We start from the raw sequence: 57671 nt of genomic DNA, 5'->3' as shown, positions 1-57671 counted from the left end.
ACCGGCGGTGCTCGACGCGGTGTCGCTGCCGGTGGACTTCTCCTCCGACGCCACCATCGCCGTCCTCCACGAGCACGGGATCGGTGTCCCCGAATTCGCCGAATACGCACCCCGCCTGTGGCAGTACTGGTCTGCGCACCTCGACCGTTCCCGCAACCGGCGTCGCGACCCCCGCGGCCCTCTCGTGGGCAAGAACATTCTCATCACCGGCGGGTCGAGCGGCATCGGGAAGGCCACCGCCCGGATGTGCGTCGCACGTGGCGCCAACGTGATCATCGTGGCCCGATCTGCCGACGAACTCGATTCCGCCGCCGCCGAATTGAATTCGACGACCAGCAAGAAGGGCATCCCGCCCGGCCGTGCGGTGGCGTATCAGTGCGACATCACCGACGAGGAATCGGTCAACGCGCTGGTCAAATCGGTACTGGCGGAGCACGGTCACGTCGACGTGCTGGTCAACAACGCCGGCCGGTCCATCCGGCGCGCCACCGTGAACTCGGTGCAACGCTCCCACGACTATCACCGGGTCATGGCGGTCAACTACTTCGGCGCGGTCAACCTCATCCTCGGACTCCTGCCGCACATGGTTGCCCGGCGGTCGGGACATGTGGTCAACGTGACGTCGATCGCGGTGCAGTCCCGCGGTCCGCGCTTCGGCGCCTATGCGGCGTCGAAGGCGGCGCTGGAGGCGTTCAGCGATGTGACCGGCACCGAAACCGTCTCCGATCATGTGACATTCTCCAATGTGCGTCTGCCGCTGGTGAAGACGCGGATGATCTCCCCCACCGAGGCGTACGACAACCAGCCCGGCACCTGGGATGTCGACAAGGCCGCGTCCCGGGTGTTGCACGCCATCATCGATCGGCCCAAACGGGTCAGTTCGGTCGTCGGGACGATCGCCGAACTCGGGCATCGCTACACCCCTGATTTGACCACCCGCATCCTGCACCAGGAGTACCTGCTGTTCGGCGAGTCGGCGGCCGCCATGGGGCGTCCCCGCAGTTCCGGTGGTCGCGACGCGTGATCGACACCCCGTACCTGGAGGTCGACGTCGACCGACTGGACCGCAACCTCGCCACACTCGCCGGAGCAGCCCGGAACGTCGGCGTCGACGTCCGGCCGCACGCCAAGACCCACAAGTGCGCCGAGATCGCCCGCCTTCAGATCGATCACGGCGCGGTGGGGCTGACCGTGGCGACCATCGGCGAGGCCGAAGCCTTCGCCGACGCCTCCGATGCCACCGGGTGCACCGACATCTTCATCGCATACCCGTTGTGGCCGAACGCCGTCCAGGCGTCTCGACTGCGCGCGCTCGCCGAGCGGGTCAGTCTGCGAGTGGGGGTCGATTCGCTCGCCGGCGCCCGGCATCTCGCCAGGTCGCTCGGCACGGCCGGCCTGCAGGTGCTCGTCGAGGTCGACTCCGGTCAGCACCGCACCGGCGTCGCCCCGGAACTGGCCGGTTCCGTCGCCGAGGCGGGTGTCGCGGCGGGACTCGACGTCATCGGCGTGTTCACCTTCCCCGGCCATTCCTACGGTCTCGGTGACACCCGACGTGCCGCGGCCGAGCAGGAGGTGGCCGCGCTGGCGACGGCGGCCGCCGGGTTGCGCGCGAACGGCGTCGACCCCCGCGTCCGGAGCGGCGGTTCGACCCCGACGGTCGGCTTCCTCGACGCGGGACATGCGGATGTCCTCACCGAGATCCGCCCCGGCGTGTATCCGTTCAACGACGCGCAGCAGGTGGAGATCGGCTCGTGCGGCTTCGACGAGGTCGCGTTGACCGCGGTCGCGACGGTGGTGCGCCGGGACGCCCACCGGATCGTCCTCGACGCGGGCAGCAAGATCCTCGGCGCCGACCGCGCACCCTGGGCCACCGGGTACGGCCGGCTCCTCGACCATCACGATGCCCGCATCGTGCTGCTGTCGGAACATCATGCGGTGGTGGAGTTCCCGGCGGAGTCTCCCGACGAGGACATCCCGGGTATCGGGAGCTTCGTTCGCGTGGTGCCGAACCACGTGTGCAACGCGGTCAACCTGGTCGACGAGCTGGTGGCGATCGACGGCTCGGACACCAGGTGGCCGGTGATCGCGCGGGGTCGTAACAGCTGAAGACCTCATTCGTAGACCCCTTCGACGATCCACTCCCCACCGCGGTAACACAGCAGCAGAGCGCGTGAGTCGTCGAGCAGCACCTGTGCCCGTGCGATCAGTTCGGTGGTCCCTGCCGCGGATGCACGGTCCATGCCGACCGGCCACGGGCCGGCCCACCAGCACAACCCCCAGCTCGTCTTCCGGCTCTTCCCCCCACCCGGCGACTCCGACAGCCGGACGGTCACCGGCTCGGCGGTGAACGCTCCCCGGTCGGTCACCCGCACCGGTTGGCCGAGGGCGTCGAGCACACTGACAGCCGTCTCCACCAGCACTGTCGGGGTGGGTTGCGGCAGGTGGCCGGGCCACGGTGCGGACGGGTCGCGGCGCGGTGTCCGTTCGTCGCCGAGGGACACCATCGTGATCTGCTCGGCAGGTCCGCGCCCACCGCTGAGCACCGGGATACGGACCGCATCGCCACCCAGCAGTCCCTGGATACGGACGAGTGAGCGACGGGCGCGTTCTTCGACGTCGGGGTCGACCGCTGTGCCGCCGGAGAGTGCGTCGGAGAGCTGATAGTGCAGGGCACCGGCCTCGACGACCTCCACCGGTATCAACCGCAGCCGCACGATCGGCGAGTCGGGACGGGTGTCCTTGCCCGGTCCACTCGTTCCCCCGCCATTCGTTCCCCGGCCGCCGTTCCCCCGCCGCCCACCGGTCAGCCACCCCTCCAACTGCCAGCGGATGCGGTCCGCGGTCGTCTCCGGAGTCAGTGGCTGTGCACAATGCCACGTCCGCGAATGCTGTTGGCCGCGTTCGGTGATCGCTTCGATGGTGAGTCGGGTGCAGGCGACCGCGGCGTCCCGCAGACGACGATGCAGTTTCTCGGCGAGGGTACGTCCGATGAACGCCGCGACGTCGATGCGGTCGACGGGCGGATCGCAGGTGTGGTCGACGTCCAGTTCCGTCGGCAGATGCCGGCCTGAGGGCACGCGCCCCGGCAATGCATTGGCCAGACGGTGCGCGAGCACCGCATCGCGGGCGAATCGGGTGGCCACGTCGGCGATGTCCATCTCGGCGAAAGCGCCGATGGTGCCGATCCCCAAGCGCCGCAACAGATCCACCAGCTCGACACGTGACGGGTCGCTCATGCTGGGTTCGAGGGCGAGATCGGCGACGGGACGCCCGGCGAGATAAGCCCGGTCACCACCCGGTTCCACCTGATGGCCGTGCCGCGCGGCGAGGACCGCGGTGAAGATCTCGTCGGCGATGCCGACCTGCGATTCGATACCGCAGGCAGACACCACGTCGACGAGTTCCTCGGCGAGCGCCTCCATGCCGCCGAAGTAGCGCGCCGCCCGATCACCGGGGATCACCAGAAGACCCGGCCGGAGCACCTCGAGGGTCGGGATCACCTCGGCCACCGCGGCCACCACCGGATCGAACAGCCGGCCGTCGCGACCCTCGTCGGCCGCGACCACGGTCATCTCCGGGCACACCGCCTGTGCCTGGCGTTTGCGCATGCCGCGTCGGACGCCGACGGCCCGGGCGGTCGCCGAACAGGCGACCACCCGGTTCGCCGACAGCACCGCCACCGGATGCAACGGCGGCAGATCGGCCTCGGCGGCCGCCGCCATCGCCGGCCAGTCCGGGCACCAGAGTGCGAGAGTCCGCCTGGCGAGCTCCTGCTGTGTCATCGGTTCACCCCTGCCATCAGTTCGCGACCGCGAGGACCGGACGAGCACTCGTCGTCGAGACCATCTCCACCGTCCGGCCGGCACCCTGGCCTCGTGCCAGGAGATCGACCTCGGTGCTCTGCGACTGCCTGCCGCGTCCTGAGGCCGTGACCTGCAGCCTCATCCCGCCGATGCGGCCGTAACCGCTGCGTGCGGAGTCCAGGTCGGTGGCGCCGGGCACCAACGGGCTGTGGCGGTAGGTGAGCACCCGCGCCTCGATGGTCAGCTGCGCACCCGGCCATGTGCCACCGGCGACCAGCAGGACCGACGACTGTTTGCGTACGCGTCCCATCACCACGCGCGCCCGTGACGGGGCGACCGCATCCGCCGCGCCCACCCCCGGTCCGACCTTGCCGAGCACCACCAGGTCCATGCCGTCGAGCAGCACCGCGGCGACCTCCACCGGATCGATGCCGGGATCGGGGATGGTGGCGATGCGCGAGAGGTCCGCACCCATCTCCACCGCCGACAACAGGCTCAGCCGGGGCATCCCGACGATCCCGACCTGACCGCCCGCGCGGGCGACCGATGCGATCATCGCGACCAGCAACGAGTTGGCACCGTCGAATCGGGCGACCGTTCCACGCGGAATCCCGTTGTGCGGCAGTATTTCCGACAGCGGTTCGGGGATCGGCAGCACGCCTGCGGCCGGATCACGCGTCTCCACCGCGTGCCGGTCGGGACGCCCCGACATCGCCGCCATGCGTCGGCGGAGTCCGGCCAATTCATCCGTACGGGACGACACATCCATGACACTCTCCAGTCGCGTGGTGGTACTCGAGCGAGCCGGGAAGGTGCTGCGCCATCTGATTATCGAACCGCCGCAAGGAATGATCCGAGAGTGATCTCGTCCGCCGATCATTCGAACATTGTTTCGATACCCAGAGGGTAGAACCACCCACCGACAAGCGTCAACCGACAGCCATCAGCACCCGATCGACGGACGTAACACGTTGCACTGGCGCATCTTTCGTCACAGAAAGCAAACCTGTGGCGCGACCGGGACTCAGAACAGGGTGAGCGCGTGCTGCAGTTCGGGCGCGGCGACCGACCCCGCCGGCTCCGCATCCGCGCCGGACTGCCGTAGGCCGCCCGAGCCCGCCAGCCCGTGGCGCTGCACCATGGGTTGCATCCGCTCCCGCAGCCACGACGAGTACTCGGGTGTCACGTAGGCACCGCGTCCATAGAGGCCGCGGTAACGGCGGATCAGCGCCGGGTGCTCCTCGGCCAGCCACTCCAGGAACCAGGGTTTGGTCGAGGACCGCAGATGCATCGGGAACGCCGTCACGCCCGACGCGCCGGCCGCGGCCAACGCCTCCAGCAGCGCATCGAGGTGCGACGTCGAGTCGGTCAGGTAGGGAATGACCGGTGCGACCATCACATGAGGCGCGAGGCCTGCGTCGGCGAGGTCGCGGATCAGCGACAGCCTGGCCTGCGGCGACGGTGTGCCCGGTTCGATCTTCTTCTGCAGATCCGGGTCGATGATGGCCAGCGAGATCCCGATGCTCACTGGGATCTGGGCCGCCGCCTGCCGCAACAGGGGCAGGTCACGCCGGATCAGCGTGCCCTTGGTGAGGATGGAGAACGGCGTCCGGGACTCCGCCAGCGCCGAGATCACCCCCGGCATGAGCTTGTACCGGCCCTCGGCCCGCTGATAGGGGTCCGTGTTGGTTCCCAGCGCGACGGTCTCCCGCGTCCAGGAGCGTCGTTTCAGCTCCTTGCGCAGCACGGCGGCCACATTGAGCTTCACGACCACCTGGGAATCGAAGTCCTTGCCCGCGTCGAGGTCGAGGTATTCATGCGTCGGCCGGGCGAAACAGTACCGGCACGCGTGGGTGCATCCGCGAAAAGTGTTGACGGTGAACTGAAACGGGAGATACGAGGCCTCCGGGACACGGTTGAGAGCACTCTTCGCCAGCACCTCGTGGAAGGTGACACCTTCGAAGTCGGGCGTCCGCACCGACCGCACCAGGCCGGAGCGGCTCAGCCCGGGGAGTGCCCCGTCGTCGACCTCGACCGCCTGCTCGGACCATCGCATACCAGCGAGTCGAACACATGTGCGATCGGACTGTCAAGTGCGATGCCCGCCGGCGATCCCTCGCCGCTATCATCGCCGTATGCCACCGTCCGTCGGAACCCATCATGCCCCAGGTCCCCAGTACCTGGTGGCCGGCCGATACCGCCTGAAGTCGCGGATCGGCGGCGGCGGCATGGGCACGGTGTGGCTCGCTCGCGACCAGCTCCTCGATCGCGACGTGGCCGTCAAACAGGTCGTCTCCACCGAGGGCCTCACCGAGGATTCCGCGGACAACGTCCGTAAGCGGGCGATGCGCGAGGGTCGCATCGCCGCGAAGCTCTCGCACCGCAACGCCATCGCGATGCACGACGTCGCCCTCGACCGCGGTGAGCCATGGCTGGTGATGGAGTACCTGCCGTCACGCAGCGTCGCCCAGATCCTGCACGCCACAACGACGCTCGAGCCGATGGAGGCCGCCCAGATCGGTGCGCAGGTGGCCGACGCGATGGTCGAGGCCCACGCGGCCGGCATCGTGCACCGCGACATCAAGCCGGGCAACATCCTGATCGCCGAGGGCGGCCGCAACGCCGGCCTCGTCAAGATCACCGACTTCGGCATCTCGCGGGCCAAGGACGATGTGACACTCACCCAGACCGGCATGATCACCGGCACCCCAGCCTATTTCGCTCCCGAGGTGGCCCGCGGCGCGGAGCCGATGGAGGCCTCCGACGTCTATTCGCTGGGTGCCACGATCTACACGATGGTCGAGGGCCAGCCACCGTTCGGCGTCGACGACAACTCGATCGCGTTGCTGCACAAGGTCGCCCGGGCGCGGATCAATCCGATGACAAAGGCCGGTGATCTCGAACCGGTGCTGCTCCGTCTGTTGGAGCCGAGTCCGACGAAACGACCGTCGATGGCAGAGGCACGCGACGCCCTCACCGCTTTCGCCGCCGGCTCCCGCGGCACCAGGGACCAGGTGCTCACCGGCCTCATCACCCGCCCCGGGGCAGGTACGCCGGTGTGGGCGCAGCGCGCCAACCGCTCGTCGACAACGGGACCCCATCGCCCGGTGGCCGGCGCGACCCTGCCGCCGTACGCCCCGACCGCGGCCGGCGATCGCGGCTCACGCGACATCCCCCATACGCGGCAGGAGCACCACTCCCCGACGCTGATGTCGACGCCGCAGCCGTATTCGGCTGCCTCCCAGTCGTCGTCACCCCATCGTCAGCCGATGAACCCCGGCTATGGGGAACCGTCCCGGAACTCGGCCACCTCGAGCACGGCCCTCGCGGTGTCGGTCTTCGTGTTCTTCGCCGTGCTGGCGGTGCTCGTGGTCCTCGCGATCGCGCTGTTGCGCTAGGGTTTCGACAAGCTCAACCAGCGAAGACGAGCTCAACCAGCGGAGGCGGCTCAACCAGCGGAGACGGCTCGACCAGCGGATCAGCCGATGTGGCGTGTCGCCGCCCAGCGGGTAAGGGCGTTGCGGTTGGACTGCTGGGTCTTGCGCAGCACGTTGGAGGCGTGTGTCTCCACGGTCTTGATCGAGATGAAGAGCTCCTCGGCGATCTCCCGATAGGTGTACCCGCGGGCGAGCAGTCGCAACACCTCGAGTTCACGGCGGGTGAGGGAGTCGAGTTCCGGATCCAGCGGCGGTTCGGGCGCCGACGACTTACCGGTGAACGAATCGAGCACGAACCCGGCCAGCCGGGGGCTGAACACCGCATCGCCCTCCGCGACCCGACGCACCGCATCGGCGAGTTCGGCGCCGTCGATCGTCTTGGTCACGTACCCGCGGGCACCGGCCCGGATCGTCGCGATCACGTCTTCGGCGGCGTCGGAGACGCTCAGGGCGAGGAAGACCGGCATCGACGCCGCATCGGTACCGAGCCGGTCGAGTACGCCACGCAGCACCGCGACCCCGCCACCGGCCGGCATGTGGACGTCGAGGAGCACCACATCCGGTGCGGTGGAGACGATTCCGGCGATCGCCTCCGGCACCGTACCGGCCTCCCCGACCATCCGCAGTCCCGGTTCGTCGGCCAGTTCCGCGCGCACCCCGGAACGGAACACGGCGTGGTCGTCGACGAGGTACACGGTGTAGCCCGACGCCGGTGCGCCGGTGGTCGTGTCCATCGAGTTCGAGGCCTGCTGGGGGGTCATCGCACCTTCCGGTCGTCCGTTGTTTCCTTCTCTGCCTGCTCCGTCTGGGCCTGCTGCACCGGCGGTGCGCCGGTCTCCGCGCCCACCTCGTCGACCACCGGTACACGGTCGACGCGCGGCATCGTCAGGGCGACATTCGTCCCGCGCCCCGGTGTCGAGGTGATCGCCACCCGACCGCCCATCCGTTCCATCCGCGCCCGGATCGACCGGCTGATCCCCTGGCGGTCGTCGTCGACGACCATCGGGTCGAAGCCCACGCCACGGTCGCGGACGAACACCTCGACCTGGTCCTCGGTCACCTCGCTGTACACGTCGACCGTGCGCTCACCGGAATGCTTGGCCGCGTTGACCAGCGCCTCCCTGGTCGCCCCGGCCAGCGCCGACCATCGTTTCGCATCCCGCGCGTCGTTGGGCCGCAGATCACCGACGGTGATGATCTCCACGTCGACGCCATAGGCGTCCTCGACCTCCGCGCCGACGCTGCGCAGCGCCGCCGAGAGCGAACCGCGTTCCTGCGCGGGGTCGCTGAACAGCCAGGCACGCAACTCCCGTTCCTGGCTGCGGGCGAGCCGCGCGACCTCCTCGGGACGGTGGGCCTTCTTCTGGATCAGCGCAAGGGTCTGCAGCACCGAGTCGTGCAGGTGCGAGGCGATCTCCTCGCGTTCGGCATTGCGGATGCGTGCGGCGCGCTCCTCGTTGAGGGCACGCCACATCCGCATCCACAGCGGCACGGTGAGGAGCACGACGCCGATGAGCGTCGCCACCACCGCGAGGATCGTCGAGTTGAGGCCGCCGAAGCTGCGATCGCCGGCGACGACGATCACCACGAGTCCGCCGACGACGAGCAGCACGCCGCCGATCAGTCGTGTCCAGGTCAGCAGTGGGGCGCGGGGCGCGCGGTGGGAGGTGTCGAACTCCCGCCACACGAGGCTCGCGCCGATGGCGATGAACACGAAGGGAACGAGATACTCCGCAGGTGTGCCCGAGGCGGCGAAGCCGACGACCGACATCGCGACGAGCCCGATCACCGCGAGCCCCAGGGACTGCCGGCGCTCGCCCGGTGCGGGCGGGGCGGTGTCCTTCCCGGGCGGGCAGAAGAACCAGAGCAGACCGTAGGCCGCGACCCCGGCTCCGGCCAGCGCGGCGAGCACCACGAACACGATCCGGACGCGGAAGACGTCGACCCCCAGATGGTCGGCTATCCCGCCGGCGACCCCGGCGACCACCCGGCCACCGTCCCGGCGTACCAGCCGCGGCGCAGGCTCCACCTCCGTTCCACTCACCCCTCGATGGTCCCATGGCAGGCCAATCCGGACATCGGGGTTCACCCCCGTTTCTCCACCCGCGACTCGGGGTGCCCGACCCGCACCCCCGATCGGCCGGGGGGAAATCAGGGGATCACCCGATGTGCTGCGGGCACTCGAGGGAGCACGATGATCCCCATGGACACCAAGGAGTTCCAGAGTCAGCTCAGGGAGCTGTGGTCGACGCGCCCCTATCGTCCGGAGAACCGGACCATCGCCGGCGTGTGCAGTGGCATCGCGGCCCGCTACCGCGTCGACCCCACGCTCGTGAAGGTCGCCTTCGTGGTCTCCGCCTTCTTCGGCGGCAGCGGGTTGATCCTCTACCTGGCGGCCTGGATCGCGTTCCCGGGGTCCCAGCGCGCCCATGCCGAAGCACTGCGCGCCGCGTACTCCGGCGGACACGGCGGGCACCGGCGCCACGGTCACGGCCACGGCTGGGGCAACCCACAGGTCATCGTGCTGGTCGTCCTCGCGATCGTGATCGTCACCTCGATCGGCCCCAACCGCACCTGGGGTTCGGGTGGCCTGGTCGGCGCGATCCTGATGCTCGGCGGGTGGTACCTGCTCTATCTGCGCACGCCCACGCCCCCACCCGGCACCAGCATCGACACCGTGGCCGTCACCGACGTCGTGGTCCCACCGCCATCGGCGGGGCAATTCGAACGATGGGTCCCACGCACCATGAGCGATACCGGGACGACCGGTTCCGGGACGACCGGTTCTGGGACGACCGCCGCGAGCTCGGCGAGCACACCCACCGTCGACCTGCAGAAGTCTACGACCGACACCGGCCCGAACGCGGCGGCAACGAAGGAGACGGGCATGATCCAGGGCGACGTCGACACCGGATCGGCCGGGCAACGCTGGTCTCCCCTGCCGACTCCGGTGCCGGCATCCGACGACCTCGACCCGGCCCCGCCGGCCTGGGATCCGTTGGGAGCGGCCCCGTTCGCCTGGGATCTGCCCGAACCCGCCGCCCCGGTGAGGTCCATCGAGCCTCGGCGCCGTCGGTCACCGCTGACCATGGTCGTCCTCGGACTCGCGATCATCGTCGGCGCGGTCGGGGCCGCCCTGAATCAGGCAGGGGTGGACTGGTTCACCACGCCCCGAGTCCTCTCGTTGTGCCTCGCAGTCGTCGGCGCGGGCCTGTTGCTGGCCGCAACCCTCCGACGACGCACCGGCGAGCACAGCACCGGTCTCCTGCCCGTGGCCATTCTGCTGGGCGTCGCGACGATCGTCACCACGACGGTCTCGGGGATCACGATCCCGAACGGAGGGGCCGGCGATCGGGTATGGAAGCCGTTGACGGAGAACGACATCCAACCCGAGTACTCCCTCGGCGTCGGCGAGATGACCCTCGACCTGCGCGAGGTCGACCTCACCGCGGACCGGCGGGTGGAGCTCCAGAACGGGATGGGCGTCATCAAGGTCGCGTTGCCCGAGAACATGAACGTCCGTGTCACCTGTGACACCGGGATCGGCGACATCGACTGCCCCACCGGACTCGACGGTGGGCGCGACGGCACCGACGGACCCGTTCTCGAGATCGACGCACACACCGGCATGGGAGAGGTTCAGGTCACACGATGAGCGAGCAGATGAACGGCGATCCCGCCGCTACCGAGGACTACGCCGAATCAACCCACCGCGCACCGGGATTGGGGATCGTGGGGATCGCGGCACTGGCCGTCGCCGGGTGGGGTCTGGCCGGCGGGCCGGCACTTCCCGAAGCAGCCGACCTCGGCTGGGCCGCCGTCGGCATCGGGCTGCTGATCGGACTGATCCTGATCATCTCCGGGACTCGCACCCGGAGGTGAAAGGCGAGGGGTGAACACATCAGGCCGGCGTCGTGATCACGATGCCGGCCTGATGTGGGGTGTCACTCCCACTCGATGGTGCCCGGCGGCTTGCTCGTCACGTCGAGGACGACGCGGTTGACGTCGGGGACCTCGTTGGTGATCCGGGTCGAGATGATCTCGAGGACCTCGTAGGGCACGCGCGTCCAGTCGGCGGTCATCGCGTCCTCGCTCGAGACCGGGCGCAGCACGATCGGATGACCGTAGGTACGGCCGTCACCCTGGACGCCGACGCTGCGGACGTCGGCCAGCAGCACCACCGGGCACTGCCAGATCTGGGCGTCGAGACCGGCGGCGGTCAACTCCTCGCGGGCGATGAGGTCGGCCTTGCGCAGCATCTCGAGCCGATCGGCGGTCACCTCGCCGACGATGCGGATCGCCAGACCCGGACCCGGGAACGGCTGGCGCGCCACGATCTCCTCCGGCAGGCCGAGTTCGCGGCCGACGGCACGGACCTCGTCCTTGAACAGCAGGCGCAGCGGCTCGACGAGGCTGAACTCGAGATCCTCGGGCAGGCCGCCGACGTTGTGGTGGCTCTTGATGTTCGCGGTGCCGCTGCCGCCACCGGACTCGACCACGTCGGGGTAGAGCGTGCCCTGGACCAGGAAGTCGACCTTCTCGCCCGTCTCGGCCTCCTCGCCGAGGACCTCGCTCACCGCGCCCTCGAAGGAGCGGATGAACTCGCGGCCGATGATCTTGCGCTTGGTCTCCGGGTCGCTGACACCGGACAGTTCCTCGAGGAACTTGTCGGCGGCGTCGATGGTGACGAGCTTGGCACCGGTCGCGCCGACGAAGTCGTGCTGGACCTGCTCGCGCTCACCGGCTCGTAGCAGTCCGTGGTCGACGAAGACGCAGGTGAGACGGTCGCCGATGGCGCGCTGGACCAGCGCGGCGGCCACCGCGGAATCGACTCCGCCCGACAGACCGCAGATCGCCCGGCCGTCGCCGATCTGGTCGGCGACCGCGTCGATGAGGGCGTCGGCGATGTTCGCGGCGGTCCAGGTGGCCTCGAGACCGGCGATCTCGTAGAGGAAGCGGGTGAGGACCTGCTGGCCGTGCGGGGTGTGCAGCACCTCGGGGTGGTACTGGACGCCTGCCATGCGGCGCTCGAGATTCTCAAACGACGCGACCGGAGCGCCGGGCGTCGAACCGGTGACGGTGAAGCCCTCCGGCGCCTGCTGCACCGCATCGTTGTGACTCATCCACACCGGCTGGGTCTCGGAGAGGCCCTGGTGCAGGACACCGCCACTGTTCACCGTGAACGTGGTGCGGCCGAACTCGCGGCCGCCGGTGTTGGCTACCTCGCCACCCAGCTTTGCCGCCATCGCCTGGAAGCCGTAGCAGATGCCGAAGACCGGGATGTCCAGGTCGAAGACGGCGGGGTCGAGTTCCGGGGCGTCCTCGGCGTACACCGACGCCGGTCCGCCCGAGAGGATGATCGCGACCGGGTTCTTCTCCTGGATCTTCGCCAGCGGGACGTCGTGGGAGATCACCTCGGAGTAGATCCGCGCCTCGCGCACCCTTCGTGCGATCAGCTGCGCGTACTGCGCTCCGAAATCGACGACGAGTACGGGCCGCGGGCCCTCGAGGAAATCCTCGGCAGAAGAGTCTGTCACCCGGCCGAGTCTAGTGGTCGACCTCGACGTGAAATACTTCGACACCGACATGACTGCATCTACCCGTACCTCCGCTTGGTCGCTGAGCATCGGCGACCTCACCCAGGCCGCCGTCTTCGCCGCGTTGATCGCCGCGCTCGGCCTGCCCGGGACCATCAACATCGGCTCCAGTGGCGTGCCGATCACATTCCAGACGCTGGGTGTGATCCTCGCGGGCGCCGTCCTGGGCCCGAAGAAGGGAACTCTCGCCGTCGTCATCTTCATGGTGCTGGCCATCGCGGGACTCCCCATCCTGTCCGGCGGACGCAGCGGCCTCACCGCCCTGGCCTCCCCGACCGCCGGCTACTTCGTCGGCTGGCTGCCGGCGGTCATCGTCATCGGTGTGCTGACTGCGGCGATGCTCGCGGTCGGCGACCGGCCGCGGTACCGCGTGCTCTGGGGCATCGGGATCAACGCACTGGGCGGGATGTTCGTCATCTACCTGTTCGGCATTCTCGGGTTGATCCTGCGCACCGATCTGACGGTGTGGGCGGCGATCACGTCGAACGGCCCGTTCCTCATCGGCGACGTGATCAAAGTCGTCGTCGCCGCACTGGTGGCCGCGCAGATCCACCGCGGCCGCCCCGGCCTCATCGAGCCGCTCCGACTGTTGCGGCGCTCCGGCGCCGACAGCTGAGCCGACCCGGCCGGCGCCACACCTCGATGATCGAGTTCACGAACGTCTCGCACTCCTACGACGATCGGGTCGTGCTGCGTGACGTCTCGTTGAATCTCACCGAGAACCGGATCGGGATCGTCGGGGCCAACGGCAGCGGGAAGTCGACGCTGGCGCGGATGATCAACGCGCTCGTCGTGCCGGTCTCGGGCACCGTGACCGTCGACGGTCTTCTCGTCGCCCGGCACAAACGTGAGGTCCGACGCCGTGTCGGGTTCATCTTCTCCGACCCCGACCGGCAGATCATCATGCCGACGGTCATCGAGGACATCGAACTGTCGCTGCGCCGTACCGACCTCGACAAGAAGCAGCGCGCCGTCCGGGCCCTCGAGGTACTCGAGCGTTTCGGTCTGGCCCAGCACGCCGACCATCCCGCTCAACGACTGTCCGGCGGACAGAAACAACTTCTCGCGCTCGCGTCGATCTTCGTGACCGACCCGGCGATCATCGTCGCCGACGAGCCGACGACCTTGCTCGATCTGCGCAACACCCGCATGCTCACCGACGTCTTCGCGTCACTCGACGAACAGCTGATCGTCGTCAGTCACGACCTCGACATCCTCGATGGCTTCGACCGGGTCATCGTGATCGACGAAGGCCGGGTGGTCGCCGACGACGAGCCGGCTCCCGCCATCGCGTTCTACCGGACCCTGATGTCGTGAACGTCCTCGGCGTCTACCGTCCCGGGAACACCCTGCTGCACCGGCTTCCACCGGGCGTCAAATTCGTCGCCATGGCGGTGGCGATCCTCGTGATGTCGCTGACCGTGGGGACACTGCTCACGCTGGGGGTCGCGACCCTCGGTGTCGCGGCGACCTTCGCGCTCGCCGGCATCGGCCCGCTCGAGGCCTGGCGTCAGCTCCGCCCGCTGACCTGGATGTTGTTGTCCATCTTCGCTTTTCAGGTCATCTTCACCGACTGGCAGCGCGCGGTGGTGATCTGTGGCGTCCTGGCGCTGTCGGTCGCCCTGGCGACGGTCGTGACGCTGACGACCCGCACCACCGACATGCTCGATGCGATCGTGCGCGCCCTGGGTCCGCTTCGACGGATCGGGGTGCGCACCGACCTCATCGCCATCGCGCTCGCACTGACGATCCGCGCCATCCCGCTGATGGTCGAGGTGGTGCGCGAGGTCGACGAGGCACGCCAGGCCCGCGGGCTCCGGCCGGGTCCGCGGATCCTGGTCGCGCCGGTCGTGCTCGCCGCCCTCCGCACCGCGGACGGCTTCGCCGACACACTCACCGCGCGCGGGCTCGACTAGCGCGGGAGGTGGGGATCAGGTCGCGTTTTGTCCCGGTCTCCGGGACAAAACGCAATCTGATGAGTTTCGGAATCTACGCGGTGACGCCCGGGCCCGTGACCGGTGTGATCGGCAGCCGCAGCGCGCCGGGAGCGTCCGCCGGGACGACGGGCGCCGCCGGGACCGTGGGGTCGATCCGCTGGTAGCTCTCCCCCTGCGCGGGCCGACGGTCTTCCTCACCCTTGTTGGGCCACAACGCGACCGCCCGTTCGGCCTGCGCACAGATCGTCAGCGAGGGGTTCACACCGAGGTTCGCCGAGACCGACGCGCCGTCGGTGACGTGCAGCGTCGGGTAGTTCCACACGCGCTGATACGGATCGATGACACCGCTGTCCGGATCGTCGGAGATCGCACACCCGCCGAGATAGTGGGCGGTCAGCGGCATGTTGAGGATGTCGCCCCAGGTGCCGCCGGCGACGCCGCCGTTCAGCTTGGTCGCCATCCGGCGAGTTGCCTCGTTGCCCTTGGGAATCCATGTCGGGTTCGGTTCGCCGTGACCCTGTTTGCTCGTGATGTAACGCAGCGGTCCGCGCTTGCGCACGAAGGTCGTCAGCGAGTTGTTGTTGTTCTGCATGACCAGCGCGATCACCGTCCGCTCACTCCACTGGCGCACGACGAGCAGCCGCACCAGCAGGAACGGGTTCTTCGCGACCTGCTTGAGGATCTGCCCGAACCGGTTGCGGCGCGTGCCGCCGTCGGTGAGCAGCGTCTGCAAGTAGGCAATTGCATTGGAGCCCTTGCCATATCGCACCGGCTCGATGTGGGTGTTCGGTTCCGGATAGAACGACGACGTGATCGCGACGCCGCGTGAGTAGTCGTGCTCGGGGTCGACCCGCGAACCCATCGCGCCCAGGATCGACTCCGAGTTGGTCCGGGTCAGCCGGCCCATCGCATCCGAGATCTGCGGCAGCGTGGTGACTTTCGCGTGATGCATCAGTCGCTGGGTGTTGAACGTCCCCGCGGCGAGGATCACCTGGCCGGCGGTCAACGTGCGCCGACGACGTCCCAACGGTCCCCACGACGACGAGTGGTGTGTCCCGACCTCCCACGAGCCGTCTGCCCGCTGGACGAGGGAGTCGACCGTCGTCCGGTCGATGATGGTGGCGCCGTTGCGTTCGGCGAGTCCGAGGTAGTTCTTCAGCAGGGTGTTCTTCGCACCGACGCGGCAGCCGGTCATGCAGGCACCGCATTCGGTGCACGCGGTGCGGTCGGGTCCGGCGCCGCCGAAGTACGGGTCGGGCACCGTCTCGCCGGGTGCACCCTCGAGTCCGGTCTTGGCACCGAAGAACACGCCGACGGGCGTGGGCGTCACGGTATGGCCGACGCCCATCTCCTCCGCCACCTCCGCGACGATCCGGTCGGAGTCGGTGATGGTCGGGTTGGTGACCACGCCGAGCATCCGCCGGGCCTGGTCGTAGTACGGGGTGAGTTCGTCCTCCCAGTCGGTGATGTGGTTCCACTGCGGGTCGGTGAAGAACGGTGTCGGAGGCTTGTACAGGGTGTTCGCGTAGTTCAGCGAACCGCCGCCCACACCCGCGCCGGCCAGGATCATCACGTCTTTGAGCGCATGGATGCGCTGGATGCCGTAGAGACCGAGCTTCGGGGCCCACAGCCAACGGTTCAGCCGCCAGCTGGTCTTGGCGAACTCCTCGTCCTCGAAGCGGCGTCCCGCCTCGACGACACCGACGCGGTAACCCTTCTCCACCAGTCGGAGCGCGCTCACGCTGCCACCGAATCCGGAGCCGACGACGAGGACGTCGAAGTCGGTGGAGCTGTCGGATCGCTTTGTCACACCCATGGAAACCATACTAATAGCTGTTGTCACATGGGATAAGCCAGGTCACCCTAACCCTTCGATACGCGTCCTCCGCAAGCTCCGGACGCTACTCAGGGAGCGAGCGACGGGTCTCCGCAAGCTCCGGACGCTACTCAGGGAGCGAGCGACGGGTCTCCGCAAGCTCCGGACGGTACTCAGGGAGCGAGCGACGGGTCTCCGCAAGCTCCGGACGGTACTCAGGGAGCGGTCAAGCGTGGACGGACAACCCCACCCGCTGGAACTCCTTGAGGTCGCAGTACCCGGCCTTGGCCATCGCGCGCCGCAGCGCACCGACGAGGTTGAGCTCGCCGAACGGATCGTCGGACGGGCCGTTGAGGACTCGATCGAGGCTCGGGCGGTCGGCGTTGCCGGCCACCTGGAGCAGCGCCCCGCGCGGGGTGTCGGGGTGAGCGGCGGCCGACGGCCAGTACCACCCACCACCGGGAGCCGACGCCGAGGCGGCGAGCGGCGTACCGAGCACCGCGGCATCGGCACCGCAGGCGATGGCCTTGACCAGGTCACCCGAGGTGTGGATGTCGCCGTCGGCGATGACGTGGACGTAGCGTCCACCGGTCTCGTCGAGGTAGTCGCGACGGGCGGCGGCCGCATCGGCGATGGCGGTCGCCATCGGCACGCCGATGCCCAGCACCTCACCGGTGGTCGTCGCTCCGGCTGCCGAGCCGTAGCCGACGATGACGCCCGCCGCACCGGTGCGCATCAGGTGCAGCGCGGTGCTGTGATCGAGGACGCCGCCGGCGATGACCGGGATGTCGAGGTCGGCGATGAACGTCTTCAGGTTCAGCGGTTCGCGCTGGGCCCCGTCGGCGTCGACCTGCGCGACGTGCTCGGCGGAGATGATCGTGCCGTGCACCACGAGGAGTTCGACACCCGCCTTGAGGAGGGCGGGGGTCAGTTCCGGTGCGTGCTGCGGGCTGACGCGCACCGCGGTGGTGACACCGGCGTCGCGAACCTGCGCAACCGCTTCGGCGAGAAGACCGCTGTCGAGGGGTGCGGCGTGCAGCTTCTGCAGATGACGCACCGCCGCATACGGATCGGGATCGCCCGCGGCGATGGCGGCCAGCTCCTCGAGCTTGGCCTCGACGTCGCGATGCCGCGCCCACAGTCCCTCGCCGTTGATGACGCCGAGCGCGCCGAGCTTGCCGAGCTCGATGGCCACCGACGGCGACACCAGGGCATCGGTCGGGTGGCTCAGGATCGGGGACTCGAATCGATAGGCATCAATCTGCCACGCGGTGGAGACATCCTTGGACGAACGGGTCCGACGGGACGGGACGATGCTGATGTCGTCCAGTTCGTAGGTCCGTCGGGCCGTCCGGCCCATGCCGATTTCGACGAGGTCACGCACCAGTGCGCCTTTCTGCGGAGTTCAACTGCACGACGACCCTACGGCGTCCCCGGTCCGGAGGGACCGGCGGGAACGGCCGCGGGGATGTCAGCGGGAATAGTAGTTGGGCGCTTCGGAGGTGAGGGTGATGTCGTGGGGATGCGACTCCTTGAGCCCGGCCGCGGTGATCTGGACGAAACGTGCGGTCTGGAGATCGGTGATCGACGACGAACCGGTGTAGCCCATCGCGGCACGCAGGCCACCGACGAGCTGGTGGATCACCTGCGCCAGCGGACCGCGGAACGGCACGCGACCCTCGATGCCCTCGGGGACGAGCTTCTCCTCCTTGAGGACGTCGTCCTGGAAGTAGCGGTCCTTCGAGTACGACTTGGCCTGGCCGCGGCCCTGCATCGCGCCGAGTGAACCCATGCCGCGGTAACTCTTGAACTGCTTGCCGTTGACCAGGACGAGTTCGCCCGGCGCCTCGGCGGTGCCGGCGAGCAGCGAGCCGAGCATCGCGGTCGACGCACCGGCGGCGAGCGCCTTCGCAATGTCGCCCGAATACTGCAGACCGCCGTCGGCGATGACCGGCACACCGGCCTTCTGGCACACGGCGACCGCCTCGAGGATCGCGGTGATCTGCGGGGCACCCACGCCCGCCACCACGCGGGTGGTGCAGATCGAGCCCGGTCCGACGCCGACCTTGACCGCATCCGCACCGGCGTCGATGAGCGCTTGGGCGGCCTCGCGGGTCGCGACGTTTCCGCCGACGACGTCGACACGATCGCCGACCTCCGCCTTCAGCTTGGCGACCATGTCGAGCACGAGGCGATTGTGCGCATGGGCGGTGTCGACGACGATCACGTCGACGCCCGCGTCGGCCAGGGCCATCGCGCGGTCCCACTGCGGCCCACCGGTACCCACCGCGGCGCCGACGAGGAGACGACCGTCGGAGTCCCTGGTGGCATTCGGATGCTGTTCGGTCTTGACGAAGTCCTTGACGGTGATGAGACCGGTGAGTCGACCGTTGCCGTCCACGATCGGCAGCTTCTCGATCTTGTTGCGACGCAACAGCCCGAGCGCGGCCTCGGCGGACACGCCCTCCTGCGCCGTGATGAGCGGCGCCTTGGTCATGACCTCGGCGACCGGACGGTTCTGGTCGACCTCGAAGCGCATGTCGCGGTTGGTGATGATGCCGACGAGCTCACCCTTGTCGTCGACGACGGGCAGCCCGGAGATCCGGTACCGCGCACACATCGCGTCGACCTCGGCGAGGGTGTGCGACGGCGTGCAGGTGACCGGATCGGTGACCATGCCGGCCTCGGACCGCTTGACGGTCTCCACCTGGGCGGCCTGCGCTTCGATGGACAGGTTGCGGTGGAGCACGCCCATGCCGCCGGCGCGCGCCATCGCGATGGCCATGCGAGACTCGGTGACGGTGTCCATCGCCGAGCTCACCAGCGGCACCCGCAGCGTCACGTTCTTGGTCACTCGCGAGGAGGTGTCGACCTCACTGGGGATCACGTCCGAGGCCGAGGGCAGCAACAGGACGTCGTCGAAGGTCAGGCCGAGCATTGCGACCTTGCCGGGATCGTCTCCACCGGTGCGAACATGCGTCATCGGTCCATCGTATCGAGTCGACCGATGCGGCGATCGTCACACGTGTACTCCGGCGCCGGTGAGGCGTCCGGGACCCCGCGTTCCCACGTTCGGGAACCTCCTCCGGCACCGGCTCGGATACCTTCGGAATACCTTTGGAGGGCTACGGCGGAACAGCGCCCGGATCGGCTACGGTGGTGGTGTGCGTGACCACCTGCCACCCGGCCTCCCGCCGGATCCGTTCGCCGACGACCCGAGCGATCCCGCTTCCGCACTGGACAGTGTGGAACCGGGCATCCCTCTGGACGAGAACGAGCGGCTGGCGGTCGAGGAGGACCTGGCCGATCTCGCGGTCTACGAGGCGCTGCTCGCCCACCGCGGCGTCCGCGGTCTCGTCGTCGTCTGCGACGACTGCCACGAGGACCATTACCACGACTGGGACATGCTCCGGGCCAACCTGATCCAGCTGCTCATCGACGGGACCGTCCGGCCGCACGAGCCGGCCGTCGACCCGCGACCCGACGCCTACGTCACCTGGGACTACTGCCGCGGCTACGCCGACGCCCGCAACCATTTCGACGAAGGCCGCTGACACCAGCGGGCCACCGCCCACCAGACCGACATCTCCCCGTCAGACGACTACGCCCGTACCGATCTCGGTACGGGCGTAGTCGTCTGCGGTTGTTCCTGCGGATCTAGCGGGGCCGTCCGTCCGACGCGTCGACACCGGGCGGCGGTGTCCACGGGAAGGCCGGGAAGTCGGCGGGTGTACGCGACACCGAGGAACTCGTCGTGGGTTCGGTGGGCCCGGTGGTCGGCTCGCTCGGCGGGGCCGACTGTGACGGCTCCTCGGTCTGACCGGGCTCCTCCGCGGGAGGCGGCACCTCGGTCGTCGGCGTCGTGGTCACCGAACTGTCGGAGGGCGACCTCTGGTCGGTCCGGTTGCGCACGTCCGGATCGGTGGTCGTTGCGCCGGATTCGGTCGCCGCGGATTCCGACTGACCGGCCGACGACGTCGCATCCCGGGTCGGCGGCAGGCCGACCCCGGCGCGGAGCCGGTTCATCCAGTCCGACATCTCCTCCCGGCTGTCCTTGTCGCGCATCGGCCCCATGCTGCTCTGGGCCTTCGCGATGAAGCTCGCGGCCGCCTGCGTGTCGCCTGCGGCGATCGCCGCCTCGGCACGTTCGAGGTCCGCGCGCACATCGTGGGCGGCCTGGGTCTCCGACGCCGCCTCGGCGAACACGACCTGCTTGACGCCCCACAGCGGGTCGCCCGGTTGCGAGCCCTCGGACAGGACGGTCAGGCCGGCCGCTGCCACGATGACGATCGCGGCCGCGCCGGACACCACGCGCAGGTGGCGCACCATACGGCGGCCACGACTCGCGCGTTCGGTGCTCGCGATCGCGCGCTCGACGTCGTCGACGGACACCAGCTGCGACACCGGGGTCGACACGACGTCGTTGCGCCACCCCGAGAGAAGTTCTGCGAGTTGGTACTCGGTGCTGTCACGCGTGGGGACGGGCACATCGTGGGAAAGCGCGTCGAGGAAGTTCTCGTCGAAACCGACCTCGGCGAAGTCCAGTGATTCCGCACCGATTGCACCCGCTTCGTGCTCGAGAGCGTCACCGCCGGTTGCGGGTCCTCCGGTGGCGGGACCTCCGGTGGACGGGCCGCTCGGTCCCGGTCCTCGACCTCGGCTCGACGGCTGACCCGGACGGCCGAGATGTTCGCGTCCGTGGACAAAGCGACGATCGCGCCAGTCAGACTCCCCGCTCATCGTGACCTCCTGTCCGTTTCAACTCGTCTTTCAGCTTCGCCAGCGCCCGGTGTTGGGCCACTCGAACCGCACCCGCGGTGCTCCCGATCATCTGGGCCGTCTCCTCGGCCGACATGCCGACGACCAGCCGCAGTACCAGCACCTCACGCTGCTTGTCCGGAAGTATGTCCAGTAACGCGCGCATCTGCCTACTGCCGTCGGCGTCGAGAGCGGACTGCTCCGGTCCGCCGGTCACATGACCCACCTCGGGCACATCCTCCACCGGATCGGACTTGACCCGGGCGGCCACCCGCATGGCGTCGGCGACCTTGTGTGACGTGATGCCGTAGACGAAGGCCATGAACGGCTTGCCCTGGTCCCGATAACGGGGCAGCGCGGTCATCACCGCCATCAAAGCCTCCTGCGCGATGTCGTCTGCGGAGAACAGATGACGTTCTCCTACTCCGATTCGCCCTCGGCAATAGCGCAGGATCGGTTCCTGCACGCTTTCGAGGACAGAGGTGAGAGCTGCACGATCGCCATGGCCCGCGGCCCGGACAGCGTCGTCCAACTCACCACCTGACAGCTTCATCGCGCGTAGGAATCCCCGTGTTACAGATCGGTTGACCGTCGTGAGGCGGTCCTGTTACGGGCCGCGACACCCCTGAACGTCACCGCAACGCACGAGGCAGACCCTCAAACACCTTAGCCATCACTCCGCGGGCGTCAGTGCCATGCCCTTGCCGCTCAGCGTGGCGCGCAGTTCTCGACATCTCTCCTCTTCCGACGCCGACGCCACGCCCGTGCCGACGAGCAGGCTCGTCGCCGCCCATTCCAGGGGCATCAAACCGTGTTCACCTGCATCGACGACGACGCGACGGGCCCGCGCGGCCGATGCCTCGGAATTCCCCGCCCCGGCGAGGGCCGCCGCGTGGATGAGAGAGGTCTTCACGCGATGCCGGACCGGCACGTCCGAGGTGCCGGCCAGATGACGGACGAGCCGGTCGGCGGCCTCTGCATGAGCCAACCCCGCGGCGACGTCTCCGGAGTACAGCCCGAGTTCGGCACTGACCCATTCCCAGCGCAGCCGGCACCGGCCGTGGGTGAGCCAGTCCACGGCTTCCGATGAGGCCCACCCCTCCGGGCCGGACCCGCCCGGCCCGGACAGCTGCTCCCGAGCACGACCGAGCAGTCGCGCCGACGCCCGGAAACGAAGGAGACCGAGATTGTCGGCAGCCAGTCCGATGAGAGCATCGGACTGTGCGGCCCGTACCGGGTCGATCCGAGCCGAGTCATCCCGTCCCAGATCGTCCGCGACCGGATGGACACCCGCGACCGTTGCGAAGGCGACCCCGTCGAGTCCCAGCGCGAGATCGTGGCGTCCGCCCTGCCGCAGCAGCGAGGCCGTCGTGCTCCGGCACAGCGACAGCAACGCGGCGGCGGGTCCGCGGGGCGTCGACCCCTGTGTGGACCTCACGTCCTCGTCCAACCGCGCCAGCATGGTGAGCGCCGCGGCGTATTCACCGCGGCCTCCCGCCTCCACCGCGGCCTCCCAACGCAGTTCAAGAGCCTTGTCGAGGCCCCGTGAAGTGGTCTTGATCACTACTTCTCTTTTGGTTTGCATGAATTTAACGAACGATTCCCAACGTTAATCCTGCGACCAGATCACCGGCGGATAATAACCAGATTTCCTCGGTGTTAACCGTTGACACGGCCGTCGTTCGATGATCAGGTCGTGTTCACTCGTCGAGGAAAGCATTGGTCTTTCCATCTACGCAGGTCGCGGCCCATTACCTTCGTCCGATCAGAGGGCGTGACAACCCCTCGACCCCGCTGTGCTAGCACCATCCGTTCATCTAACCCGCCGTTAACATTTAGGAGACTTTCACTGCCCCGATGTCTGATTTCGACGGTATTGACGCCATTTCTCAGGGCCGCTTAATGTGAGCCCAAGCGTTGCAGGAAATCGACGTTTCTCGACCGAGCACCTCGGTGCGGCCTTAGACAAGGAGTAGCTGCCATGCCTCAGCCCAATCATCTCCCCGGCCCCAACGCAGACATCTGGGACTGGCAGATGTCCGGCCTCTGCCGCGGCGTCGACTCGTCGATGTTCTTCCATCCTGACGGTGAACGTGGCCGTGCGCGCGCCCAGCGTGAACGTCGGGCGAAGGAGCTGTGCCACCAGTGCCCCGTCATCGCCCAGTGCCGCGAGCACGCGCTGGCAGTGGCCGAGCCCTACGGGATCTGGGGCGGACTCTCGGAGTCCGAACGCAGCATGCTGATGAAGCGCGGCGTCGGTCGCCGCATGGCGAGCTGAGCAGTCCGTAGCCGCCGGCGGACGGCGAGCAGGGCCCTGCGGACACCACCGCGAACGACACAGGAGCCGGACATCCTCGGAGGATGCCCGGCTCCTGTGTGTGTATCACCGCTCGATCGGTGAACTACCGCTCGATCAGTGCGAGTGACCGTGTCCGGCGTGGCCGGCGGGCTCCTCGGCGGGTCGATCGGTGACCGCGGTCTCCGTGGTGAGCACCATGCGGGCGACCGACGCGGCGTTGACGACCGCGGAACGGGTCACCTTCACCGGATCGATGATGCCCTCGCCGACGAGGTCCCCGTAGGTGAGGCTCGCGGCGTTGAAGCCCTCGTTCTTGCCGAGGTTGGACACCTTGTCGACCACCACGGCGCCGTCGAGACCGGCATTGGAGGCGATCCAGTACAGCGGCGCCTTGGCAGCATCCCGCACCACGCGGACGCCCAGCGCCTCGTCGTCGGTCAGCGAGGCGGCGAGCTCGTCGAGCACCTTCGACGCCTGCACGATCGCCGAACCACCGCCGGGGATGATGCCCTCCTCGACCGCGGCCTTGGCTGCGGCGACGGCATCCTCGACGCGGTGCTTGCGTTCCTTGAGCGAGGTCTCGGTGGCCGCACCGACACGGATGACGGCGACCCCGCCGGCCAGCTTGGCCAGACGCTCGGAGAGCTTCTCCTTGTCCCAGTCGGAGTCCGACTCCTCGATCTCACGACGCAGCTGCGCGGCGCGGCCGGCGATCGCCTCCTTGGTACCCGCACCCTCGACGATGGTGGTGGCGTCCTTGGTGACGACGACACGACGTGCCGAGCCGAGGACCTCGAGGCCCACGGTCGACAGGCTCAGGCCCACGTCCGAGGTGACCACGGTGCCGCCGGTGACGACCGCCAGGTCCTCCATGAACGCCTTGCGGCGGTCACCGAAGAACGGCGACTTCACCGCGACGGCTCGGATGGTCTTGCGGATCGAGTTCACGACCAGGGTCGACAACGGCTCGCCCTCGACGTCCTCGGCGACGATCAGCAGCGACTTGCCCGCCTCGACGACCTTCTCCAGCAGCGGCAGGAACTCCGGCAGCGAGCTGATCTTGTCGCGGTACAGCAGCACGAGCGCATCCTCGAGGACCGCTTCCTGGCTGTCGACGTCGGTGACGAAGTACGGCGAGAGGAAGCCCTTGTCGAACTGCACGCCCTCGGTGATCTCGAGTTCGGTCTGCAGCCCCGAGCCCTCTTCGACGGTGACGACGCCATCGGCGCCGACCACGGACATCGCCTTGCCGACCATCTCGCCGATCTCCTCGTCGCGAGAGGAGACGGTGGCGACCTGGGCGATGGACTGCTCGCCGGCGACCGGGGTCGCGGCGGCCAGCAGGGCTTCGCTCAGTGCGTCGGCGGCCTTGCTGATGCCCTGTCCGAGCGCGATCGGGTTGGCACCGGCGGCGACGTTGCGCAGACCGGCCTTGACCATCGCCTGCGCGAGAACCGTTGCGGTGGTGGTGCCGTCACCTGCGACGTCGTTGGTCTTGGTCGCAACCGACTTGACCAGCTGGGCACCGAGGTTCTCGAAGGGGTCCTCGAGGTCGATGTCGCGGGCGATGGTGACACCGTCGTTGGTGACACTCGGTCCACCGAATGCCTTGGCGAGGACCACGTGCCGGCCGCGCGGGCCGAGGGTGACCTTCACGGTGTCGGCGAGCTGGTCGATGCCTCGCTCGAGCGCCCGCCGCGCGGTTTCGTTGAATTCAATCTGCTTGGCCATGAATCTCTTTCTTCACGGGAGTCGGTCGAGACAACGCACACCGCCCCGGTACCCCTGCACGGGGAGCCGGGGCGGTGCGTCGAATCGCGAACGACTCGCGGGGTCTGTGTGGCCCGAGTCCTACTTGCCGATGACGGCGAGGACGTCGCGCGCCGACAGGATCAGGTACTCCTCGCCGGCGTACTTGATCTCGGTGCCGCCGTACTTGCTGTAGATGACGGTGTCACCTTCCTTGACGTCCACGGGGACGCGGTTGCCCTGCTCGGTGACCCGGCCCTCGCCGACGGCGATGACGGTGCCTTCCTGCGGCTTCTCCTTGGCGGAGTCCGGGATGACCAGGCCCGAGGCGGTGGTCGTCTCGGCCTCGACGGCCTGCACCAGGATCTTGTCCTCAAGCGGCTTGATGTTCACGCTCGCCACGATGTGAGTCCTCAACTTTCGTACTGAGAAAGAATCTGCACGTTCATGGCCCTGGGACAAAACCTCGTCGTCGCGGGTGTCCGAGGCTTCGTTCAGCGCCAGCTAGCACTCTATACGTGCGAGTGCCAGCACTCAAGGGTGGTGGGTGCAAAATGCCGGAGTTTCGCTCCCCGCGATCGCAGCTCAGGAAGCGCCAGAGCCGCGATGCGGATTTCAGAGCTGACTGACCCGTACCGACATCGCCGGATCGGAAGCCACCGTGAGCGGCGACGGCGCCGCGCCCCCGGCGATCACATGTGCGCCCAGGGTCGCGATCATCACGCCGTTGTCGGTGCACAGTCTCGGCTTCGGCACGCGCAGCGTGATGCCGGCGGCCGCACAGCGCTCCTCGGCGAGCGACCGGATCCGCGAGTTCGCGGTGGCACCGCCACCGAGGACGAGCGTGTCGACACCCAGATCACCGCACGCGCGGACGGCCTTCATGGTGAGGACGTCGGCGACGGCCTCCTGGAACGACGCCGCGACGTCGGCCACCGGAACCACCACCCCGTCGCGCTCACATTTCTCCACGTAACGCGCGACCGCGGTCTTGAGACCGCTGAAGGAGAAATCATGGCGGGCATCGCGCGGCCCGGTCATCCCGCGAGGGAACGCGATGGCCTTCGGATCGCCGTCGCGCGCAGCGTGGTCGAGGGCCGGGCCGCCGGGGAACCCGAGGTCCAGCAGTCGGGCGATCTTGTCGAAGGCCTCCCCCGCCGCGTCGTCGACGGTGGTGCCGAGTTCGACGATGGGCTCCGCGAGATCGGTGACGTGCAGCAGGTGTGTGTGTCCACCCGACACGAGGAGGGCGACGCACTCGGGCATCGGTCCGTGCTCCAGCGTGTCCACCGCGACATGTCCGCCGAGGTGATTCATCGCGTACAGCGGTACGTCCCAGGCCAGCGCATACGCCTTGGCGGCCGCGACGCCGACGAGCAGCGCACCGGCCAGTCCGGGTCCGATGGTGACCGCGATGGCGTCGGGCCTGTCGATGCCGGCGGCCTCGCGGGCGCGGCGCATCGTCGGCACGATGGCCTCGAGGTGCGCGCGTGAGGCGATCTCGGGGACGACGCCGCCGAACCGGGCGTGTTCGTCGACGCTCGAGGCGACCTCGTCCGCGAGCAGCGTCGCATGGCCGGGTGTGTCACCGTCGGCCGGCGTCCAGCGCACGATGCCGACCCCGGTCTCGTCGCAGGAACTCTCGATGCCCATGACGATCACGCCGGGCCCTCCTCGGGATCGAGCGGCCGTCCCGAACTCGGGGCCCGCAACATCGTGTACGCATCCGCGCCGGACGGCTGGTAGTAATTACGGCGGAACCCGGCGGTGCTGAAGCCGTGCCGGGAGTACAGGGTGATCGCGACGTCGTTGTCGGTGCGCACCTCGAGGAAGACCGGCGCGTCGACGGCGTCGGCCACCGTCAGCATCGCCTCCAGCAACGCCTTGCCGATCCCCCGCCCCCGGTGGGCGGGATCGACTGCGATCGTGTGGATCTCGCATTCGTAGGCATCCGGCTGACCGAGCGTGGAGATCCCGGCGTAGCCGATGACCTCACCGCCCGCACGTTCCCGCGCCGCGAAGTAGGTGTTGTACGGCGCGTTCAGTTCGCCCCGGAACGCCGAGGCCGGCCAGGGCGAGTCCTCGGCGAACATCTGCTTCTCCAGCGCCGCGCAGTGCGGGATGTCGCCATAGGTCAGCGCGTCGATGATCAGTTCGGGGGCGGTCACCGCGCGGCTCCCAGCTTCCTGGCCTTCTGCTCGACCGCGTCGGGGCGTCGGAGATACAGCGGCACAAGTGGTTCCGGCACCACGCCGGCCTCGATTGCCGACGCGGCGGCCGCGACGAGCCCCCGGGCCGACGGCACGGTCACCTGCGGGGGCACACCGGTCCAGCCGACCAGCTCCAGATGCGACGTCGACCCGGACACCGCACCGACCTCGCCGGTGGTGAACACCGGGGCCAGCTCTTCGGCGACCGTCGCCGGCGCAGACACCTCAGGCCCGCGGACCCGCGCCCCGTCGCGGTACAGCGCCCAGTACACCTCGCGGCGCCGGGCGTCGGTGACGACGAGGACGTCCGGACGCCCGGCCGGCGGAGTCGTCTCGAGTGCGAGCGCGTCCAGCGAACACACGCCGTGTGCGGGAATGCCGAGTGCATCGGCGAACGCCGCGCCGGTGGCCATACCCACACGCAGGCCGGTGAACGGTCCGGGACCACATCCGACGACCACCGCGGAGAGGGCGTCGCGCGAGATCCCGGATTCGCCAAGGCATTCCGCGATGAGAGTGGTCAGCAGCTCCGCGTGCCGGCGGTGGTCGGTGACCACGCGTTCGGCGAGCACGCGCACGCTCCCGATCGTCTCGCCGGTCAGTTCGACGACGCCGGTGACCACCGAGTCGGTCGCGGTGTCGATCGCGAGCACCGTCCGCGCCGCGTCGACACCCCGTTCAGCCGAACTCATTTATCGGTCACCCACTCCCATTCCACGTGTCGCACATCGGTGTCCACGTCGCGGCGCAACCGCACCACCAGGTATCGCTGTGCCAGCCGCTCGGCCACACCCTCACCCCATTCGACCACGACGACCGCATCGGTCAGTTCGGTGTCCAGGTCCAGGGCGTCGAGTTCGTCCAGGCCGCCTCGTGCCGGTCCACCGGCCTCGTCGCTGCCGGCCAGGCCGAGCCGGTACGCGTCGACATGGACCATCGCCGGGCCACCGGGTCGGCCCGGCCGGTGCTCGCGCGCGATGATGAAGGTCGGCGAGGTGACCCGGCCCTCGACCCCCAGACCTGCGCCGATTCCGCGGGCCAGGGCCGTCTTGCCCGCACCGAGCGGGCCGTCGAGGATCACCAGGTCACCGGCGGACAACACGGTGGCGAGTTCGGCGCCGAACGCCTCGGTGTCGGCGACCTCGGGCAGCTCACGGGTTCCGGTGCGGTCGGTGACCGGTGTCGGGTGGATTCCGTCGGTGTGCGATCTCTCTGGGCTCATGCCTTCCCCAGCTTCTTCCACCAGCGCCGACGGGGCGCCGGCCGGGCGATCCGGGCGCGGTCCACGAGATCGACGATCGCGTCGCTGACCATCCGGGGTTCCTCCATCTGGACCATGTGGCCGGCCCCCTTGACCACCACGAGGCGGGAATCCGGACCGAGCTGGGAGTACATGCGCACCGAGTTCGGCAGCGTTGTCAGCCGGTCCTTGTCGCCGCACACGACGGTCGTGGGCACCTGCGCCAGCACCGGCAGTGCCGTCGATTCGTCGTGGATCTCCAAGGCGTGCAGGAAGTTCACGATGGTCTCGATCGGCGTGTTCTGGATCATCTTCTCCACGGCACTACCGAGTGCCGGGCTGAAGAACGCCGGCCCGAAGCTGGCCGCGACGAGCACGGGTTCGAGGGCTTGGCGGGTCAGGCCACGACCTGCCTGGACCAGGCGCGGCGCGCGTCGGACGCTCAGGCGGAAAGCGTCGACCACCGGATTACCCAGTCCCTCACCGAGTCCCGCCTCGGTGAGGCCACGCGACGCGGTCGCGACCAGACCCACGCCGGCAACCGGGCCCGTCGACGAGAACAGGGCCGGATGACGACGGGCCAGCCCCATCACCGTCATGCCGCCCATCGAATGGCCCACCACGACAACGGGTCCGGCGGTCACCGTGGAACGGATCACGGCCGCGGCGTCGTCGGCGAGCTGGGCGATCGTGCAGGTCTCCACCGGCGCGGGATCGCTCTCGCCGTGTCCGCGGTGGTCGTAGAAGACGAAACGGTAGTTGCGGTCGGCCCACTCCGCCGCGAGTTGGTCGCGCTGGAAGTGCCAGCTCGCCAGCCGCAGGCTGAATCCGTGTACGAAGACGATGGTGAGCTCGGGAGGTGTGCCGTCGGGAACGTCACCGAGGTCGACGGTCCGGACCGCGAGGTCGAGTCCGTCGTCGGTGGTCACCGTCCGCGCCTGCTCGTCGTACAACCTGGTGAGGTCGATGTCGGCGTGGGGATCGGACTTGCCGACGACGCTCTTGCGCGCGATGTTGCGCGCGGCGCCGACCGCCGCCATACCGCCCAGTGCCGCGACACCGGCCAGCCCGGCCAGCAGTCCGACGCGTCCGGAATCGTCCACCACACTCACCCCGCTCACTCGTCGGCCACCGCGTCACCGCGAGCCGGGCTCGCGTTCACGTAGCGCCGGACCACGCGGCTGCCGATCTGGGAGACGATCTCGTAGTCGATGGTGCCGATGGCGTCGGCCCAGTCCTTGGCGGTTAGGCCCCCGCGGGCCCCGGTGCCGAAGAGTTCGACCTCGTCGCCCTCCCGCACCCCGGCCGCGTCGGGTCCGAGGTCGACGACCAGCTGATCCATGCAGATCCGGCCGACCCCGCCGAAGAGCCGGTCACCGATCCGTACGCGAAGTCGTCCCGACAGCAGGCGCGGGACCCCGTCGGCGTAACCCGCGGGGATCACCGCGACGACGGTGTCGTGCGGTGCGATCCAGGTCTGGCTGTAGGAGACACCCTCCCCGGCGGCGACGCGCTTGACCAGGGCGATCTGCGCCGACAGCGTCATCGCCGGGATGAGCCCGAAGTCGCCGCGCTCGGGGACCGGGGTACGACCGTAGAGCGCGATCCCGGGCCGGACCATGTCACGCGCCAGGTCCGGACGAGTCAGTGCCGCAGGTGAATTCGCCATGTGGATGATCTCGGGCGCCGCGCCGAGGCGAGCGAGGTCGGCGGCTGCGGCGTCGAGCCGGGCGGCCTGTTCGCTGTTGAGTGGATGGTCGGGTTCGTCACCGCGGGCGAGGTGACACATCACCGCGCGGACGGTGACGGCTCCCTCAGCGTGCACCTTCGCGATCTTCACGGCGAAGTCGTCCCACTCGTCGGCCGCGACGCCGCTCCGGTTGAGTCCGGTGTCGACCTTGACCGTGACACTCGCCGCGACTCCGGTGGCACGGGCGGCCGCGACCACCGCGTCGAGCTGGGTGGACGAGGACAGGGCGATCTCGATGTGGTCGGTGACCGCGCCCTCGAAGTCCGCGGCCGGGGTGTGCAACCAGGCGGTGATCGGGGCGTCGATCCCGGCGGCACGCAGGGCGCGGGCCTCGGTGATGTGCGCGACGCCCAGCTCGGCGGCGCCCGCGGCCAGTGCGGTCCGCGCGACCGGCACGGCGCCGTGACCGTAGGCGTCGGCCTTCACGACGGCCATCACGGCAGCATTCGAGGTCGTCCGCAACACGTCGAGGTTGTGCGCGATGGCGCCGAGGTCGACGGTCGCGGTCAGAGCAGGGGAAGTCATCGCCGACCATTCTCCCAGATCGTCGCGAACGATTTGTGCGCGGAGACCTGCCCAGCGCCGTGACCAGCCGTTTCACCCGGCCGCCTATGAGGAATCACACCGATGCGGGCGCACCGGGGACACGGTTGGGCGGACGTCACGATGATGCGCGTGACGGCGTCGGCGGCTCCGCTCCTGCTCGTCGTGTGGCGAACTCGCGGATCGCCGGTCGCAGGGCCGCGAGCAGCGCGGAGGCGCCGATCGGGGCTCCCCGACTCGCCAGCAGGGCGGCGTGGGCGTGGACGCGGGCCGCCGCGGCACCCGCCTCCTGTGGTGACCGACCCGCCGCGAGCAGTGAGCCGGCGATCCCGGCCAGCACGTCGCCCGCGCCGGCGGTCGCGGCCCACGACGCCCCGGCGTCGTTTCCGACGACCCTTCCCGACGGGTCGGCGATCAGCGTGATCCGGCCCTTCAGCAGCACCGTGACACCCCACCGGGCGGCGAGGTCGGCGACCGCGGACACCCGATCGGCGCCCACCTCGGTCCCGGTCAGCCTCGCGAACTCCCCGGCATGGGGAGTCAGGAGCGTGGGCGCCCGACGGCCGTCGACGAGTGCGGGATCGGTCGAGACGATGGTGAGCGCATCGGCGTCGACGAGAACCGGCAGATCGGAGTCGAGGACGGTACGCAGCGTCGCCGTCGCGGCGGCGTCGGTGCCCATTCCCGGACCGGCCACCCATGCCTGGACGCGGCCGGCGTCGGCGAGGTCCGGAGCGGCGATCACCTCGGGGAAGTGCGAAACGACTTCGGCGTGAGCCGATCCGACATACCGCGTCATGCCCGAGGTCGCGGCCACCGCGGCCCCGGAGGCCAGGATCGCCGCGCCCGGATAGCGGTGCGAGCCGGCGACGACCCCGACCACGCCCTGGGTGTACTTGTCGTCGGCAGGTCCCGGCACCGGCCAGTCGATCTCCTCGTCGGAGTACGAGATGAGTTGCTGCGCAGCCGGTTCCGTAGGGCCACCGATGCCGATGTCGACGACGATCACGCGACCACACCGGGGCGCGGCGAGAAGGTGTGCGCGCCGGGGGAAGCCGAAGGTGACGGTGAGATCGGCGCGGACCGACGGGTCGTGGACCTCGCCGGAGTCGGCGTCGACACCGGACGGCAGATCGACTGCCACGACCGTGGTCTCGGCACCGAGACCGGCGAAGACCGCCGCCGCGGCGGGTCGCAGCGGTCCGCGGCCGCCGATGCCCACGACACCGTCGATGACGACGTCGGGATGCCCCGGCAATGAGTCGACGACACGCCCGCCGGCCGACCGGAACGCCCGTAGCCCGGCCGGGTGCGCCTTGTCGGGTGCCAGCAGCACCGCATGGGCGGCTGCTCCGCGGCGGGCGAGTTCGGCGGCGGCGAAGAGGGCGTCGCCGCCGTTGTCACCCGCCCCGACGACCACTCCTACCGTCCGCCCGTAGCATCCGCCCGTCCGGTTCAACTCCCCCACGACGGCCTGCGCGACGCCGTGCGCGGCGCGGCGCATCAGCGTTCCGTTGGCGAGGAGGTCCCCCGACGCCCGCTCGGCGTCGCAGACCTCGTCGGCGGTCAGGTACCGGGTCGACATCGGGACCGGTCTACTCGACGGTCACCGACTTGGCCAGGTTGCGCGGTTTGTCGACGTCGTAACCGCGCGCCTGGGCGACGCTGGCGGCGAACACCTGCAGCGGCACCGTGGAGACCAGCGGCTGCAGGAGCGTCGGCGTCTTCGGGATCGGGATGAACTCGTCGGCGACCGCGCGGGCGGCGGCGTCGTCGGATTCGGCGATGACGATCGTGCGCGCACCGCGGGCCTGGATCTCGCGGATGTTGCTGACCATCTTCGAGTGCAGCACCGCGCGACCGTCCGCGGACGGCATGACGGTGATGACGGGCAGACCGTCCTCGATCAGCGCGATGGGCCCGTGCTTGAGTTCACCGGCGGCGAAGCCCTCGGCGTGCATGTACGCGAGCTCCTTGAGCTTGAGCGCACCTTCGAGGGCCACCGGATAGCCGACGTGACGGCCGATGAACAGCACCGTATTGTGGTGGGCCAGCGACTGCGCGAGCTCGCGCACCGGCTCCATGGTCTCGAGGACCTCGGCGACCGAGTCGGCCATCGCCTCGATGGCCGCGAACTCGCGGGCCACCTCGTCGGCATACTTGGTGCCGCGGGCCTGCGCCAGGGCCAGACCCACCAGATAGGCCGCGACGATCTGCGCGAGGAAGCACTTGGTGGACGCGACACCGATCTCCGGACCGGCGTGGGTGTACAGCACCGCGTCGGATTCGCGCGGGATCTGCGCACCGTTGGTGTTGCAGATGGCGAGGACTCGTGCCTTCTGATCCTTTGCGTGCCGGACGGCCTCGAGCGTGTCGGCGGTTTCGCCCGACTGGGAGATCGCCACGACCAGCGTCGACCGGTCGAGGACCGGGTCGCGGTAGCGGAACTCGCTCGCCAGCTCGATTTCGACAGGCAGACGCGTCCAGTGCTCGATCGCGTACTTGGCCAGCAGTCCGGCGTGGTAGGCCGTACCGCAGGCGACGACGAAGACCTTGTCCACATCGCGCAGGTCGTCGTCGGTCAGTCGCTGCTCGTCGAGCACGATGCGCCCGTTCTGCAGGTGTCCGAGCAGGGTGTCGGCGATCGCGCGCGGCTGCTCGGCGATCTCCTTCAGCATGAAGAAGTCGTAGCCGCCCTTCTCGGCCGCCGCGAGATCCCAGTCGATGTGGAACGGCTTGCCCGCGCGCTCATTCCGGTCGAAGTCGGTGATCGTGTAGGTGTCGGCGGTGATCACGACGACCTCGTCCTGGCCGAGCTCCACGGCCTCGCGGGTGTGCTCGATGAACGCGGTCACGTCGGATCCGACGAACATCTCGCCCTGCCCGACACCCACCACGAGCGGGGTCGACCGGCGTGCCGCCACGATGGTGTCGGGATGGTCGGCGTGGGTGAACACGAGGGTGAACGCACCTTCGAGCCGGCGCAGCGCGGCATAGGCGCTGGCCACGAAGTCGCCGGCGGTCGGGCCGAGGGCGTAGTACTTGGAGACCAGGTGGACGGCGGTCTCGGTGTCGGTTTCCGAGCCGAACTCGACGCCGTCTTCTTCCAGCTCGGCCCGCAGCTCGGCGTAGTTCTCGATGATGCCGTTGTGGACGACCGCGATCTTGCCGTCGTCACTCGCGTGCGGATGCGCATTGCGGTCGGTCGGCTTGCCGTGCGTGGCCCACCGGGTGTGCCCCATGCCCGTGGTCCCCGACAGCGACTCCCGGCCGACGGTCGCGATCTGCTTCTCCAGGTTCTCCATGCGGAGCGCCTTCTTCTGGATCGCGGTGTTACCGGTGCCGTCGAGAATGGCGACACCCGCCGAGTCGTACCCGCGGTACTCCATCCGTCGCAATGCCTCGACGACGATGTCCAGGGCATCGCGGCGCCCCACGTATCCGACGATTCCACACATAGCTAGTCAGCGTACCTGCGCGCGGTGCGGACGATGCGCTCGCGCGCGGGGGCGTCACTCCAGGGTCTTGGGGACCACGACGTTCGGGGCCGCGGCGGGCACCGGAGACGCTGCGCGACGACGCCTGCGTTCCTTGGCGCCGAGCAGTTTGGCGATTCGGTCCTGTGCCTCCGGCGGATCGTCGAGGTCAACGGCCGGGACTTTGCCGAGGACGGTGTCGGGATCGGAAAACGCCTGGTACTCGGGGTCCTGGGTAAGCGTGTGGAGCAGAAATCCGGTGGTCAGCGCACGCGCGGCGCCGTGCGTCTTCTTGTCGGCCCCGTTGCTCCCCCACAGCGCGCCGATCGTGCGATGTTCGACGAGGCCCCGCGACGTCGCTCCGGGCGGCGTGCGCAGCACCACGCGGCGCTCGTCGTCTGATGTGTGGTCGGCGCCATACGCCTGCGCGAGCGGTAGCGCGTTGCCGTCGATGGTGTCGAGTTCGCCGATCGAGGAGACGATGAGCCCCGGCGCGGTCACTCGACGTGCCGCGGGCAGGAGCCCGGCGGTGGTCGGCGCCGGGAAGAGCGCGACCACACCCCGGACGTCGGGCTGCCGCTGGCCGTGCAGGATGCCCTCCGACGCAGCGATGACGGCGGCGGACGCCCCGAAACCGTGACCGGCGAAGCCCACCTTCGCGGGGTCGACGGTGATCTCGCCGAAGCCCAGCCGGACCCGGGTCACGATCGACAACGCCGAACGCAGCTCCGCGGCCATCGCGTCGTCGGACACCAGTACCCCCCGCTGACCGGCCGGGACCGCCACCACGATGCCCCACGACGCCAAGTGCTGGCACAGGTCGCGGTAGCGGCTCGGCGAGGACAGCCAGCCGTGCCCGAAGGCGATGGCGGGCAGTCGTTCCCCGCTCGCAGGGGTGAACACCTCGCCGCGGGTACCGACGATCCCGAGATCGCCGTGGAGAACGCGATTTGGGCCCCGACGGCCGAGCGCGGTCATCAGCTTCGCGGGCGACTGCGATGGTTTCGGACGCTTCTTGCCTGGCACAGCTGACAGCCTATGCGTTCGGCGGCGGCAGATGCGGACTGGCGTCGGCCATGTCGGCGGGCAGCATGATGCCGGGCAATGCGTCGGCGGCGTCGGCCTCGTGCTCCAGTTCGGCACGAAGCCGTTGCGCCGCCGACTGCTCGGCGGTGCGCCGGTGGTCGGTCATCGCGATCTCGAGATCGCGCTGTGCCGCGGAGAAACGGTGTGAGGCATCGGCGACCTCGGCGGTGGCAGAGCGCGCCAGCGCTTCGATCTGATCGGCGAGACTCACTGGTCACCCGCCAGGGCCAGATCTCCGGTCGATCGCTCGGGTGAGCTCGACGCCCCGCCGGCGGCCGGAGATGTGCGGCCGCTGCGGGTGTCGGCGACGATGTGGGTCGGTGTCGGCGTCTGCGGTCCGGGACCGGCCGCCGGCCTGCTCTCGAAAGCAGCCGGTTCGGCCCCACGAACCTTCTGCGCGACTTCGGGTTCCGCGGCCGACGAGCCGCTCAACCGGAACGGGATGTCCCCTTCGTCGGACTCGCGCACAGGTAGCACCGTCTCGGTCGGCGGGAGGGGCGGCTCGGTCGGAGCGGGTTGGGGCCGGACCGGCTCGGCAGCACGCGCGACGGGCCGGGTCTCGGGTTCGACGGGCTCGGGTTCGACGGGATAGGGATCGTCGTCGATCCCGTCGAGGGACCGGTTCAGGATGTCGAGGATTCCGGTGATCCCGCGCAATGTCGCGTCGAGGGAGGTGGTGAACAGTGCCACGCGCGACCGGATGTCCTCGACCGCGACATTGAGCGGGACACGTCCGGAGAGCACGGCCTGTGGGAGCTCGGCCGGTGGGGTTCCCGCGGCATTCGGTGCCGACAGACGCGCGAGGGCCAGATAGAAGGAGCGCAACAGACGGTCGATCCCCGATGCGGCCGCGGAGGTGGCGTCGGTGATCGTGTGCAGCAGATAGAGGTCGGATTCCGCGCGCCGCTGATGGTCGACGACGGTCTCGATCACGAACGACGCGGTCTCCCCGTGCCAGCCGTCGTCGAGCCGGACCCGCTGCTCGGGCAGGTGATGCAGCTGATCGGACACGGCTCGATGAGCGGAGACCAGCACCCGGCTGTCCGCCGCGAGCGCCGCGATGTCGAAGTCGTCCACCGCACGGAGCCCCGCACGGATCGTCACGTCGTCGGGAACCGGTACACCCATCAGCCGTCCGACCGCCAGCAACTCGGTCAGCGCCCCGGTACCGTCCTGCGCGTCCTTCCGCAGCGTGGCCAGCGAATCCGCACCCCGCCTCATCCCGTCGTCGCCCCCGATCCCGGTGCCGCACGGGTGATCTCGTCCGCGGCGTGCGCGTCGCCCGCGGCCATGATGATCGCGGAGTTCCGCAGGGTGTCGGCGAGAACGGCCGCCGCGCGTGATTGCGTTCGGAGTCGGACAGAGAGCGTGGCACTCATCTCGGCGTAGGCCGCGGCGGACGGACCCAGCGACGACACCGGGCCGCGGTCCGCATCGGTGCGCGCCCACCGGCCGAAGTCGTGCGCGGCCAGGTCGTCGGCGACCGCGTTCAGAACAAGGGACGAACGCCGGTAATAGCCCGCGACCGCGGACACCTGCTCGACGTCCATCGCGATCCGGTTCGACCCCGCGCTGTCCATGCCCACCCCCATGACGATGCCTGATGGTACCCATCCCGCGCGCTCGCCGTCTCCGCCCGGAACACGCCATCTGTTGGACGCTCACGGGACGCTGCCGGTTCCATCTCCCGGGTCGGCATCCGCGGACCTTGGGATTTCCGACAATGACCCCGCCGATGGGCCCTTCCCGTCGTCACATCCATCGCCCAGAGTGACACCGACCACACCGTCGGCGAAAGGACCATGCACGTCGTCGGCGCCAAACGCACGCTGATGCATCGGGGTCGCGATCCGCTGTCCCTCGACTTCCCGATGAACTGGCAGATCCATCTGGCCGAGAACGACGCCCTGGCCGTCCGACGGGCACGACCGAGCCTCGAGTGGTACTTCGACAACGTCATGTCCGCCGTTCCTCAGGGCGCCGCTACACCCGCGGGCTACGAGCGATACGCCGCGCTGGCAGAGGCCGCCGCGGAGGGTGCGATGTCACTGACCGGCCTGCGTGAGGGCGGGATCTGCTACGTCGGCGACCCCGAGGGGCTCATCCGCGACATCGAGATCCTCCGCGAGGAAACGGGTCTCGACCATCTCATCTGCTGGATGCGGTTCGGCGGCATGGCACACGAGGACGTCGTGCGGTCGATGGAACTGCTCGCCGACCATGTCATGCCGCATTTCGCCGACGCCCCGCCGCTGGTCCCCCGCGCCCTGCGGCACGAGGAACCCACCACCCAGACCGACAAGTTTTTCGAAATCGAGTTCGACGAAGAAGGAGAAGTCCATGAGCCATCTCGCGGTTGAGAACGATCGCCGGATCTACTTCGAGCACCACCGCGGGGACGAGCGTCCCATCGTGCTGATCCACGGGTGGGGCGCCAACACCCGCTGCTGGGACACGACCGCTCCCGCGCTCAAGGCCGCGGGCCACGAGGTCGTTCTCGTCGATCTGCGCGCCTGTGGCCGCTCCGACAAGGACTTCGAAGATGTGACGATCGCGGCGCTCGCCGCCGACGTGGTCAAGGTGGTCGAACACCTCGGCCTGTCGTCCCCGGTCATCAACGGCTGGTCCCTGGGCGGAGCGGTCGCCACCGCTGCCGCCGCCGCACTCGGCTCGCGTGCCGGCGGCCTGGTCCTGACCGGTGGTGCGTCGCCGCGCTACACCGCGACCGACGACTGGCCCTACGGCGGCTCCACCGACGACGTCGAGGGTGTGCTCGCCGGCGCCGCCGCCAACCGCGCCGACACCTTCCGCGGGGTGGCCGCGGCGGTGTGCGCAACTCCCCCGAGTTCCGATGTCCTGGACTGGATCTGGGGGATGTTCATGGAGATGGGACCCGTCGGCGACGACTCACTGCGCGACCTCGCCCGGACCGACCTGCGCAAGGAACTCGGCGGGCTCGACATCCCGATCCTGCTCCTGCACGGCCGCGACGACGCCTTCGTCCCCTTCGCCGGGGCCGAGGCCGTCCTCGAACTCAACTCGCGCGCTCGTCTCGTCCCGTTCGACGCCTGCGGTCACGCCCCGTTCCTCGAGGACCGGGACCGCTACCTCGCCGAACTGACCGGCTTCCTGAAGTCATGAGCACCCGACCCCGGGTCTGGATCGTCACCGGCGGATCGCGCGGCATCGGCCGGGCGGTCGTCGAGAACCTCACAGCCCGAGGCGATTCGGTCGTGTCCCTGGCCCGTGGCGTGTCCACCACGCCGTTCACCAGACCGGCTCAGGTCCTGGAACTGAAGACCGACATCACCGATTCCTCTTCGGTGGCCGGCGCACTGGCCACGGTCAAGGAGGAGTACGGCAGTGCCCACGGCCTGATCAACGTCGCCGGCGTGCACCGCGGTGGACGCGTCGACGATCTGAGTCGCGAGGACTGGGACCTTGTGCTGACCACCAACCTCACCGGCGCCTTCGAGATGTGCAAGGCCACGGTCCCGATCCTCGAACCGGGCTCGTCGATCGTGAATGTCGGTGCGGTGGTCGGTTTCCGGGGATTCCCGGGCGACGTCGCGTATGGCTCGGCCAAGGCCGGTCTCAGCGGTCTGACCCAGGTCCTGGCCGCGGAACTCGCCCCACGCGACATCCGGGTGAACCTGGTCATCCCCGGTTTTGTGGATACCGACATGACCTCGGGACTCAGCGACCGGGCGCGGGCGCGTGTCGTCTCGTCCATCCCGGCCGGACGTACCGGCCGGCCGGAGGAGATCGCGCAGGTCATCGTCGATGTCGCGTTGTCCACCTACATGTACGGCGCCATCGTGCCCGTCGACGGCGGACTGATGAACACCTTCAGCGGCGGTGGCCGGTGACGTGGGCTCGCGACACCCCGCACCGGTTGTGACAACCCACAAGAGACGCGAAACGCAAGGGTGACTCACGCCATATCGACCCATAACGTCGTTGTTGCACACAGTTTCTCGCCTTCCCCCGGGGGGCGGTCAGAAGGAGGCCAATCGGTGTCAACCAGTACGGCAAGCGTCAGCACGGAGCAGCAGAACAAGGCTCTGGTCGCGGAATTCATGGAGGTGTTCTCCCGCGACGACGTGGACGCCATCCTGTCCTACCTGGCGCCGACGGCCACCTGGTGGGTGGGCGGAGAGATCGAAGGCATCTCCGGGACCAAGGACAAAGAGGCATTCGGCGAAATGCTGGCCGGCCTCTCCTCCACCACCAAGACCGGTGCCATCGCCCTCACCCCGCTCGCCTTCACCGCCGAGGGAGAACGCGTCGCGGTCGAGACCGAGTCGTACTCGGAGATGAACAACGGCAAGGTCTACAACAACCTCTACCACTTCGTCTTCGTGGTCCGCGACGGAAAGATCCACGAGGTCAAGGAATTCCTCGACACCGAGCACACCCGCGCGGTCTTCCTCGGCTGAGCCCCCGGTCGCCGGCGGTCCCCGACCCTAATCCCGCCGCCGGCGGCCATTCCCCTCGAAAGACCCGATCTTTCGAGATACCCAGTACCCCAACCCCTGTGATCAAGGAGTCAATGCAATGGATGTCGGCGTACTTCTCGTCTTCCAGAACTACCACGAGAACGTGAGCGACGAAGAGGTCTTCCTGCGCGACCTCGAGCTCGGCGTACTGGCCGAGAAGGCCGGTTTCGACTCGGTCTGGTCGGCGGAGCACCACTTCGACGACTACTCGATGTGCCCGGACAACTTCGCGATCCTGTCCTACCTCGCCGGCCGGACCTCGAAGGTGAAGCTCGGCATCGGTGCCACGATCCTGCCGTGGAACGATCCGCTGCGTGTCGTCGAGAAGGCCATCATGCTGGACCAGATGTCCGGCGGTCGTGTGCTTCTCGGCATGGGACGCGGTCTGGCGAAGATGGAGTACGAGGCTTTCGGAATCCCGATGGACGAGGCGCGCCCCCGCTTCAACGAGGCCGCCGAGATGGTGCTGCGCGGACTGCGCACCGGCGTCGTCTCCGGCGACGGCCCGATGTATCCGCAGAAGGAGATCGCGCTGCGTCCCGCCCCCAATCCGAACACCTCTTGGGACGGAAGGCTTTTCGCCGCCGCGATGTCACCCGACTCGGTGCCGGTGGTCGCCGACCTCGGTGTCCAGATGATGACCTTCATGCAGTTCCCGTTCGAGCAGCATGCCGAGGCCATCAACGGCTGGAAGCAGATGTTCCGCGATGCCCAGGGCACCGAGCCCGGCCCGCCGGTCATCCAGGACTTCGTCATCTGTCACGAGGACGAGGAGGAGGCCCGTCGCCTGGCCTACGAGCACATCAACCGGTCTTCCTGTCGGTCATCAAGCACTACGACTTCGCCGGCAAGCACTGGCGTGAGACCAAGGGCTACGAGACCTACCAGGCGGGCGCGGACATGATCCGTGAGGCCGGCATGGAGGCCGCCGCCGACGCCTACGTCGAGGCGAACATCTACGGCACACCTGAGCAGTGCATCGAGAAGTACGCCTACCGCCACGAACTCATCGGCGACTTCCTGCCCAACGCGGCCTTCGCCTTCGGCGGTCTCCCCTTCGACGCCGCCGAGCAGAGCCTGAAGCTCTTCGGCGAGAAGGTCGTACCCGCGGTCCACAAGATGAAGGCCAAGACGCCCGCCGGGGTCTGACGCCATCCGAACGTCGCTGCGGCGCCGGTACTCTCCGGCGTCGCAGCGACCCCAACCCTCTCACGCATCTCCAGGAGGATCGATGAGCGAAACCGTCATCGACCAGGTGGCCCTCGAGTTCCGCGAGGTGATGGCCCGGGTCTGCACGCCCGTAGCGGTCATCACCGCGTTCGACGACCAGCGACCGCACGGCACCACGGTCAGCGCATTCACGTCGCTGTCGATGGGACCGCCGATGGTCCTGGTGTCCCTCGATCGCGGCTCCGACCTCCTCGCGATCATCCGTCGCACCGGTCGATTCGGCGTCAACGTGCTGGCCCACGACCAGGCCGACGTCGCGATGCGGTTCGCCCGCAAGGGCGCCGACAAGTTCGACGGGATCGTCTGGTCGGAGTCGTCTGCACTCCCCCGCCTCGACGGCACCTCCGGCTGGCTGGCCTGCACGACCGAATCCCTGGTGGACGGCGGCGATCATGTTGTCGCACTGGGCAACATCGCCGCGACCGGCGTCGCCCCCGTAGCACCTCTCACCTACCACGACCGGGTGTTCGGCACCCACCGAGCATTCGAGGTCGCCTCGTGAACACGATCCCCAGCACCCCGACCCCCATCGCGACCGAGGCGTCCACCCAGGCGGTCGCCCGTGCCGTAGCGGCGGTCGCCGCCGGCGGTTTCGTGGTCGTGGTCGACGACGACGTCCTTGAGAACGAAGGCGATCTGATCTGTTCGGCGGCTTCCGTCACCGAGGAACAGATGGCGTTCCTGATCCGGCACACCACCGGCATCATCTGTGCGCCCATGACCGCCGACCGCGCCCGCCGGCTCGAGCTACCGCAGATGGTCGAGGACAACCGGGACGCGCACGGCACCGCCTTCACCGTCACCGTCGACCACCGGGATGCCGGCACCGGGGTCTCGGCACACGACCGCGCGCTCACGGTCCGGGCGCTCGCCTCCGACGACACCCTGGCCGGCGATCTGCGCCGTCCCGGGCACGTCTTCCCGCTGCAGGCGCGCGACGGCGGGGTCCTCACCCGCGCCGGACACACCGAGGCCGCCGTCGATCTGGTGACCATGTCCGGCGCCGGCGAGGTCGGGGTCATCGGCGAGATCATCGCCGACGACGGGACGATGCGACGCGGCGACGACCTGCTCGAGTTCGCCGAACGTCACGGACTGCCCGTGCTGCGCATCGCCGACCTCGTGACCCACCGGACCGCCACCGGTTCGTTCGTCCACCAGATGGCCACCGCGGCGATGCCGACCCTCTTCGGCGACTTCCGCGCGGTCGCCTACCGCTCGGACATCGACGACACCGAACATCTCGCTCTCGTCATGGGCGACGTGGCCGCAGCCGGCGCCACCGCCGAGGGCGCGCTGGTCCGCGTACACAGCGAATGCCTGACCGGCGACATCGTCGGCTCGTTGCGCTGCGACTGCGGTGCACAACTCGAACAAGCTCTGTCGGCCATCGCGGAAGAGGGCTGCGGCGCAGTCGTCTACCTGCGCGGACACGAGGGCCGCGGCATCGGGTTGGGCCACAAGATCCGCGCCTATGCACTCCAGGAACAGGGGCTCGACACCGTCGACGCCAACACCGCTCTCGGACTCCCGGTGGACTCGCGCACCTACGGCACCGGCGCCGCGATCCTGAAGGACCTGGGCATCCGCCGCGTCCGCCTGATCACCAACAACCCGGCGAAGTACGGCGGACTCGGAGGGCACGACCTCGAGATCGTCGGACGCGTCGGACTGCCGACCGTGTCGACCCCGCACAACGTCCGGTATCTGCGCACGAAGAGGGAGCGGATGGGCCACGTGCTGCCCACCGAGGCCGTCACCGAGGCGCCGACCGGGACGACAGGTGCATGATCCGCCTCACCACTCATTGCTACTGTGAGGTTCATCATGAGCAGTCGGTGAGGAGGTCGCGCGGATGACGTCCATGGTGGAGCACGGGGTGGACGCCGGATCGGCACATGCCACCGGCCGCGAACGCGAGGTCATCGCGGCCGTCGCCGAGATCACGACCGAAGCGATCACCGACACGAAGCTGGAAGATCTCCTCAGCCTGGTCGGCCAGAAGCTCTGCGCACTTCTCGGCGTCACCCGGTGCTCGGTGTACCTGCGGCACGCCAACGGCAGCTACCGCGGCGCCGCGGGCTTCTGCCAGGAGGCCGGCGACATCACCGAGGCCGTGAAGAGGCAGGTCTCCGGTTTCGACGGCGACCTCTTCAGCCAGGAGGTCATCAACACGCGCGCGCCCGTCGTCATCGCCGACGCGCTCAACGACCCGCGTCCCCACCGCCGAACGATGACGCACTGGGATGTCCGCGCGATGCTCGGCGTCCCGCTCACCTTCGACGATGCGGTGATCGGCCTGATCTTCGTCGACAGCCGCGGACGCGAACACGAGTTCACGCCCGCGGACATCGAGGTGGCCGAACTGTTCGCCCGCCTGTCCGCCCTGTTCATCAGCCAGGCGATGCTCAACACCCGCCTGCGCGGTCAGGCCGCCGAGATCGCCCGGAACAACGCCACACTGGCCTACCTCGCCGACGTCCATCACCGGCTGACCAGCGCGGTGCTCGAGGGTGCCAACATCCACCGCGTCGTCGAGCTTCTGTCGGAGCTGTCAGCCAAGCCTGTGGTCCTCTACAACAACTCGTTCGACGTGCTCGCCTGGTCCGCGCCGGACGCGCTGAAGCTCACCGCTCCCCCGGTGATGAGCGAGAAGGTGCGGGCCACCGCCTCGGTGCGTCAGGCACTCGCCGAACTGTCGGTGAGCACGCCGTCGGCCATCGTGCCCGCGCAGCTGGCCGTCGGCCTCGGTCGTCGGCATCTCATGTGCCGCATGGTGATCGAGGGCAAGCAGACCGGCTTCCTCGGCATCGTCGAGGTGGGCCGCAGCCTGGAGGCGCTCGACGCCAACATCGCCGAACGCGGCGCCACCGTCCTGGCGCTCCAGATGCTCTCCGAGCGTCGGCAGATCGAGACCGAGGGTCAGGCGCGCGACGATTACCTCTCCGATCTACTGCGCAACAGCCGCGACAAGGAGCACCTGGTCCGACGAGGCCCGCAGTTCGGCATCGACCTGACCAATCCCCATGTGCTCGTTCGCTTCGCCGTCGACGACGCGACCGACAGGCTGACGGCGTCGGCGATTCAGTCCCTGGTCACGCGCACCTTCGCCTCGGTCATGTCCATCTCCCCGCCACCGGCCGTCCGGCTGCCCGGGGCGGTCATCGTGATGGTCCGCCTGGAATCCGACGACCTCGACGAGGTCGGGCACGTCCGCGACCACGTGTCGACGATCCGCGATCGACTCTCCGGCGACCTCTCACTCGGGGCGACCCTGATCTCCGGGATCTGTCGCACCCCGGTCGACTATCCCCACGCTCATCGCGACCTGCGCGAGATGGGCTCGGTGGCAAAGTCTTTCGGTTGGGACGAGCGGGTCATGACGCTAGACGAGCTCGGCTTGTTCCGGGTGATCGTGTCCAGCGGCCACGTCAAGGAGGCCCTGCACTTCGCGCACTCCTTCGTCGCGCCGGTACGACAGCACGACGACGGCACCCTCCTCGCCACCTGGCGCGCCTTCGTGGCCGCCGACGGCAAGGTGCAGGCGACCGCGTCGGCGCTGGACGTCCACGAGAACACCATCCGGTACCGCCTTGGCCGGATCAAGGAGATCGCCCGTCGCGATCCGACGTCGCTGGACTGCCTGCTGTCGGCGAAGATGGCCTTCCAGGTCCTGGATCTCGCAGGTCAGTGAACTGCGTCGATGCCGGTTGGAGATTCCTCCAACAGATCAGCACGACGACGGTTCTCCGCGAGGCGGACACGCCATAGGTTCGTCTCATGGCCCACAGCACGATCCCCGACCGTCCTGCTCCCGCCGACCCCATCCCGGTGGACATCGCAGCGCTGACGGCGTGGATGGACGAGCAGGGCCTCCCCACCGGTGACACCACCGAGCTCCGGCCGCTGCACGGCGGTACCCAGAACATCATGGTGATCGTCAGCCGCGGCGGACGTGAGTACGTCCTGCGGCGCGGGCCCCGGCACCTGCGCCCGCAGTCGAACGCCGCGATCGCCCGCGAGATGACCCTGCTGTCGGCCCTGAGCTCGACGGAGGTCGCGCACCCGCGTTTCGTCGCCGGCACCACCGATCCCGACGTCCTCGGCGCGACCTTCTTCCTGATGGAGCCGGTGCACGGGTTCAACGCCGCCGATGCGCTGCCGGCCCCGTACGCCGCGACAGCCGAAGGACGCGAGGCCATGGGTTACGCCCTCGTCGACGCACTCGCCGGACTGGCGGCGGTCGACCACTCCGTCATCGGCCTCGACGACTTCGGCAAACCGGACGGCTTCCTCGAACGGCAGGTGCCCCGGTGGCTCGCCGAACACGAGCGGTACGCCGCCACACCGGGATATCGGGGCGGAGCATTCCCCGATCTGGATCGGATCGCCGGTTGGCTCGAGGACAACCGTCCCGGCCACTTCCGACCCGGACTGTTGCACGGCGACTACCACGTGGCGAACGTCCTCTACGATCACCGCGCTCCCCGGGTCGCGGCCATCGTCGACTGGGAGATGGCAACCGTCGGCGATCCGCTGCTCGATCTCGGTGTGCTGCTGGCGATCTGGCCCGACGACCCGCTGCAGTCCGATCTCTACGAGAGCGCCCTCGGACGCGCCGGCAACCTGCCGAGCCGGTCCGCGATCGTCGCCCGCTACGCGGAGCGTTCCGACCGGGATCTCGACGCACTGGACTGGTACACCGTTCTCGCGAGCTTCAAACTCGGCATCATCCTCGAGGGCACCTACGCCCGGTCATGTGACGGCAAGGCGCCCCGCGACGTCGGTGAACGGCTGCACCGCTACGCCGACGGTCTGTTCGTCCGCGCACGCGGGATCATCGCCGGCGCCTGACCCGCCGCACATCGCCGGCGCTTCCCCACCCCACCCGTACTCGTCAACGATCCCCCACAGAAACGGAGCACACCACCATGGCCTGGGATTTCTCCACGGAACCCGAATTCCAGAAGAAGCTCGACTGGATGAAGGATTTCGTCCGTACCGAGGTCTTCCCGCTCGAGACCCTCGATCTCGACTGGGATCAACTGCGCAAGGCGATCGCCCCGCTACAGGAAGAGGTCAAGGCGAACGACCTGTGGGCCGCACACCTCGACCCGGAACTCGGTGGACAGGGATACGGCCAGGTGAAGCTGGGCCTGATGCAGGAGATCCTGGGTTCCACACCGTACGGTCCGCTCGTGTTCGGCTGCCAGGCACCGGATTCCGGCAACTGCGAGATCCTCGCCGCGGTCGGCACCGAGGAGCAGAAGAAGCGGTGGCTCGAACCGCTGCTCGCCGGCGAGTACTATTCCTCGTTCGCGCTGACCGAACCCGACAACGCCGGCGCCGATCCCACCAACCTCACCACCACCGCGGTCCGCGACGGGGACGAGTGGGTTCTCAACGGCCACAAGTGGTTCATCAGCAATGCAGCCACCGCCGACTTCATGATCGTCGTCGCCGTCACCGATCCCGACGCCGAACGCCACCGTCGCACATCGCAGTTCATCATCCCGATCGACGCACCGGGTCTCGACGTGGTCCGCGACATCGGTTCGGTCGAGAATCCCCGGCCGCGCCCGCACACCTACGGTTCGCACTGCGAGGTGGTGCTGCGTGACGTCCGGGTCGACGACACGGCGCTGCTCGGCAATCGGGGCGACGGCTTCCTGATCGCCCAGAAACGACTGGGCCCCGGCCGGATTCACCATTGCATGCGCTGGATCGGTCAGGCGAGTCGCGCATTCGACATGATGTGCGAACGCGCCACCTACCGGTACGCCCACGGATCGGTCCTCGCCGACAAGCAGACGGTCCGCAACTTCATCGCCGACTCCGCGGCCGAGATCCAGGCCCTCCGTCTGATGACGCTGCATGCCGCGTGGCGCATCGACGAGGAGGGCACGGCCGCCGCCCGCAAGGACATCGCGCACATCAAGTTCTTCGGCGCCAAGATCCTGCACGACGTCATCGACCGCGCGCTCCAGGTCCACGGCTCACTCGGCTACAGCGCGGACCTGCCGCTGGAGTCCATGTACCGCGCGGCACGCGCCGCGCGTCTCTACGACGGCCCCGACGAGGTGCACCGCGACAGCGTCGCCCGCCAGTACCTCAAGGGATACACACGACCGGCCGACGACCGGCCGACCGAGCACATCCCCACCCGGCGCGAGGCCGCCCGGCATCGCTTCGCCGAATTGCTCGCCGAACAGCCCTGAACGCACCCTGCTCGTCCCCTCCTCCGAACCAGAAAGCGAACACGTATGTCTCTCAACGGAAAAACTGCCATCGTCACCGGCGCCGCACAGGGTATCGGTCAGGCCACGGCCATCCGACTCGCCGCGGACGGCGCCCATGTGGTCGCCGCCGACATCCAGGACTGCGAGGTCACCCTCAAGGAGATCGCCGAGGCCGGCGGCTCCGCGGAGGCGGTCCGCCTCGATGTCCGCGTCGCCGACGACTGGGCGGCCACGGTGGAGCAGATCACCGCCTCACAGGGCTCGATCGACTTCCTGGCCAATGTGGCCGGCGTGGTCAACATGATCAGCGAGGACACCGTCGTCGGCCTCACCGAGGAAGCATGGGACGTCGTCGTCGGCACCGACCTCAAGGGCGTGTGGCTCGGCATGCGAGCGGTCATCCCCGGCATGATCGAGAACGGTGGTGGCCGCATCGTCAACATCTCGTCGATGGCCGCGCTTCGGGGTCTGCCCAACCTGGCGTCGTATTCGGCGGCCAAGGGCGGCGTCGTGGGCCTCACCAAGCAGGCCGCCTACGAGTACGGCCCGCACAACATCCTGATCAACGCCATCGCACCGGGCACCATCGACACCCCGATCCTGGCCGACATCACCGAGGAGATGCGGCAGGCGAATGCCAACGCGCACATCGTGCGTCGGCTGGGCCGCCCGTCGGAGATCGCCTCGATGGTCGCCTATCTCATGCGTGAGGGCGACTTCCTGACCGGCGAGATCTACCCGGTCGACGGCGGCTGGTCGGCCAAGGGCAACTTCTGAGAGGAGATCTCAGTCGCGCAGCTCGATGCCATGAGCGGCCACGGCGTCGAGCAGCGCCGTCGGGCGATCGGCCGGCGGCACATCGTGCACGAGCGCGAAGGAACACCCCAGCGCACGCGCACCGCCGTCGGCCTTCTCGCTGTCCCCGACCATGAGCACGTCGCCGGCCGGCACGCCGATCGGGTCGAGGGCGGCGCGGAAGAGGCGCGGTTCGGGTTTGATCGCGCCGACCTCATAGGAGAGCGCGTAGGCGTCCACGAGGTGGTCGATGCCGTGCAGGGCAAGGACTTTGCGCAGATCGAAGGCGATGTTGCTGACGATGCCGATCGGCACCCCGGTGTCCGCGAGACGCGTCAGCACCTCGACGGTGTCGGCGAACGGCACCCACGATTCCGGGTCGAGGACCCGGTCGTAGAGCGAGTTGGCGTGACCGGCGTTGCTCATCCCGACCGTGCGCAGCAGGGCGAGGTACCCGACCCGGTGCAATTCCGGATCGAGATCCCTTCGCTCCCAAGCGGTCCGGTCGTCGCCCTCGATACCCTCGGGCAGTCCGACCGGCGCGACCATGCGGCGGATGATGTCCGCCTGCCGCTCCGGGACGAACGCCTCGCCCGCATCGTCGAGGAGATCGACGAACCAGTCGTCGCGCGCCTCGAAGCGGAACAGGGTGCCGGAGAAGTCGAACAGGACCGCCCGCGGAGTGCTGGCCCTGTCCACGAGATCGGGGGTCATGCGCCGGCGGCGGCGACGACATCGGCGAGGCGACGGGCGACCGTGCCCGCCTGCTCCGCGGTGCCGGCTTCCACCATCACCCGGACGAGCTGTTCGGTTCCGGAGGGACGCAACAGAACTCGTCCCGATTCGCCCAGTTCGGCCTCGGCGTCGACGACGGCCTGCTTGACCGACTGCGACTCCGCGACTGCGTGTTTGTCGGCGACGCGGACGTTGATGAGCTCCTGCGGCAGCACCGTCACGATGCCGGACAGGTCGGCCAGTCGCGACGAGGTGGCCGCCATGCGGGCCATGATCATCAGGCCGGTGAGGATGCCGTCGCCGGTGGTTCCCGATCCCGGGACCACGATGTGGCCGGACTGCTCACCGCCGAGGGAGTACCCGCCGCGACGCAGCTCCTCCACCACGTAGCGGTCGCCGACGGCCGTGGTACGCACCGTGATTCCCGCCTCGCGCATCGCGATGTGCAGGCCGAGGTTGCTCATGACGGTGGCGACGAGGACGTTCTCGTGCAGACGGTTCTTGTCGGCGAGCGATGTCGCCAGGATCGCCATGATGGCGTCGCCGTCGACGATCTGACCGGTGGAATCCACTGCGAGGCAACGATCGGCGTCGCCGTCGTGGGCGAGACCGAGATCGGCGCCGTGCTCGAGGACGGCGGCCTGCAGCTTGTCCATGTGGGTGGAACCGCAGTCGGCGTTGATGTTCAGGCCGTCGGGATCGGCGTGGATCGTGATGACCTTGGCACCGGCGTCGGCATAGGCCAGCGGCGCGAGTTGCGACGCGGCGCCGTGTGCGCAGTCGACCACGACCGTCAGACCGTCCAGACGCTCGTCGACGGCCTGGGCCAGGTGCCGCCGGTAGCGGTCTCCCGCGTCCGGTGCGTCGAGAACACGACCGACCGCCGCACCGATGGGCCGGACGAAGTCGTCGTCCATCGCCGCTTCGATACGGTCCTCGACCTCGTCGTCGAGCTTGTGCCCGCCGGCGGAGAAGAACTTGATCCCGTTGTCGGGCATGGGGTTGTGCGACGCGGAGATCATCACGCCGAAGTCGGCGTGGTAGTCCGCGGTCAGGAAGGCGACCGCCGGGGTGGGCACGGTGCCGACGCGGATGGCGTCGACGCCGGTCGCGGCGAGTCCCGCGCACACGGCGGCTTCCAGCATCTCGCCGGAGGCTCGTGGGTCGCGACCGACCACCGCACGCGGGCGGCGCGAGTGATCGTCGGACAGGTCTTCGAAAACGACCGCGGCGGCCGAGGCCAGGCGCAACGCGAGCTCGGGAGTGAGCTCGGCGTTGGCCAGGCCTCGGACGCCGTCGGTACCGAAAAGGCGTGCCAAGATCAGCGCTTGGAGTACTGCGACGCCTTGCGGGCCTTCTTGAGGCCGTACTTCTTGCGCTCGACCGCACGCGGGTCACGGGTGAGGAAGCCGGCCTTCTTCAGGGCGGGGCGATCATCCGGGGTGACCTCGATGAGGGCACGAGCGATGGCGAGACGCAGCGCACCGGCCTGGCCCGAGGGGCCGCCGCCGACGAGCTTGGCGTAGATGTCGAACGACTCGGTGCGCTCGACGGTGACCAGCGGAGCCTTGATGAGCTGCTGGTGCACCTTGTTGGGGAAGTACTCCTCCAGCGAACGGCCGTTGAGCTTGAACTCACCGGTGCCCGGCAGCAGGCGAACGCGGACGACGGCTTCCTTGCGGCGGCCGACGGTCTGGATCGGACGGTCGATCACTACCGGCTCGCGAACCTCTTCGACAGCGGCAGCGGTGTCGTAATCGTCGGCAGCGGCCTCGACGGCCTCCACGGCCTCAACGACCTCGACAGCTTCTTCGACGGCCTCGACGGCCTCGTTGATGTTCTCGTTGGTCACTGGGCCACCTGCTTGATCTCGAAGGGAACGGGGCGCTGAGCCGCGTGCGGATGGTTCGGGCCTGCGTAGACCTTCAGCTTCGAGGCCATCGCACGGCCGAGCTTGTTCGAGGGCAGCATGCCCTTGATGGCCTTCTCGATGACGCGCTCGGGGAAGGTCTCGAGCAGCTCGGCGGTGGTGCGGGACTTCAGGCCACCGGGATGCCCCGAGTGGGTGTAGTTCAGCTTGCGCTCGGCCTTGTTGCTGGTCAGCGCGACCTTCTCCGCGTTGATGATGACGACGAAGTCGCCACCGTCCATGTGCGGGGCGTAGGTCGGCTTGTGCTTGCCGCGGAGCAGGTTCGCGCTCTGCACGGCCAGCCGGCCGAGCACCACGTCGGTGGCGTCGATGACGTGCCACGTACGCGTGATGTCACCGGCCTTCGGGGTGTAGGTAGGCACAGTTGGTCCTCAACTCTTGTCTTGTGGGTGCTGGTCGGATGTACGGCGGAGGTTCTTCCCGGCGACCAGTGGGGACCCGGGCCTCTTCTGCCTGTGCACGCGTGTATGCGACAGGCGCCGAGCACCAGCGATCCAGGTTACGCGACCGTGCAGGTCAGGGTCAAAACGCCGAGCCGACCCGTCACGCTCGTCCCCTACTGCCCCACCCGTACCGATCTGACGGCCTCCGCGCATTCGCGGTCCACAGATTCGGCGGCCGTCCCGGCCTGACACCCGATCGACACCTGCAGACCGTCGTCGACGATGACATACCAGCGGATGGCGCTGCCCGACGCCGGCGCCTCCCGGTAGCTGATGACGTCGCGTCCGGCGTAGCGGGTGTCCGCGGAGAACTCGGTGACGACGTCGTCGCCCCGCTGGTCGATGCGATTACGCAGACTCGTGGCGACGGACTGCCGGGTCGACCCGTCGCGCAGCTCGGTCAGGACCGCGATGATCCGCCGGCCGTCGTCGGCGGAGACGAACACGGCGCGGGTCGTGGTCGGGTCGTCGGTGGTGTCGCCGCTCGGGGTGTCCTGCCCGGACTCCCGCCAGTTCCCGGGAACCGACAGCGTGGCGCGGCCGACCGCGACCTCGGCAGCAGCGGGCGCGGGGTCGTCCCGCTGCCACCACCCGACCCCGAAGGCGACGGCGACGACCACCACCGCCGCGGCCGCAGCACCGGCCAGCACACGACGGCTGCGTCGCCTCGACGCGTCCGGCGCCGGCATCGCGGGCCCGTCGGCCACCGGCACGGCGTCGTCGGCGACACCACCGGTCCGGCGGCCCAGACGGACGAGAAGGTCGCGGTCCACCGGCACGACACGGCCCGCGATCGCGTGCGCGGCGACCAGCTCTGTCGCCGCCGCCACCTCCCGCGGATCGTCACCGTCGACGAAGACGGCTTCGACCGCGTCGTCGATGATCGAGAGCCCCTCGGCCTCCCGGTCCCCCGGCTCGATCACCCCACTGCGCTCGATGTCCCAGCCCTGGGGGTGTCGCCGCACGATCTGCACATCCCACGCAGCCGGGCGTGGACGGGCGGGATCGTGGGGCGGTTCCGGGAGGTGCGTGGTCTCCACGACGGCACAGCGCCGCACGGTGATGTCGGCGTGGCTGCGCGCGATGAGGACCGCACGCGGGAGAAGCGTCAGTGGCGCCTGGCCCGCCCTCCGCCCTCCGGCATCGGCCAGCGACGACGCGCGCCGGTGTCCCCAGGTACTCGGATGCCCGACGATCAGCGGCCGGCCCGGATCCGAGGCGTGGACACCCATCTCGTCGAACGCCTGCTGCCACGCCTGCCGCAGGTGCCGGCGCCGGCCGTCGAGCACGACCGTCATCTCGTCGACCGCGAGGAGCAGCGGGCGCAGATCGCGGTCAGGGCACCTGAGCCCGGTGACCGGATCCCAGATCCGTGGCTGCCCGAACGCGAGGTCGACGACCGTCGGACGGCGTCGGCTCACCCCGCTCCTGCCCGTACCCGTGTCGTCCAAGGCAGATCCGTCGCTAGTCGTCGGCCGGTAGGTGGGCGACCTGGATCATCTCCTGCGGACGCACCCGCGAGACGAGTTCACCGCGTCCGGGCACCAGCCGCTGCATGCGGCTGCGTCCGGTGATGAAACCTTCGTCGCGGTCGCCGCTCATCAGCAGGATGTCGGACGACAGGTCCTTCAGCCGCGCGATCACGGGATCGAACATCGCCCGGCCGAGGCCGCCGGATCGACGCGCCAGGACGATGTGGAAACCGATGTCCCGGGCGTGCGATGCGTACTCGATGACCGGCAGCAACGGATTGCCCGACGACGTTGCCACCATGTCGTAGTCGTCCACCACGAGGTACACCTCCGGCTTGCCGACCAACCACGAACGCTCCCGCAGCTGCTGAACGGTCACATCGTTCGGGGGCATGCAGTCCTTGAGATATGCCGCCAGCTGGTTCATCAGCGTCATGGCATTGTCGTGCGAGCTGGCATATCCGGCGAGGTGATCGCCGTCGACCACACCGAGCATCGTGCGGCGGTAGTCGATGAACGCGATCTTCACCTGCTCCGGGGTGCCGCCGGCGACGAGGCCGCGAACGATCGCGCGCAGCACGTTCGTCTTTCCGTGCTCGACGTCGGCGAACACCATGAAGTGAGGCTGCGCGTCGAAGTCGAGCACCACCGGGGCCAGCTCCAGTTCGCCGACGCCGATCGCGACCTGGTTCAGCGACAACGTGACCCCGGCCGCGGCCAGCCCGTTCTGAACGGCCGACATCGCGATCTCGGTGCTCAGCTTGCGGACCGGCAGCGCCGAACGGCCCGGGTACGCGGCGGCGAGTTTCTCCGCCGAGGCCGCAACACCGGCGGGCAGCGACTCGGCGCTGCTGACCGGGTCGAGGCGCGGCAGGGCGATGAGCATGTGGAGCTCCTCCGCGGTGAGACCCCGACCGGGACGGTTCTGCGGGACGCCCGCAGCGGCGCGGCGACTCATCTCGGAGTCCGACGGGTCGCCGAGGCGCAGTTCGATGCGCGTACCCAGGAGGTCTCGGACCGCCGGGCGGATCTCGGCCCACCGCGAGGCGCTGACGATCACGTGCACGCCGAAAGACAACCCCTGAGAGACAATCGTGGTGATCTGCTCCTCGAGCGACTCGAGTTCGGAACGCAGCACGCTGATGCCGTCGAGCACGAGGAAGACGTCGCCGAACCGGTCGGTGGCCAACGGATCGTCGGGCGCGAGGGTCCCGGAGGCGAACCAGGCCGCACGGCGGGCCCGGTAATCACGCATCGACTCGACGCCGAGACGGCCGAACAACAGCTCCCGTGCCCGGACTACCGCCCCGACCTCGGCGACGGTGCGGCGGACGGCATCCATGTCGCCGCGGGACGCCACCGAACCAACATGTGGGAGACCGGCGAGGCCGGCGAGACTGCCGCCGCCGAAGTCCAGGCAGTAGAACTGCACCTGTTCCGGCGTGTGCGTGGCCGCCGCGGCCATGATGATCGTGCGCAGCGTCGTCGATTTACCCGACTGCGGGCCACCGACCACGGCCACGTTGCCGGCCGCGCCCGCCAGGTCGATGACGAGGGGGTCGCGGCGCTGGTCGTAGGGGCGATCGACCAGACCGATGGGCAAGGCCAGGTTGCCGGGGACCGTCGGCTTGATCCAGTCGCGTGCTCCCACCAGGTGTTCCACGGTCGGCGAATCGTCGAGCGGGTCCAGCCAGACCCGGTGAGCCGGCGGGCCGGAGCCCTCCATGCGACCGATGATGGTCTGCATCAGCGTCGGCACCGACACCGAGGTCGGCTCGAAGTCGGCGGGCGCGGCGTCGAGGGAAGGCGGCTCCTCGTCGAGCAGGCTCGCCGCCTGATCGAGCAGCGACCGCGGGGAACCCTCGTCCAGCGGGACCGGCAGCGCGGTGAAGACCTTGAGGTTCCCGAGTCGCGGTATCCCCGACGTCATGGTGTCCGAGGTGTCTGAGGCCACGGCCGGCGAATAGTACGGACCCGAGACATACGAGGTGTTGAACCGGACCGGGTCGTCCGAGTCGCATTTCAGGTAGGCCGAACCGGGCACGCTAGGTAGGTGGTAGGCGTCGGGGACACCGAGTACCGACCGGGATTCGTTGGCGGAGAAGGTTTTCAGGCCGATTCGATACGACAGGTGGGAGTCGAGCCCACGGAGCTTGCCCTCCTCGAGACGTTGCGAGGCCAGCAGCAGGTGGATGTGCAACGAGCGGCCCAGGCGACCGATCGCGACGAAGAGTTCGGCGAAATCCGGTTTCTGCGAGAGCAGTTCGGAGAACTCGTCGACGACGATGAACAGGGCGGGCAGCGGTTCGAGGCGCACACCCGAGGCGCGGGCACGTTCGTAGTCGGCGACGTTGGCGTAGTTGCCCGCCGCACGCAGGACCTCCTGGCGGCGATTCATCTCGCCCGACAACGCATCCTTCATGCGGTCGACCATCGACAGTTCCTGCTCGAGGTTGGTGATGATCGCCGCGACATGCGGTGTGGACTCGAGCCCGAGGAAGGTCGCGCCGCCCTTGAAGTCGACGAGGACCAGGTTCAGCTCGGTCGGCGAATGCGTGGCCAGCATGGCGAGGACGAGGGTCCGCAGGAACTCCGACTTGCCGGAACCCGTCGCACCGATACAGAGGCCATGGGGTCCCATGCCACCGTGGGCGCTCTCCTTGATGTCGAGTTCGACCGGCGCGCCGCTCGGGGTGTATCCGATCGGCACCCGCAGACGTTCACGACCGGTGCGTCCGCGCCAGGCCGTGGCCGGGTCGAAACGGGCGGCGTCGTCGATGCCGAGGAGGGCGGGCAGGCCCGGATCGGTCGAGGTGGCCTCCGATTCCAGGTTCGCCAGGGTGGCCGCCGTCGCCAGCCGGTACCGGGCCATGCGGCGTGCGATCGCCTCCGCCTCGGCGATCGTCAGCGAGTCCATGTCCGCGAATTCCTCGACGCCCGCGACGCTCCGGGCCGAGACCTTCCCCCCGCGCACCACGAGTTGCAGGCCGCGCCGGGCCGCGAGACCGTCCGGCGGTGCCGTCAGGTCGAGGACGGTCACGCCCTCCATGCCCGCGGAGCTGAGGATGCGCTCGTCGCCGGCGACGTAACCGTCGTCGATGACGACCACCAGGTGGGCGCGGTTCCCGTTCGGCGGCGCCGACCTGCTGAACCGACCACGCTCCAGCAGGTCGGCGGCCAGCGCGTTCTCGAGATCGGCGAGCGTCGGATAGATCATCCGCATCGGCCCGATACCGTCGCGCAGCGTCGGATGCCCTACGTGCGGAAGCCATTTCGCCCAGTCCCAGGCTTCGCCGGCGGGGTCGCCGGTGACGATGCCGATGTGGAGGTGGTCGGGGCCGTGGAAGGCGCAGAGTTCGACGATCATCGAACGGACCAGTTCGCGGGTCTCCTGCCGGGCACCCTCGATGTTGATCGCCGGGAAGCCGCGGAGCGAGATCGACCGGGGCAGGCTGTACACCGCGGAATGGGTCCGCACGAAGCGACGCAGGGCCACCATCGACACCGGCTCGATGTCCTCGAGCGGGCCGGTCTCCGGCGGCATCAGCCGCGTCGCGAGGCGTTGGACGCCGACTCCCACACGCACATGGGCGAAGTCGTTGTCGGCGGGGCGTCGCTCCCACATCCGCCGGCTGCCGACGACGTCGAGCAGCGCGTGCGGATCGGGATGACTCCAGGTGCGGGCGGCGCGCTGGTTCTCCACGGTGTCGAAGACCTGGGCGCGCAACTGGCCGAGGTAGCGGAAGTAGTCCTTGCGCTCCTCGTTGAGTTCCGCGGCGCGCTTGCCGCCGCCGCGCCCACCGGCGGCGAACATGCCGAACATCGACATGAGCATCATCAGCGGGAACATCATGAACAGCGGATTGGTCAGGATGTTGCGGCCACCGGTGACCATCATCAGCGCGATCATGCCGACGACGGCGACGATCATCACCACCGGCAGCAGCTTCATGAGCAGGTTGCCGGGCACCACGCGCGGGACGTCCGGCGGCGCCTGGATGTTGACCTCGCCGCCCGGCATTCGAGGCGGCGTGATGCGTGGCCGACGCACGAATCCCTCAGTGGTCGTGACCACTCGATCCCCCCTGACACCTCGAGCTGTGTATCCCCGGGCGGGCGAACCCGCTGAAGTTGGCTATGTTAGCTGCTGAAACCTGGGGGAGGATTGACCTGTATGTCACCTGTGGACGGATTCGCGCCGGGACACCCGACGACCGCCGCGGACGGCAGTGGCGGTGACCGTCGACGCGCGGACACCGCAATCGAGCCGCAGCTCGTACGTGTTTCGGTGCTGGGCGGCAACACCCAACTCGACGTCGGACTGCCCGCGGGCATCCCGATCGCCGGACTCATCGGTGACCTCGTCGCACAGATCGAGTCGCGCAACCCCAACCGTCACGACCCGGACGACCCCGACTCGGATTCCCGCGGCCGCGGCCGCCCGCACGACCGGCAGAACCGCTGGACCCTGGCCCTGGTCGGTCAGGAACCGCTGGCCCTGCACCGCTCGCTGTCGGAGTCGGGAATCCGCGACGGCGACCTTCTCCTGCTGACCTCCACCCGGACGGGTGAGTCGCCGATCCTGTTCGACGACGTGGTCGATGCCGTTGCGCGACTGAACGAATCC

General features: G+C 68.8%; 55 protein-coding genes (2 of these 55 only partly in view). 23 read left to right on the top strand and 32 right to left on the bottom strand.

Annotated elements, in window-relative coordinates; genetic code table 11:
- A protein-coding gene (locus GOAMI_RS00825; RefSeq protein WP_006434484.1) for an SDR family oxidoreductase crosses the window boundary here: on the top strand, window positions 1-1024 show its 3' portion. The gene continues 917 nt to the left of window position 1, outside the view; 1024 of the gene's 1941 nt are visible here — the last part of the coding sequence; its start codon lies beyond the left edge, outside the window; the stop codon is at window positions 1022-1024.
- Window positions 1021-2106, top strand: coding sequence for an alanine racemase (locus GOAMI_RS00820; protein ID WP_006434483.1), 1086 nt, complete (start codon window positions 1021-1023; stop codon window positions 2104-2106). Before GOAMI_RS00825 ends, GOAMI_RS00820 begins: the two co-directional genes overlap by 4 nt.
- Window positions 2107-2111: 5 nt before the next feature.
- Here GOAMI_RS00820 and GOAMI_RS00815 read toward each other — a convergent pair whose 3' ends face one another.
- From GOAMI_RS00815 to GOAMI_RS00805, 3 genes are all read right to left on the bottom strand, one after another.
- A complete protein-coding gene (locus GOAMI_RS00815; RefSeq protein WP_006434482.1) occupies window positions 2112-3782 on the bottom strand; it encodes a DNA polymerase Y family protein in 1671 nt (556 codons plus the stop codon).
- Window positions 3783-3798: 16 nt separating this feature from the next.
- Window positions 3799-4572, bottom strand: a complete 774-nt coding sequence (gene imuA', locus GOAMI_RS00810) for a DnaE2-dependent mutagenesis accessory factor ImuA' (protein ID WP_006434481.1) — start codon at window positions 4570-4572, stop codon at window positions 3799-3801.
- Between the two features lie 255 nt (window positions 4573-4827).
- On the bottom strand, window positions 4828-5859 hold the full coding sequence (locus tag GOAMI_RS00805; RefSeq protein ID WP_006434480.1) for an Rv2578c family radical SAM protein: 1032 nt from the start codon (window positions 5857-5859) through the stop codon (window positions 4828-4830).
- Window positions 5860-5938: 79 nt separating this feature from the next.
- Here GOAMI_RS00805 and GOAMI_RS00800 point away from each other — a divergent pair, with 79 nt between their 5' ends.
- Window positions 5939-7201 (top strand): serine/threonine-protein kinase, encoded by a 1263-nt coding sequence (locus tag GOAMI_RS00800; protein WP_006434479.1) that lies wholly within the window; start codon window positions 5939-5941, stop codon window positions 7199-7201.
- Between the two features lie 80 nt (window positions 7202-7281).
- Here the strand turns inward: GOAMI_RS00800 and GOAMI_RS00795 are convergent, their stop codons facing one another.
- The gene (locus GOAMI_RS00795) at window positions 7282-7974 is read right to left on the bottom strand and encodes a LuxR C-terminal-related transcriptional regulator (protein ID WP_035760078.1); all 693 of its coding nucleotides are present in this window, start codon (window positions 7972-7974) and stop codon (window positions 7282-7284) included.
- Window positions 7975-7997: 23 nt separating this feature from the next.
- Complete coding sequence (locus tag GOAMI_RS00790; protein WP_006434477.1) at window positions 7998-9284, bottom strand: ATP-binding protein; 1287 nt, start codon at window positions 9282-9284, stop codon at window positions 7998-8000.
- Between the two features lie 150 nt (window positions 9285-9434).
- Here GOAMI_RS00790 and GOAMI_RS00785 point away from each other — a divergent pair, with 150 nt between their 5' ends.
- Both GOAMI_RS00785 and GOAMI_RS00780 read left to right on the top strand, forming a co-directional pair.
- Window positions 9435-10895: a PspC domain-containing protein gene (locus GOAMI_RS00785; RefSeq protein WP_006434476.1), complete on the top strand. Its 1461-nt coding sequence runs from the start codon at window positions 9435-9437 to the stop codon at window positions 10893-10895.
- Window positions 10892-11122, top strand: a complete 231-nt coding sequence (locus GOAMI_RS00780) for a hypothetical protein (RefSeq protein WP_006434475.1) — start codon at window positions 10892-10894, stop codon at window positions 11120-11122. Before GOAMI_RS00785 ends, GOAMI_RS00780 begins: the two co-directional genes overlap by 4 nt.
- Window positions 11123-11184: 62 nt before the next feature.
- Here the strand turns inward: GOAMI_RS00780 and guaA are convergent, their stop codons facing one another.
- Window positions 11185-12777 carry a glutamine-hydrolyzing GMP synthase gene (gene guaA, locus GOAMI_RS00775; RefSeq protein ID WP_006434474.1) on the bottom strand — a complete coding sequence of 531 codons (1593 nt, stop codon included), beginning with the start codon at window positions 12775-12777 and terminating at the stop codon, window positions 11185-11187.
- Between the two features lie 49 nt (window positions 12778-12826).
- Between guaA and GOAMI_RS00770 the strand changes: the two genes are divergently transcribed.
- From GOAMI_RS00770 to GOAMI_RS00760, 3 genes are read left to right on the top strand one after another with little or no spacing between them, the layout of a single operon-like run.
- Window positions 12827-13453 (top strand): biotin transporter BioY, encoded by a 627-nt coding sequence (locus GOAMI_RS00770; RefSeq protein ID WP_040004483.1) that lies wholly within the window; start codon window positions 12827-12829, stop codon window positions 13451-13453.
- Between the two features lie 26 nt (window positions 13454-13479).
- Entirely contained in the window at window positions 13480-14154 is a 675-nt protein-coding gene (locus tag GOAMI_RS00765; RefSeq protein ID WP_006434472.1) for an energy-coupling factor ABC transporter ATP-binding protein, read from the top strand.
- Window positions 14151-14753: an energy-coupling factor transporter transmembrane component T family protein gene (locus GOAMI_RS00760; protein WP_006434471.1), complete on the top strand. Its 603-nt coding sequence runs from the start codon at window positions 14151-14153 to the stop codon at window positions 14751-14753. The genes GOAMI_RS00765 and GOAMI_RS00760 overlap by 4 nt, the downstream gene beginning before the upstream one ends.
- Window positions 14754-14826: 73 nt before the next feature.
- On the opposite strand, the gene GOAMI_RS00755 is transcribed toward GOAMI_RS00760, so the two are convergent.
- The 3 genes from GOAMI_RS00755 to guaB form a co-directional block, all read right to left on the bottom strand.
- The gene (locus tag GOAMI_RS00755) at window positions 14827-16590 is read right to left on the bottom strand and encodes a GMC family oxidoreductase N-terminal domain-containing protein (protein ID WP_006434470.1); all 1764 of its coding nucleotides are present in this window, start codon (window positions 16588-16590) and stop codon (window positions 14827-14829) included.
- 226 nt (window positions 16591-16816) lie between these two features.
- Entirely contained in the window at window positions 16817-17974 is a 1158-nt protein-coding gene (locus GOAMI_RS00750; protein WP_006434469.1) for a GuaB3 family IMP dehydrogenase-related protein, read from the bottom strand.
- A gap of 87 nt (window positions 17975-18061) precedes the next feature.
- The gene (guaB, locus tag GOAMI_RS00745; protein ID WP_006434468.1) at window positions 18062-19573 is read right to left on the bottom strand and encodes an IMP dehydrogenase; all 1512 of its coding nucleotides are present in this window, start codon (window positions 19571-19573) and stop codon (window positions 18062-18064) included.
- A gap of 181 nt (window positions 19574-19754) precedes the next feature.
- Here guaB and GOAMI_RS00740 point away from each other — a divergent pair, with 181 nt between their 5' ends.
- Entirely contained in the window at window positions 19755-20144 is a 390-nt protein-coding gene (locus GOAMI_RS00740) for a DUF5319 domain-containing protein (protein ID WP_006434467.1), read from the top strand.
- 103 nt (window positions 20145-20247) lie between these two features.
- On the opposite strand, the gene GOAMI_RS00735 is transcribed toward GOAMI_RS00740, so the two are convergent.
- The 3 genes from GOAMI_RS00735 to GOAMI_RS00725 form a co-directional block, all read right to left on the bottom strand.
- Complete coding sequence (locus tag GOAMI_RS00735; protein WP_006434466.1) at window positions 20248-21330, bottom strand: anti-sigma-D factor RsdA; 1083 nt, start codon at window positions 21328-21330, stop codon at window positions 20248-20250.
- On the bottom strand, window positions 21314-21901 hold the full coding sequence (locus tag GOAMI_RS00730) for a sigma-70 family RNA polymerase sigma factor (RefSeq protein ID WP_006434465.1): 588 nt from the start codon (window positions 21899-21901) through the stop codon (window positions 21314-21316). Before GOAMI_RS00730 ends, GOAMI_RS00735 begins: the two co-directional genes overlap by 17 nt.
- 120 nt (window positions 21902-22021) lie before the next feature.
- Complete coding sequence (locus tag GOAMI_RS00725) at window positions 22022-22912, bottom strand: hypothetical protein (protein ID WP_006434464.1); 891 nt, start codon at window positions 22910-22912, stop codon at window positions 22022-22024.
- A 417-nt stretch (window positions 22913-23329) separates the two neighbouring features.
- On the opposite strand from GOAMI_RS00725, the gene GOAMI_RS00720 reads away from it, so the two are divergent.
- Window positions 23330-23626, top strand: coding sequence for a WhiB family transcriptional regulator (locus GOAMI_RS00720; RefSeq protein ID WP_006360721.1), 297 nt, complete (start codon window positions 23330-23332; stop codon window positions 23624-23626).
- 135 nt (window positions 23627-23761) lie between these two features.
- Here GOAMI_RS00720 and groL read toward each other — a convergent pair whose 3' ends face one another.
- From groL to GOAMI_RS00650, 14 genes are all read right to left on the bottom strand, one after another.
- Window positions 23762-25378, bottom strand: a complete 1617-nt coding sequence (groL, locus tag GOAMI_RS00715; RefSeq protein WP_006434463.1) for a chaperonin GroEL — start codon at window positions 25376-25378, stop codon at window positions 23762-23764.
- 120 nt (window positions 25379-25498) lie between these two features.
- Window positions 25499-25798, bottom strand: a complete 300-nt coding sequence (gene groES, locus GOAMI_RS00710; protein ID WP_004019185.1) for a co-chaperone GroES — start codon at window positions 25796-25798, stop codon at window positions 25499-25501.
- Window positions 25799-26011: 213 nt separating this feature from the next.
- Window positions 26012-27058, bottom strand: coding sequence for a tRNA (adenosine(37)-N6)-threonylcarbamoyltransferase complex transferase subunit TsaD (gene tsaD / locus GOAMI_RS00705; RefSeq protein ID WP_006434462.1), 1047 nt, complete (start codon window positions 27056-27058; stop codon window positions 26012-26014).
- Window positions 27055-27564 carry a ribosomal protein S18-alanine N-acetyltransferase gene (rimI, locus tag GOAMI_RS00700; RefSeq protein ID WP_006434461.1) on the bottom strand — a complete coding sequence of 170 codons (510 nt, stop codon included), beginning with the start codon at window positions 27562-27564 and terminating at the stop codon, window positions 27055-27057. The genes tsaD and rimI overlap by 4 nt, the downstream gene beginning before the upstream one ends.
- On the bottom strand, window positions 27561-28298 hold the full coding sequence (gene tsaB, locus GOAMI_RS00695; RefSeq protein WP_006434460.1) for a tRNA (adenosine(37)-N6)-threonylcarbamoyltransferase complex dimerization subunit type 1 TsaB: 738 nt from the start codon (window positions 28296-28298) through the stop codon (window positions 27561-27563). Before tsaB ends, rimI begins: the two co-directional genes overlap by 4 nt.
- Complete coding sequence (gene tsaE / locus GOAMI_RS00690) at window positions 28295-28828, bottom strand: tRNA (adenosine(37)-N6)-threonylcarbamoyltransferase complex ATPase subunit type 1 TsaE (protein WP_006434459.1); 534 nt, start codon at window positions 28826-28828, stop codon at window positions 28295-28297. Before tsaE ends, tsaB begins: the two co-directional genes overlap by 4 nt.
- Complete coding sequence (locus GOAMI_RS00685; RefSeq protein WP_006434458.1) at window positions 28825-29967, bottom strand: alpha/beta fold hydrolase; 1143 nt, start codon at window positions 29965-29967, stop codon at window positions 28825-28827. The genes tsaE and GOAMI_RS00685 overlap by 4 nt, the downstream gene beginning before the upstream one ends.
- On the bottom strand, window positions 29964-31121 hold the full coding sequence (alr, locus tag GOAMI_RS00680) for an alanine racemase (RefSeq protein WP_006434457.1): 1158 nt from the start codon (window positions 31119-31121) through the stop codon (window positions 29964-29966). The genes GOAMI_RS00685 and alr overlap by 4 nt, the downstream gene beginning before the upstream one ends.
- A 136-nt stretch (window positions 31122-31257) precedes the next feature.
- Window positions 31258-32724, bottom strand: coding sequence for a bifunctional ADP-dependent NAD(P)H-hydrate dehydratase/NAD(P)H-hydrate epimerase (locus GOAMI_RS00675; protein ID WP_006434456.1), 1467 nt, complete (start codon window positions 32722-32724; stop codon window positions 31258-31260).
- Between the two features lie 10 nt (window positions 32725-32734).
- Window positions 32735-34597, bottom strand: a complete 1863-nt coding sequence (gene glmS, locus GOAMI_RS00670) for a glutamine--fructose-6-phosphate transaminase (isomerizing) (RefSeq protein WP_006434455.1) — start codon at window positions 34595-34597, stop codon at window positions 32735-32737.
- A gap of 54 nt (window positions 34598-34651) precedes the next feature.
- Window positions 34652-35641: a dienelactone hydrolase family protein gene (locus tag GOAMI_RS00665; protein ID WP_006434454.1), complete on the bottom strand. Its 990-nt coding sequence runs from the start codon at window positions 35639-35641 to the stop codon at window positions 34652-34654.
- Between the two features lie 10 nt (window positions 35642-35651).
- The gene (locus GOAMI_RS00660; protein WP_006434453.1) at window positions 35652-35912 is read right to left on the bottom strand and encodes a hypothetical protein; all 261 of its coding nucleotides are present in this window, start codon (window positions 35910-35912) and stop codon (window positions 35652-35654) included.
- Window positions 35909-36922, bottom strand: coding sequence for a hypothetical protein (locus GOAMI_RS00655; protein ID WP_006434452.1), 1014 nt, complete (start codon window positions 36920-36922; stop codon window positions 35909-35911). Before GOAMI_RS00655 ends, GOAMI_RS00660 begins: the two co-directional genes overlap by 4 nt.
- Entirely contained in the window at window positions 36919-37293 is a 375-nt protein-coding gene (locus tag GOAMI_RS00650; RefSeq protein WP_006434451.1) for a hypothetical protein, read from the bottom strand. Before GOAMI_RS00650 ends, GOAMI_RS00655 begins: the two co-directional genes overlap by 4 nt.
- Window positions 37294-37503: 210 nt before the next feature.
- Between GOAMI_RS00650 and GOAMI_RS00645 the strand changes: the two genes are divergently transcribed.
- The 12 genes from GOAMI_RS00645 to GOAMI_RS00595 all read left to right on the top strand — a co-directional run bounded on the left by GOAMI_RS00645 (window position 37504) and on the right by GOAMI_RS00595 (window position 48446).
- Window positions 37504-38061, top strand: coding sequence for a hypothetical protein (locus tag GOAMI_RS00645; RefSeq protein ID WP_006434450.1), 558 nt, complete (start codon window positions 37504-37506; stop codon window positions 38059-38061).
- The gene (locus GOAMI_RS00640; protein ID WP_006434449.1) at window positions 38042-38842 is read left to right on the top strand and encodes an alpha/beta fold hydrolase; all 801 of its coding nucleotides are present in this window, start codon (window positions 38042-38044) and stop codon (window positions 38840-38842) included. The genes GOAMI_RS00645 and GOAMI_RS00640 overlap by 20 nt, the downstream gene beginning before the upstream one ends.
- Window positions 38839-39570, top strand: coding sequence for an SDR family NAD(P)-dependent oxidoreductase (locus GOAMI_RS00635; RefSeq protein WP_006434448.1), 732 nt, complete (start codon window positions 38839-38841; stop codon window positions 39568-39570). The genes GOAMI_RS00640 and GOAMI_RS00635 overlap by 4 nt, the downstream gene beginning before the upstream one ends.
- A gap of 147 nt (window positions 39571-39717) precedes the next feature.
- Window positions 39718-40140 (top strand): nuclear transport factor 2 family protein, encoded by a 423-nt coding sequence (locus tag GOAMI_RS00630; protein ID WP_006434447.1) that lies wholly within the window; start codon window positions 39718-39720, stop codon window positions 40138-40140.
- 118 nt (window positions 40141-40258) lie between these two features.
- Complete coding sequence (locus GOAMI_RS00625) at window positions 40259-41104, top strand: LLM class flavin-dependent oxidoreductase (protein WP_006434446.1); 846 nt, start codon at window positions 40259-40261, stop codon at window positions 41102-41104.
- Window positions 41101-41349 (top strand): hypothetical protein, encoded by a 249-nt coding sequence (locus GOAMI_RS23340; protein WP_006434445.1) that lies wholly within the window; start codon window positions 41101-41103, stop codon window positions 41347-41349. The genes GOAMI_RS00625 and GOAMI_RS23340 overlap by 4 nt, the downstream gene beginning before the upstream one ends.
- Window positions 41350-41431: 82 nt before the next feature.
- Complete coding sequence (locus tag GOAMI_RS00620; protein WP_006434444.1) at window positions 41432-41932, top strand: flavin reductase family protein; 501 nt, start codon at window positions 41432-41434, stop codon at window positions 41930-41932.
- On the top strand, window positions 41929-43221 hold the full coding sequence (locus GOAMI_RS00615; RefSeq protein WP_006434443.1) for a bifunctional 3,4-dihydroxy-2-butanone-4-phosphate synthase/GTP cyclohydrolase II: 1293 nt from the start codon (window positions 41929-41931) through the stop codon (window positions 43219-43221). The genes GOAMI_RS00620 and GOAMI_RS00615 overlap by 4 nt, the downstream gene beginning before the upstream one ends.
- 64 nt (window positions 43222-43285) lie before the next feature.
- The gene (locus GOAMI_RS00610; protein WP_006434442.1) at window positions 43286-45124 is read left to right on the top strand and encodes a GAF domain-containing protein; all 1839 of its coding nucleotides are present in this window, start codon (window positions 43286-43288) and stop codon (window positions 45122-45124) included.
- Between the two features lie 86 nt (window positions 45125-45210).
- On the top strand, window positions 45211-46284 hold the full coding sequence (locus GOAMI_RS00605) for a phosphotransferase family protein (RefSeq protein ID WP_006434441.1): 1074 nt from the start codon (window positions 45211-45213) through the stop codon (window positions 46282-46284).
- 77 nt (window positions 46285-46361) lie between these two features.
- A complete protein-coding gene (locus GOAMI_RS00600) occupies window positions 46362-47648 on the top strand; it encodes an acyl-CoA dehydrogenase family protein (RefSeq protein ID WP_006434440.1) in 1287 nt (428 codons plus the stop codon).
- Between the two features lie 45 nt (window positions 47649-47693).
- Window positions 47694-48446: an SDR family NAD(P)-dependent oxidoreductase gene (locus tag GOAMI_RS00595; protein ID WP_006434439.1), complete on the top strand. Its 753-nt coding sequence runs from the start codon at window positions 47694-47696 to the stop codon at window positions 48444-48446.
- A 9-nt stretch (window positions 48447-48455) separates the two neighbouring features.
- Here the strand turns inward: GOAMI_RS00595 and GOAMI_RS00590 are convergent, their stop codons facing one another.
- The 6 genes from GOAMI_RS00590 to GOAMI_RS00565 form a co-directional block, all read right to left on the bottom strand.
- Entirely contained in the window at window positions 48456-49178 is a 723-nt protein-coding gene (locus tag GOAMI_RS00590; RefSeq protein ID WP_006434438.1) for an HAD family hydrolase, read from the bottom strand.
- Window positions 49175-50518 carry a phosphoglucosamine mutase gene (glmM, locus tag GOAMI_RS00585; RefSeq protein ID WP_006434437.1) on the bottom strand — a complete coding sequence of 448 codons (1344 nt, stop codon included), beginning with the start codon at window positions 50516-50518 and terminating at the stop codon, window positions 49175-49177. Before glmM ends, GOAMI_RS00590 begins: the two co-directional genes overlap by 4 nt.
- Before the next feature lie 2 nt (window positions 50519-50520).
- A complete protein-coding gene (gene rpsI, locus GOAMI_RS00580; RefSeq protein ID WP_006434436.1) occupies window positions 50521-51051 on the bottom strand; it encodes a 30S ribosomal protein S9 in 531 nt (176 codons plus the stop codon).
- On the bottom strand, window positions 51048-51491 hold the full coding sequence (gene rplM / locus GOAMI_RS00575) for a 50S ribosomal protein L13 (RefSeq protein WP_006434435.1): 444 nt from the start codon (window positions 51489-51491) through the stop codon (window positions 51048-51050). Before rplM ends, rpsI begins: the two co-directional genes overlap by 4 nt.
- A gap of 194 nt (window positions 51492-51685) precedes the next feature.
- Window positions 51686-52993 carry a type VII secretion-associated protein gene (locus tag GOAMI_RS00570; protein WP_236577737.1) on the bottom strand — a complete coding sequence of 436 codons (1308 nt, stop codon included), beginning with the start codon at window positions 52991-52993 and terminating at the stop codon, window positions 51686-51688.
- Window positions 52994-53036: 43 nt separating this feature from the next.
- Window positions 53037-57119, bottom strand: a complete 4083-nt coding sequence (locus tag GOAMI_RS00565; RefSeq protein ID WP_006434433.1) for a type VII secretion protein EccC — start codon at window positions 57117-57119, stop codon at window positions 53037-53039.
- Between the two features lie 99 nt (window positions 57120-57218).
- On the opposite strand from GOAMI_RS00565, the gene eccD reads away from it, so the two are divergent.
- On the top strand, window positions 57219-57671 hold the start of the coding sequence (gene eccD, locus GOAMI_RS00560) for a type VII secretion integral membrane protein EccD (RefSeq protein ID WP_006434432.1). It continues 1101 nt past the right edge of the window; the window shows 453 of its 1554 coding nt (coding positions 1-453); it begins with the start codon at window positions 57219-57221; its stop codon lies off the right edge, out of view.

It is taken from the genome of Gordonia amicalis NBRC 100051 = JCM 11271 (assembly GCF_000332995.1).
In the GTDB taxonomy this organism is placed as follows: domain Bacteria; phylum Actinomycetota; class Actinomycetes; order Mycobacteriales; family Mycobacteriaceae; genus Gordonia; species Gordonia amicalis.
Note: the sequence above shows the minus strand (reverse complement) of the source record. Positions and strands in the feature narration are given on the sequence as shown.

Excerpts from the sequence above, each read along its gene's own strand:
- GOAMI_RS00815 (WP_006434482.1), bottom strand. The coding sequence starts at position 3,782 with ATGACACAGCAGGAGCTCGCCAGGCGGACTCTCGCACTCTGGTGCCCG.
- imuA' (WP_006434481.1), bottom strand. The coding sequence starts at position 4,572 with ATGGATGTGTCGTCCCGTACGGATGAATTGGCCGGACTCCGCCGACGC.
- GOAMI_RS00805 (WP_006434480.1), bottom strand. The coding sequence starts at position 5,859 with ATGCGATGGTCCGAGCAGGCGGTCGAGGTCGACGACGGGGCACTCCCC.
- GOAMI_RS00800 (WP_006434479.1), top strand. The coding sequence starts at position 5,939 with ATGCCACCGTCCGTCGGAACCCATCATGCCCCAGGTCCCCAGTACCTG.
- GOAMI_RS00795 (WP_035760078.1), bottom strand. The coding sequence starts at position 7,974 with ATGGACACGACCACCGGCGCACCGGCGTCGGGCTACACCGTGTACCTC.
- GOAMI_RS00785 (WP_006434476.1), top strand. The coding sequence starts at position 9,435 with ATGATCCCCATGGACACCAAGGAGTTCCAGAGTCAGCTCAGGGAGCTG.
- GOAMI_RS00780 (WP_006434475.1), top strand. The coding sequence starts at position 10,892 with ATGAGCGAGCAGATGAACGGCGATCCCGCCGCTACCGAGGACTACGCC.
- GOAMI_RS00770 (WP_040004483.1), top strand. The coding sequence starts at position 12,827 with ATGACTGCATCTACCCGTACCTCCGCTTGGTCGCTGAGCATCGGCGAC.
- GOAMI_RS00765 (WP_006434472.1), top strand. The coding sequence starts at position 13,480 with ATGATCGAGTTCACGAACGTCTCGCACTCCTACGACGATCGGGTCGTG.
- GOAMI_RS00755 (WP_006434470.1), bottom strand. The coding sequence starts at position 16,590 with ATGGGTGTGACAAAGCGATCCGACAGCTCCACCGACTTCGACGTCCTC.
- guaB (WP_006434468.1), bottom strand. The coding sequence starts at position 19,573 with ATGACGCATGTTCGCACCGGTGGAGACGATCCCGGCAAGGTCGCAATG.
- GOAMI_RS00735 (WP_006434466.1), bottom strand. The coding sequence starts at position 21,330 with ATGAGCGGGGAGTCTGACTGGCGCGATCGTCGCTTTGTCCACGGACGC.
- GOAMI_RS00730 (WP_006434465.1), bottom strand. The coding sequence starts at position 21,901 with ATGAAGCTGTCAGGTGGTGAGTTGGACGACGCTGTCCGGGCCGCGGGC.
- GOAMI_RS00720 (WP_006360721.1), top strand. The coding sequence starts at position 23,330 with ATGCCTCAGCCCAATCATCTCCCCGGCCCCAACGCAGACATCTGGGAC.
- groL (WP_006434463.1), bottom strand. The coding sequence starts at position 25,378 with ATGGCCAAGCAGATTGAATTCAACGAAACCGCGCGGCGGGCGCTCGAG.
- tsaB (WP_006434460.1), bottom strand. The coding sequence starts at position 28,298 with ATGAGTTCGGCTGAACGGGGTGTCGACGCGGCGCGGACGGTGCTCGCG.
- tsaE (WP_006434459.1), bottom strand. The coding sequence starts at position 28,828 with ATGAGCCCAGAGAGATCGCACACCGACGGAATCCACCCGACACCGGTC.
- alr (WP_006434457.1), bottom strand. The coding sequence starts at position 31,121 with ATGACTTCCCCTGCTCTGACCGCGACCGTCGACCTCGGCGCCATCGCG.
- GOAMI_RS00675 (WP_006434456.1), bottom strand. The coding sequence starts at position 32,724 with ATGTCGACCCGGTACCTGACCGCCGACGAGGTCTGCGACGCCGAGCGG.
- glmS (WP_006434455.1), bottom strand. The coding sequence starts at position 34,597 with ATGTGTGGAATCGTCGGATACGTGGGGCGCCGCGATGCCCTGGACATC.
- GOAMI_RS00655 (WP_006434452.1), bottom strand. The coding sequence starts at position 36,922 with ATGAGGCGGGGTGCGGATTCGCTGGCCACGCTGCGGAAGGACGCGCAG.
- GOAMI_RS00650 (WP_006434451.1), bottom strand. The coding sequence starts at position 37,293 with ATGGGGGTGGGCATGGACAGCGCGGGGTCGAACCGGATCGCGATGGAC.
- GOAMI_RS00645 (WP_006434450.1), top strand. The coding sequence starts at position 37,504 with ATGCACGTCGTCGGCGCCAAACGCACGCTGATGCATCGGGGTCGCGAT.
- GOAMI_RS00640 (WP_006434449.1), top strand. The coding sequence starts at position 38,042 with ATGAGCCATCTCGCGGTTGAGAACGATCGCCGGATCTACTTCGAGCAC.
- GOAMI_RS00635 (WP_006434448.1), top strand. The coding sequence starts at position 38,839 with ATGAGCACCCGACCCCGGGTCTGGATCGTCACCGGCGGATCGCGCGGC.
- GOAMI_RS00625 (WP_006434446.1), top strand. The coding sequence starts at position 40,259 with ATGGATGTCGGCGTACTTCTCGTCTTCCAGAACTACCACGAGAACGTG.
- GOAMI_RS23340 (WP_006434445.1), top strand. The coding sequence starts at position 41,101 with ATGATCCGTGAGGCCGGCATGGAGGCCGCCGCCGACGCCTACGTCGAG.
- GOAMI_RS00620 (WP_006434444.1), top strand. The coding sequence starts at position 41,432 with ATGAGCGAAACCGTCATCGACCAGGTGGCCCTCGAGTTCCGCGAGGTG.
- GOAMI_RS00610 (WP_006434442.1), top strand. The coding sequence starts at position 43,286 with ATGACGTCCATGGTGGAGCACGGGGTGGACGCCGGATCGGCACATGCC.
- GOAMI_RS00605 (WP_006434441.1), top strand. The coding sequence starts at position 45,211 with ATGGCCCACAGCACGATCCCCGACCGTCCTGCTCCCGCCGACCCCATC.
- GOAMI_RS00600 (WP_006434440.1), top strand. The coding sequence starts at position 46,362 with ATGGCCTGGGATTTCTCCACGGAACCCGAATTCCAGAAGAAGCTCGAC.
- GOAMI_RS00595 (WP_006434439.1), top strand. The coding sequence starts at position 47,694 with ATGTCTCTCAACGGAAAAACTGCCATCGTCACCGGCGCCGCACAGGGT.
- GOAMI_RS00590 (WP_006434438.1), bottom strand. The coding sequence starts at position 49,178 with ATGACCCCCGATCTCGTGGACAGGGCCAGCACTCCGCGGGCGGTCCTG.